Below are 57,671 nucleotides of genomic sequence, written 5' to 3' on the forward strand. Positions count from 1 at the left end.
GTCTTAAACCGTTGCCAGTTAAGCCATCTAGCGAGCCGACTATCTTATCATAATGATTTGAATTGTCAAGCTTTTTTATAATTTGTTTCTTCAAGTTAACTGCGTTATTTATGTGTAATCTACACACTAATCACTGCCAGCTCGTCTTGTGTGGGCGTATTATAGACGCTTTAAATCTTGAGTCAACCGCTTTTTAAAAGGTTTTTTGATTTATTTTATCAACTTAAAAACACCTGATATTTTTCAATAGGTTAGGTAAAATCTATTTATTAGAAGCTGAAGTTATATTCTGAAAACAGTCTTTGACTATCTAGTTCTTACTTATGAATAAGCTCAGTCTGCCCTCTAAAAGCAGCAAATCAATTTATGACGATAAAAGATATACTATTTATCTGTAGCTATAAACCACATCTATATTCATTACCCTTGATATTAATGCTGAGCGAACCTATATATAGAAGCTGACTTAACCCCCTGATATCTAGTGTTGATAAGCAGTTTTTGCTATAATAGTCGCTTTTATGACATTACTTAATAGTATTTCTGCTTCATGTTATTAAAAGGTCGTTTGTTCTACCTTTTTAGCGCTTTGATTATAGCTTATTAAATGGCTCTTAATTTCATGCTATATAAGACAAGAAAAAACAGTGCTATTAAGTCGTGCTTATCTCTTACAACATATCATAGTAGTTAGATATAATTGATGTGGTCTTACGGTTATATGATTGATGGTTGCAATCATCACTGCCAACGGACCCAAAAAGGTGAATAGATTATGGTAGCGATTACTTTACCCGATGGTAGCGTAAAAAACTTTGAAGGCAATACAACGGTCATGGAAGTGGCGCAAAGCATTGGCGCAGGGTTGGCTAAAGCAACGGTTGCTGGCCGTGTAAACGGGCATCTAGTGGATGCGCATGATCCTATTATTGCTGATTCCAAAGTCGAAATCGTGACGCCAAAAGATGCCGATGGCGTTGATATCATTCGCCATTCATGTGCTCACCTATTGGGTCATGCTGTTAAACAGCTTTATCCTGATGTAAAAATGGTAATTGGTCCTGTTATCGAAGATGGTTTTTATTATGACATCTATAGCGAAACACCATTTACCCCTGAGCATATGGCAGCGATTGAAAAACGCATGATGGCGCTGATCAAGCAAGATTATGACGTTATCAAAAAAATAACGCCACGCGAAGAAGTGATTAAGATTTTTGAAGAGCGCGGTGAAGATTATAAGCTTAAGCTCATCAACGATATGCCAGGCGAAGAAGCCTTTGGTCTATATCATCATCAAGAATATGTCGATATGTGCCGTGGTCCACACGTGCCAAACACACGATTCCTAAAAGTCTTTAAACTGACCAAAATGTCTGGGGCATATTGGCGCGGTGACGCCAAAAACGAACAGCTACAACGTATCTATGGTACGGCTTGGGCAGATAAAAAAGACCTAAAAGCCTATATTCAGCGTATTGAAGAAGCCGAAAAACGTGACCATCGTAAGATTGGTAAAGCATTAAACCTATTCCATATGCAAGAGCAAGCACCGGGCATGGTGTTTTGGCACGCCAATGGTTGGACGATTTATCAAGTACTTGAGCAATATATGCGCAAAGTACAACATGATAATGGCTATGAAGAAATTAAAACGCCACAAATCGTTGATCGCAGTTTGTGGGAGCGCTCAGGACATTGGGGCAACTATGCGACCAACATGTTCACAACTGCCAGTGAAAATCGTGATTATGCGGTAAAACCAATGAACTGCCCATGCCACGTGCAAGTCTTTAACCAAGGCTTGAAATCTTACCGTGACTTGCCATTACGTATGGCAGAGTTTGGCTCATGCCATCGTAACGAACCATCTGGCTCATTGCATGGTTTGATGCGCGTTCGTGGTTTTACCCAAGATGATGCCCATATCTTCTGTACACAGTCGCAAATTCAGCAAGAAGTCGCTGACTTTATTAAGCTGACCCTTGCTGTGTATGAAGATTTTGGTTTTGATAATATCATCATGAAACTCTCGACTCGTCCTGAAAAACGGGTTGGTAGCGATGAATCTTGGGATTTTGCCGAAAAAGCCTTAGCCGATGCGCTTGATAGCTCAGGTCTTGACTGGGAATATTTACCAGGTGAAGGTGCATTCTACGGTCCGAAGATTGAATTTAGTTTGAAAGATTCTTTAGGTCGTGTATGGCAGTGCGGTACTATTCAGGTTGATCCAAACATGCCTGAGCGCCTTGATGCCGAATTCGTCAATGAGCAAAACGAGCGCGAAATACCTATCATGTTGCACCGTGCCATCTTAGGTTCATTTGAACGCTTCATCGGTATATTGATTGAAAACTACGCCGGTTGGATGCCAGTATGGTTGGCACCGCAACAAGTTGTGGTGATGAATATCACGGATAAACAGGCAGATGCTTGTGAAAATGTGGTCAGCGAACTCAAAAATTCAGGTTTGCGAGCTATTAGTGACTTGCGTAACGAAAAGATTGGATTTAAGATACGAGAGAAAACATTAGAACGTATTCCCTATATGCTAGTATTAGGGGATAAAGAAGTCGAATCGGGCAGTGTCAATGTCCGTACTCGTGAAGGTGAAAACCTTGGCGTGATGAGTGTTCCAGAATTTATTACATTAGTACAGACCGCTGTCGCTGAAAAAGGCCGACAGACCCCAAAAACAGATGAGGAGTAATACCTATTAAACAGTCGAACCGTTTGAACATCAACGAAGATATCAATGTCAAAGAAGTCCGTCTCGTCAAAGAAGACGGCGAACAAATGGGCGTGGTCGATATCGAAACCGCGATGAAAGCGGCACGTGAGGACAATCTAGATTTGGTCGAATTGGTTCCAGATGCCAAGCCGCCTGTCTGCAAAATCATGGATTACAAGCATTTCCTCTATGATCAAAAGCAAAAGGCGAAAGAAGCTAAAAAGAACCAAAAGCAAACTCAGCTGAAAGAGATGAAGCTGCGTCCTAGTACTGAAGAAGCTGATTATCAGGTTAAACTGAAAAAAATCGTCAGCTTTTTGGAAGACCAAGACAAAGTTAAAATCAGTATTCGCTTTCGTGGCCGTGAAATGGCGCACCAAGATATTGGTCGTAAGCAGCTAGATCGTATTATCGAAGATACTGCTGAGATTGCTAACGTTGAGCAATACCCTAAGATGGAAGGTCGTCAAATGGGTATGCTACTTGGGCCAACTAAGAAAAAGTAATCTGTTTATTAGATGGCTGTTAGTCGATATAGATATTTATAATCTTAACCATCAATATGCTGCGGGATATTGATGGTTTTTTATTATTTGAATAGATACATATCTCTGTTAAATGTGTTGAGTCAGATATAATTGGCTGACTCTATTTTACAAAATCCACCTTCTCAACCATTTGATTACGCGGTAATCTAAAGGTCTGTTTTATATTTGCTAATCAGCATTTATCAAAAATTTCTAGTAAGTGTATAAAAATAACGTATATCACGACCATCAGAGTCGTTGACAAAAAACACTACTTTTATCCGATATCGAAGGAAATTTCATGCAAGAATTGACCCCACCAGAAAATGCAACGACGCCAAGTATTTCTCTGACCGCGCCTGAACCTGTGAGAGAAATACAAAAAAGTGAAGCAGATCAAATGGTCAAGTTGGATGACAGCCAAATCCCAGAGCTTGATGCCAAAGTCGATGCCTTTGTTGACCACGTTATCACTAACTCTGTGCATAGCGATGAGTTTCGACAGAACGTGCAATCGATTCACAACCTCGGAACCAAAGAGATTCGTGAATCAGCGCAAGTGTCTAATCGTATGCTCGATTTACCCGCCAAAAGTCTCAATGACAGCTTGTTTGACAACTCTCCTATCGCCAAGTCATTGACTGAGCTACGCGGTATTGTAGAAGATTTAGACCCGAGTAAGAAAGAGCTGACCAGTTCACGTAAATTATTCGGTCTCATCCCATTTGGCAATAAAGTACAAGATTACTTCCGTCAGTACGAATCTGCACAGTCACATATCAATGCCGTTGTTACCAGTTTATATAATGGTAAGGATGAGCTGCTCAAAGACAATGCTATGATCGAGCAAGAAAAAGTCAATATGTGGGAGCTGATGCAATCGATACGCCAATATGTTTATGTTGGCAAAAAGATTGATGAGCAGTTAGAGCAAAAAGTCTACGCCATAGAGGCGACTGACCCCGAAAAAGCACGCATTATTAAAGAAGAGATGTTGTTTTACGTTCGTCAAAAAAACACCGACTTTTTAACCCAGTTAGCCGTGAACGTGCAAGGCTATTTAGCGCTCGATACCATTCGCCGCAATAACTTAGAATTGATAAAAGGCGTTGATCGAGCCACCACAACCACCGTATCTGCACTACGTACAGCGGTCGTGGTTGCCCAAGCAATGACCAATCAAAAACTGGTACTTGATCAAATTACTGCTTTAAATAAAACCACCAGTAGCTTGATTGAATCAACCTCAGCGATGCTCAAACGCCAGTCAGGTGAAATCCATGAGCAAGCAACCAGTAGCAGCATTGAGCTTGATAAATTACAAAACGCTTTCAATAACGTCTATGATACGATGGATATGATTAGCAATTATAAAATTGAAGCGCTAGAGAACATGAAACAAACGGTCAATACTTTGACCACTGAAGTCGATAAGGCACAAAAATACTTGGATAAGTCTAATCAAACGACAGTACTAGAAGTATCGAAAGAGATAGATAGTAAAAAGATAACCAATAAATCAAGTACAGTCGATATCGACATTTGATTTGTTTTAATAGTTGTTGCCTATTAAACAACTTCCTGCTACCAAATACACTTAAGACAATTGACGCAAGATATTGCAACGTCGTTCGTGTTAAGATAGCCATTATTAATAATTTTAAAAATAGATACGGTAATTTATGAGTTGGAACGATCCAAACGCCTCAAGTGAGGCAAAAAGATATGACAATCCTATCCCTAGTCGTGAACTGATACTCAGTACGATTAATGAGCATGGTGAAGTCACGCATCAACAATTGGCAAAAGCCTTTAATATTGATGACCCAGACCAGTTTGACGCTTTAGGCAATCGCCTAAAAGCGATGGCACGTGATGGACAAGTAAACCGCGACGGTCGTCCTTATCGCTATCGCACGGTGACCCAGCAAGATATCGTCAGGGGTACTGTGTCTGCACATCCTAAAGGCTTTGGTTTTGTGTTGTTAAGCGATATGCCAGATTTGTTTTTGCATGAAAAGCAAATGCGCTGGGTATTTAACGGCGACACTGTAGATGCAGTCGGCACGTCGACAGACAATCGTGGTCGCACCGAGGGGCGTATCGTTGATGTCGTGGAACGTCGCCAAAATAACTTCATTGGTACATTGGCCCGTGATGAAGATGGCTACTGTGTCGAGCTTGGTAGTCCGAATAATCACCAACCGATTACTGTCACTGAAGAAAATGTACAAGCGCTGAATGCCAAGCAAGGTTCGCCTGTTAAGGTTGATATTATTGATTGGCCAAATCAGCATGAATTTGCGACGGGTAAAATCACTGAATTACTGTCTGATGACAATGATCGTGAACTGATTATTGAAACCACCTTACTCAATTATGATATCCCATCAGATTTTAGCGAAGCAGCACTGAAGCAAGCCAACGATTATCAAGAACCGACTGAAAAAGATCTAAAAGGTCGTACAGATTTGCGTGATTTGCCACTGGTTACTATCGATGGTGAAGATGCACGTGATTTTGATGATGCCGTATTTGCCGAAAAACGCTCAGGTGGCAACTATCGTGTCTTAGTTGCGATTGCGGATGTCAGTTATTACGTCACACCAAACTCGCCACTTGATAAAGATGCCTACGAGCGCGGTACGTCCGTATATTTCCCGCATCGTGTGATTCCAATGTTGCCTGAAGTACTCTCTAATGGTCTGTGTTCATTGAATCCTGACCGTGATCGTCTTTGTATGGTCGCTGATATCAAAATATCACGAGCAGGCAAAGTGACTGGTTATGAATTCTATCCTGCTGTCATGCACTCACAAGCACGTTTAACTTATAATCAAGTGAACGCTTATCTTGAGAATCCAGAAGATAAGAGCGTACCTACCTCATTAACAGGTAATAAAGACGTCAAAAAATCTGTCGATACCTTACATCAATTGTATGAGCTACTGCTGAAAAAGCGTGAAGAGCGCCATGCAATGGAATTTGAGACAGTTGAGACCTACATTAAGTTTAATGAGAAAGGTGGTATCGAAGCAATCTTACCGCGTACTCGCGGTGATGCTCAAAAACTCATTGAAGAATGTATGCTGCTGGCCAATACTTGTGCAGCGAATTTTGCGTTAAAGCATGAGCTTCCTGTCTTATATCGTAACCATGACAAACCTGATGGCGAAAAATCAATGCGTATTCACGAATACGCAAAGAACTTTGGTTTAAGCTTCCCAGAAGAAAATCCAACGCAAGCCGATTATCAACGGATTATTGAAGCCACCAAAGACAGACCCGATGCGATTAGTATCCACAGCATGCTGTTGCGCTCAATGATGCAAGCAAACTATGCACCTGACAATATCGGTCACTTTGGGCTAGCTTATGACGAATATAGCCACTTTACCTCGCCGATTCGTCGTTACCCTGATTTGATGCTGCATCGTGCCATCAAAGCAAAAGTGACCAATACTCAGCAGCCAGTGATGGACTTTTCTCTTGAAGCGGCTGGCACGCAAACCTCAGATACCGAGCGCCGTGCCGAAAAAGCCTCACGCTATGTAGAGTCTTGGCTCAAATGTCACTATATGAAAGATCATGTTGGTGAAGAGTTCGAAGGCGTGGTCACCACAGTCACAAGCTTCGGTTTGTTTGTCACGTTGACTGACTTATATATCGATGGTTTGGTTCATATCTCCAATGTCGGTGATGACTTCTTTGTCTACGATGAACAGCAACAACAGCTAATCGGTAAAGATAAAGGGACATTGTTCGGACTAGGTGATTTGGTTAAGGTCAAGGTCGCTGGCGTCAATATGGATCTGCTACAAATTGACTTTGATTTAAAAGCCAAATTACAATCTAGTGAAATGAATCAAACGAAGAACGCGCCTTCTAAGAAAGGCACTGATAAGAAAAGTACTGATAGAAGAAGCCCCGCTAAAAAGACTGGCAGCCGTAGTAAAGGCACAAGTAAGAAAAGCTAGTTTTAGCAAACACTTCAAATAATAAAAAAGGCCAACGTCATCGTTGGCTTTTTTTATACTTCATTTTTCTAATAGTCAGTTTTTAACACTATTGTACACCGCTCTGATCCAAGCGTTGCTGATCCGCTTGCTGTGCTTGCTCTATCTGTGTTGTTGCACTATCGAGAATCGCTTTTGGCTGCTCACCAAGCGGCTTGCTAGTAATATCGACTGAACTGTTTTTCTCATCATTGTTACTATCTGATTCGGTAACACCAGTAGAAGCCTGCTCAGTGCTACTACTGGTGGCTATACTCTCTCTATCTTTCTCACGTTGACTGCCATTAATAAGGTTAAAACCTAATAACGCAACCATGCCAACCAGGGCAAATATAATCAAGTGTTTCATTTGCATAAAAAATGTCTCGTATTTGAATAATCATTAGATATACGTTTCGTTGCATTTTTTATGCCTAGTTTTTGGCAGGTTTTTACAAATTATTCTTGCGGGCTATTATTATCCAGTAAATCAGTTTCGTCGGAACTTTCTGCAATTTCCTGTTCAACCTTTTCCATGAGTTTGTCGTCGGGACGAGCGTTGAGCACCTCATCAGCATTGCGACCTTGTAAAATCAATTTGGCACGGGCCTTTGCTTGTTTTTTGTCCTTATCATCAACGTTATTATCCTTATTTAGGTTTTCATTAGTCACTTTGGGCATGGTCGGCGTAATCGTCAGGTCTGACTTAGTACTATCAGTGTTAGACTGCATATGCTCAAATGCTTTTTCTAAGTTACTATTAAAACGCAAACGATAAATCGGTTCAGGCAAGCTGAAGCCTTCATTTTCTAACGCATGCTTGGTCTCACGAATGGCAATACTGCGTGCTTTCGAAAAGTCCGTGTCTGATTGATCTACCCAAATTTGAAACTCCAAAATGATATTGGAATCGCCAACATTGGTAATGACAGCCACTGCTTTTGGCTCATCTAAAACGAATGCTAACGTATATATCGCATCCAGTCCGACCTTAATAGCTGCTAACGGATCATCATTGGAATCAATACCTAGCTCAAAAGTAAATCGACGTTCTGAATTTTTGGTGTAATTTAAAATCGTTGCTTTAAACACTTCAGCATTAGGAATGCGCAACTGATTGCCATCTAAGGTCATTAGAATAGTCGCACGTGAGGTTAGCCGTACTACGATTCCCTCTTGATTATTAATCAAAATATGATCACGTGCGCGAAATGGTTGGCGAATACTGAGCATAAGCGAGGCAATGTAATTCTCAATAGTATCTTTGACCGCAAAACCAACGGCGATACCGATAACGCCTGCACCGCCAAGCAAAGTGCCTAAAATGGTTTCGGCTCCTATCAAACTCAGTGCAAGGATCAAACCGAAAATAATAAAAATGACTTTAACGGTTTGTGACAGTAATTCGGCGACAAACGGATTGGGCGTGAGCCGTTGCCACATTTTATTGCGATTAGACAGCCAACTACCAAACCATGTCACTAATGCAAATAGGACTATACCAACCAATAGTAATGGCAAGGCTTTGACCAGATTTTTGGCTTGTGCTTTAAGACCTTGATAAACGGTGGTGACATTTTCTTGTACATCAAGGGTACGGTCAATCCGATCTTCGACGGTGACCACATCTGTCAGACGGTTGGTCAAATTGATGGCTTGTTGCGCTTTTTTCTCGTTTGGCGTCTCTCCTGTTAAGGTGACAACACCTTGTGTAACGCTAACATTGACATCCTGCAAGCCTTCTATTTCAGAAAAAATGCCTTGAATACGTTGACGAATGTCATTGTCTTTTTGCGGAGTAGGAGTGGTTTCGATTTGCGCATTATTGGTGCTCTCACCACTGATTACCGGTGGTGGCGGTGGTTCAGATATGACAACTGGAGATTCTGAAACTTCCGCTTCTGATGCAGTATCAAGTAAAGGGTTATCAGCTGCCGTGTTTTCTGCTTTATCTGTCCCTAATTCGGTGGTTATGCCAGCCACTTCTTCACCAGCAGCATATACTGGAAAGGTAAAAAAGATGCTTAGTAACAACAGCATTTGACCCCACGCTTTTATAAAATTGCGCATCGTTGAACGATCAAAGTCAGTGTTCATAAGCATCCTTTGCTTTTTTGCGGATTTTTATTGCTAATTTCTCTTTACTAAATTTTGAATAAGTATTAACTGTCTAAATAAACTTGTGCCTCGCCCAAGTTTAACGTGCCTTCATAAATCGCGCGACCAGTAATGATGCCTTCAATACAATCACCATAAGGTTTCAGCAGTTCGATATCTTTCATATTGGTCACGCCGCCTGAGGCAATCACAGGCAAGCCGCCTTCACGTGCTAAATTGACAGTTTGTTCAACGTTGACGCCTTGCATCATGCCATCGCGGTTGATATCAGTGTAGACAATTGACGATACGCCAACATCAGCAAAGCGCTTCGCAAGCTCGGTCGCCTTGGTATCCGTCACATTTGCCCAGCCATGAGTGGCAACCATACCGTCTTTAGCATCAATACCCACGATGATATGCCCTGCAAATTCGCGACAAGCCTCAGCGACAAAAGCAGGATCTTCGACCGCTTTTGTACCAATGATGATATAAGTCAAACCCGCCGTAATATATTGCTCAATGGTGTTCATATTGCGCACACCGCCGCCCAGCTGAATAGGCAGATTCGGGTAAGCTTTAGTAATATCATTAACCACTTGTCTATGAACGGGTACGCCGTCAAATGCCCCATTCAAATCAACCAAATGCAGTCGACGTGCACCTTCCTCTACCCAGCGTGCCGCCATGGCCACTGGATCATTAGAAAAAACCGTATCATCCTCCATACGGCCTTGTTTTAAGCGGACACATTTACCATCTTTTAAATCAATAGCTGGGATAATGACAGGCACAGCACACATATAGCATTCCTTATAAAGCACAACAATAAATATATTTAGAAAATTAGATTTCAAAAATAAGGGCAGGTTGAACGTTAAATACCCCCTAAACACGCATAAAAAATATCAGTCAAAAGTGACTTAATATATAGACGAATTAAAAGGTATCTATGATAGACCCAAAATCCGTTTCGATAGATAGAAATGACAATAAAAAACTTGCAATCATAACCATAAGTTTTAATATATTGAATCACTGGCAACATTAGATAAATTCAATTACTGACTGGCAATTTTAGGTCAATTTAGCGTATAATCCTAGGTAAATTTTTATTTGTTTCTATGTGATAGTAACCATGCGCTGTGCTTTTTATTGAGTCATTTATGACTTAGTGTTGCATAGCGGTCAGGATGAGTCGAGCAGCAGTTAAGCGCATCTTTTTGATGCTGGCTGACATATTGCTAAGAACGGTTATATTAGAAATCTCAACTGGTGGCCTTTAAACAGTCTACTCTGCAGCACCAAATTCTAATTACGCCTCTTTCTTTTTTACAGTCTCTATCGTCTCTCTATCACTAGTTAACTATTTTAGAACAGTCATTACTAGCGCTATAGCTGCTTATTGGTATAAGTGAAATCTACTTAACAATGGCTTCGCTAGTTTGTCTGTCAACCAGTTTATCATCTATTTCGATAGATCATCATTTGGCTATATTCTTATTTAACTGAGTATCTATTGAGAAGATACCAAACCGATAAGGGTAGTCAATTGTACTGGTGTTACAAGCTTTAATTTTCAATGAAACGTATGATAGAGCTGTCTACTGCCTACACAATTATTTTGGCTAAAGGCTTGAACGATTGTGTTTGATTTGATGGTTTTAACATACACCTTGGTAGCCAGTCGCCACTTTGGTCATTCGAATAAGACATTAACGTGTTGTTAAGGAGTCTAAGGTCAGCGTTAATACTCTTACTAGTAGTTATGATCATGCGTTATTTTCAGAGACCCTCTATTACTATCCTACTAACTATAGGGAGAGAGACAGGGCTTTACTGAATGACGCAGATATTCATGCTACCGATATACCAAACAGGACGTCTGGTATCGTTTTAGACTATGGACTAAGTTTTCGCTTATGATTACCATCAAAAAAGGTTTGGATTTGCCCATCACCGGTGAACCCTCCCGCGAGATATCTGAGCACCAACCGACACATGTCGCCGTTATTGGCTATGATTATGTGGGCATGAAGCCCACAATGAATGTCAAAGAAGGTGATATCGTAGCAAAGGGTCAGCCCGTTTTTGAAGACAAAAAACGAGTTGGCGTTATCTATACTGCCCCTGCTGCTGGTAAAGTCGTCGCGATTAAACGCGGTGAACGTCGTGTGTTTGAGAGCCTTGTGATTGCGGTCGACCCAAACGGTGAAGAAGTAGACTTCGAGCGCTATGACTCCCAGCAACTTGCTGACCTAGATTCTGAAGTCGTTGAAACCCAACTGCTTGCCTCTGGTGAATGGACAGCGTTTCGCACACGTCCGTATAGCCGTGCGCCAGAAATCGGTGCCCGCCCTCATGCTATTTTTGTCACCGCTATGGATACCAGTCCGTTAGCATTTGACCCAATGCTGCTGATTAACGATCAGTTGCAAGCATTCAATGACGGACTTGCTGTCTTATCGACCCTCAGCCCCAAGACCTTTGTTTGCCATCATGGTGATGCCCAGTTGACGCCAGTCGCCAAAACGGCGGCTAATAATGTCACTGAGTATCATAGCTTTGCTGGTAAGCATCCTGCTGGTCTGGCTGGCACGCACATTCACTTTTTGCATCCCATCATGCGCGGCGTGACCGTATGGACGATTGGTTATCAAGACGTGATTGCGATTGGTAAGCTATTCACCAGCGGTCGCTTATATACACGTCGTATGATCAGTTTGGCTGGTCCTGCGGTCACTAAGCCACATTTGGTAGCTACCGAGCGCGGGGCTGATATCACTGCTTTGACCAAAGGACAGCTGGCGGCTGGCGAGAACCGTATTATTTCAGGTTCGGTGTTATCAGGTCGCAAAGTGTTTGGTAATACCGCTTATCTTGGTCGCTTTCATAATCAAGTCAGTGTGTTACCTGAAGGTCGTGAGCGCCCAGCGTTTCATTTCTTTAGTCCAGGTAAAAACCGCTTCTCAAAACTGCCTATCTATATTTCGCAGTTCTTTGGTGGCAAAAAATACAATTTCACCACCACAAGTAATGGCTCACCGCGAGCAATGGTGCCGATCGGTGTCTATGAAGAGGTCATGCCACAAGATTATCTGCCAACGCAACTATTGCGTGCATTGATTGTCGAAGACATCATTAGTGCAGTTGATTTGGGTGTACTTGAATTGGACGAAGAAGATTTAGCATTATGCACCTTCGTATCTCCTGGCAAATATGAATTCGGTGATATTTTGCGTGATAACTTGACGCGCATTGAGCTGGAGGGCTAACCACGATGAAATTTTTACACAATATGTTCGATCGTATGGAGCCGTCTTTCACCAAGGGTGGCAAACACGAAAAATACTATGCCATCTTTGAGATGTTTGATACTTTTTTGCGTCAACCAAGCTCAACCACATACGCAGCATCACATGTACGTGACGGTATTGACCTAAAGCGTATTATGATTACCGTATGGTTATGTACTTTCCCTGCCATGTTTTGGGGGATGTACAACATTGGTCATCAAGCATTAACGGCTATCGCTCAGCTTGGCTTGCAGCCTGAAGGCTGGCGTACCGTTATCACGAGCATGGCAGGCTATAATCCAGACAGTATCTGGGCAAGTTTCGTATACGGCGCCATGCAGTTTCTGCCGATTTATATCGTCACCTTTGGGGTCGGTATTCTCTGTGAGATTATATTTGCCGTCGTGCGCGGTCATGAAGTCAACGAAGGTTTCTTTGTGACCTCAGTGCTGTTTGCGCTATGTTTACCACCAGATATCCCATTATGGCAAGTTGCCCTCGGTATTATCTTTGGTGTCGTCGTGGCAAAAGAAGTATTCGGTGGTACGGGTAAAAACTTCCTGAACCCTGCCCTATCAGGCCGTGCATTCCTATACTTTGCGTATCCAGCCTATATGTCTGGTGACTCAGTGTGGACCGCCGTTGACGGTTTCTCTGGTGCAACACCACTTGGCCTTGCCGCACTTGGCGTGGTTCCACAAGACTTCGTCGACGTCTATGGTAATGCGATCACTTGGAGTGATGCGTTTTTAGGCAATATGCAAGGCAGTATCGGTGAAGTATCAACACTGGCTATCCTAATGGGTGCAGTCGTTCTACTTTGGACGCGTATTGCTTCATGGCGTATTATGGCAGGTTGTGTGGTGGGTCTAATTGCTACTTCTCTTGTCTTTAATATGGTTGGTTCTGAAGACAATATGATGATGAACCTGCCGTTCTACTGGCACTTGGTGATCGGTGGCTTTGCTTTCGGTGCTGTATTTATGGCGACCGACCCTGTCTCAGCTGCGCATACTAATAAAGGCCGCTGGGCTTATGGTATCTTGATTGGTTTTATGACGGTATTAATTCGTGTCGTTAACCCAGCTTTCCCAGAAGGCATCATGCTAGCCATTCTATTTGCCAACTTATTTGCTCCACTGTTTGATTACTTTGTGACCCAAGCAAACATCAAACGCCAAACCGCTCGGAGGGTTCGTTATGTCCAAGCCCAAAAGTAATAATGCGAAAACCATTAGTGTGGCTCTGATGCTGTGCTTGGTATGTTCAGTATTGGTCTCGGCAGCTGCTGTTGGTCTAAAGCCAGCACAAGTCGAAAATGCTCGCTTAGATCGTAACAAAAACATTTTGGTCGCCGCTGGCATGTACGATGCAGAGTCTGATACAGCGAGTGATGTTGCTGAACGTTTTAAAGACTTCGATGTCGAAATTGTTGACTTAAATAAAGGCAGCTACGTTGATGATGCAGCGCTAAAAGCAGCTGGCATTCCTGATCGTAATGCTTATGATGCAAGCCTAGCGACTAAGAATAAAGCACTGAGTGAAGATTTAGGCAACAATGATCCTGCTGGTATTGGTCGTAAGCCCAAATATGCCAAAGTCTATGTTAAAAAAGATGACGCAGGTAAACCTGAAATAGTTGTTTTGCCGATTCAAGGCTATGGACTGTGGGGCACTATCTATGGTTTCTTAACACTCGAGAGCGATATGAATACCATTAAAGGTATCAGCTTTTATGAACATAAAGAAACCCCAGGTCTTGGTGCTCGTATCGAAGAGCCAGGTTGGCGCGCAAAATGGAACGGTATCCACTCATATGACGAAAACGGTAATGTGGCCACTGGTGTGACCAAAGCGGGTACACCAAAAGAGAACTGGGTCGATGGTATCAGTGGTGCAACCTTGACCGGTCGCGGTGTCAGTAATATGATTCAGTTTTGGTTGGGTGAGCAAGGCTATAAGCCTTATTTAGATACGCTACGTAAAGAGAGTGGTCAAACGATTGATAATGCGGCAGATACACAAGCAAGTCAATCAAAGCCGGCAGCTCAACCTAAAACCGAATTGGCAGCCACGCTACCAGTAGCAAACGGCAAGGAGGCATAACATGGCTGACACTAAAAATATTTTAACCAAGCCTATCTTTGACAATAACCCCATTGCCCTACAGATCTTAGGTATCTGTTCGGCATTGGCGGTGACCACCACCATGTCAAATGCGCTCGTCATGTGTGTGGCATTATCATTGGTGACGGCATTTTCGAGCTTCTTTATCTCTATTATCCGTAAGCAGATTCCATCAAGCATTCGTATTATCGTACAGATGACCATTATTGCTTCATTGGTTATCTTGGTAGATCAGGTACTAAAAGCCGTCGCTTATGATGTCAGTAAAGGTCTATCTGTCTTTGTCGGTTTGATCATTACCAACTGTATCGTCATGGGCCGTGCTGAAGCATTTGCGATGAGTAACCCACCCATTCCAAGCTTTTTAGATGGTATTGGTAACGGTCTTGGCTACTCAGCAGTATTATTGTTCGTCGCAACTATCCGTGAGCTACTTGGCAGTGGTAATTGGTTTGGCATTACTATTCTACAGCCAGTCACTGATGGCGGTTGGTATGTACCAAACGGTCTATTACTGTTGCCACCGTCAGCATTCTTTATCATTGGTTTGTTCATTGCTATTGTTCGTATCTGGAAACCAGAACAGGTTGAAGAAGCTGAATTTGTAATGAAGCCGCAGTCTAAAGGCATGGCACATGGAGGCGGTCACTAATGGGACATTATGTTAGTTTATTTATAACCTCAGTCTTTATTGAGAATATGGCGCTGGCCTATTTCTTAGGTATGTGTACTTTCTTGGCAGTATCAAAGAAGGTTTCAACCGCTATTGGTCTTGGGGTAGCAGTGGTCGTCGTGATGGCGATTACCGTACCGCTAAACAACTTACTCTTTCAGTTCATTCTAAAAGATGGTGCGCTGGCATGGGCAGGTTTCCCTAATATCGACTTAAGCTTTTTGGGCTTGCTCAGTTATATCGGTTTGATTGCTGCAACCGTACAGATTCTAGAGATGTTCTTGGATAAGTTCGTTCCTAGTCTGTATAACGCCCTTGGGGTGTTTCTGCCACTTATCACTGTAAACTGCGCCATCTTAGGGGGTGTACTATTTATGGTTGAGCGTGACTATAATTTCGGCGAATCTGTCGTGTATGGTGTGGGCGCAGGCTTCGGTTGGGCATTGGCGATTACTGCATTGGCCGGTATCCGTGAAAAGTTAAAATACTCAGACATTCCAGCACCGCTGCGAGGTCTTGGTATTACTTTTATCACAGTTGGTCTGATGTCACTTGGCTTTATGTCTTTCGGCGGTATGTCAATTTAGACCGCTAAGCTTAAAAGCCTATTTAGCGATTTGACCTATTTAATTCATTTATTCTGTAGGGGTTCAGGAAACACGCAATGACGTCTTTTCGCACCCCTACTCCATAGATTAAGGATACCTACCATGGATTACGCTACGGCGATTGGTGGCGTTGCTATGTTTACCTTGATCATCATGGGCCTCGTTGCCATTATTTTGGCGGCGCGCTCAAGACTGGTCAGTTCAGGCGATGTTACCATCCATATCAATGATAATCCCGATAATGACGTAGTAACACCAGCAGGCGGTAAACTACTACAAACCCTTGCAAGCGAAGGTATTTTCTTATCTTCAGCCTGCGGTGGCGGTGGTACTTGTGCGCAGTGTCGTTGCCGCGTCATTGAAGGGGGCGGCTCTATCTTGCCCACTGAAGAAGGCTATTTTACTCAAGGCGAAATTCGCAATCACATGCGCTTAGCTTGTCAGGTAGCGGTTAAGCAAGACATGAAAATCGAGATTGACCCTGAGTTTTTTGATGTACAAAAATGGGAATGTGAAGTTCTCTCTAATGATAACGTTGCTACCTTTATTAAAGAGCTAGTGCTTAAAATTCCAGATGGCGAAGAAGTGAACTTCCGTGCCGGTGGTTATGTACAGCTAGAAGCGCCACCGCATGAAGTGCATTATAAAGACTTTATCATTGACGAAGAATACCGCGAAGATTGGGAAAAATTTGGTATCTTCAAATATGTGTCAAAAGTTGATGAGCCTGTGATTCGTGCTTACTCGATGGCCAACTACCCTGAAGAAAAAGGCCTTATTAAGTTTAATATTCGTATCGCCAGTCCACCGCCACGCGGTCCTGACGGTATTCCACCAGGCAAAATGTCTTCTTGGGTATTTAGCCTAGTACCTGGTGACAAAGTGACGGTTTCAGGTCCTTATGGTGAATTCTTTGCCAAAGAAACTGAAGCTGAAATGATTTTCGTTGGTGGTGGTGCAGGTATGGCACCGATGCGCTCGCACATCTTCGATCAGCTTAAACGCTTACACACTAAGCGTAAAATCAGCTTTTGGTATGGTGCACGCTCTATTCGTGAAATGTTCTATGTGGAAGATTACGATCAACTGCAAGCAGAGTTTGATAACTTTGAATGGCACGTGGCTCTATCTGATCCACTTCCAGAAGACAATTGGGAAGGTCCAACCGGCTTTATCCATAACGTGCTACTTGAAAATTATCTGAAAAACCATCCAAACCCAGAAGACTGTGAATACTACATGTGTGGGCCACCGATGATGAATGCAGCGGTCATCGACATGCTACATAGCTTGGGTGTGGAAGATGAAAACATCATGCTTGATGACTTCGGTGGTTAAGTGAGTAACTAAGCAAATGGTTACGTAAAGAAGTATTTTAAGGTGATAAATAAAAGAGAGTCTCAATTGAGGCTCTTTTTTTTGGCTTTGAATAAAAGGATTAACCGCAGCTAGCTTTGCTAAACAAGTCATAAAAGCCCTTATTAAGGGTGAAGAATATATCATCGTAGCAGGCAATAAAGAAAAGCTAGCGACCACGGTCAATCACCTATCTCCGCCAAAACTCTATAAGCTCATCCGCGAATCAAAAGTAAAATAAATCTAGGAAGCGAAGCAGATATGTATTAAGTCGATGATTGGCGTTATGGGTGACAAGGGGTGTAAAATAGGCAACGCTAATAGAACATGCCACTCACCCTTTTGCCATAAAAACTATTGTGATTAATATGAAAAAACCAATAATGCAAAAATTAGCCCCACTCTCATTGTCTAACAAATCGATGAAAACCACTTTATTGCCAGTTATTGCTATAAGTGCTGTATTCACTCTTAGTGCTTGCCAGCAAACGCCAGATTATGATTATCTCAGCGGTGAGACAATGGGAACTAGCTACCATATCAGTTATCAGCTACCTGAGGATGCGGATGAAGCAGCCATCCAAGCGTCGATTGATAAGCGCTTGCAGCAAATCAATGACAGCATGTCTACCTATCAAGCAGACTCTACTATCTCTAAGTTCAACCAGTTAGGTAAAGACATCCCCATCACTATCGATGCAGATTTTGCCCACGTGCTAGATGTGTCACGAATCGTCTATCAGCAATCTGGTGGAGCATTTGATCCTACCGTCATGCCATTGGTAGAGACTTGGGGCTTTGGTAGCACCATGACCGTTGAACGCTTGCAAAGTCCACCAACAGCACTTGAGATTGCTCAAGCAAAAGCCTTGGTAGATTTTGAGAGCATCGTACAAAAAGAGCAGAGCATTTATAAAACCAAAGACGGTGTCGAGCTTGATTTCTCAGCAGTTGCCAAAGGTTATGGCGTCGACGTGATCGCCGATGTGCTTAGAGATGACTATCAAATTCGTAACTACATGGTAGAGATAGGTGGTGAAATTGCAACCTCTGGGGTCAATAACCAACAGCAGCCGTGGCAAATTGCGATTGATGCGCCTATTGAAGACAGTACGGTCAGCGAGCGTCAGACAATATCAGCGATTCGTCAACCAATCCATACCGATAATCAGATGTATTTGGCCACTTCTGGCAACTATCGCAATTCCGTCATATTCGACGGTCAGCGCTACAGTCATACGATTGATCCAACAACTGGCAAACCTATCGCGGGTGGCGCACCATCGGTAACCGTTGCAGCAGACTCAGTCGCACTGGCTGATGCGTGGGCGACTGCGCTTACGGCGATGCCTTATCATAAAGCACTAAATGTCGCTAAAGCCCAGAACCTAGCAGCCATGTTCGTTGTGTTAGCTGATGATGCAAAAGTAGACGGTTCTGATGGTAGTGTTTCTGATGACGCTTCTGACGACAGTATTGATGATTGGCAAGTGGTACAAACACCAGCGATGCAAGCATTACGCGCTGACAAACAACTTTAGACGTTAGTCGCAATACTGTAAACGACTCGATAACCATCAACGAGCCATACAAAAATTTGCTATACTATTAAGGTGTTATCCTAATAGATAGCCACACTATTTTTAAAAATCGAGGTTTCCTCTATGCTTAGTCAATTGCTTCCCATGCTTGCCATTACCTTTACCGTATTTGTCCTGTTCTTTGTCTTTATGGGTATCGGTTATATGGTCAAAAAAAAGCCGCTTAAAGGCTCTTGTGGTGGTGTTGCCAAATTGATGGGCGATGAGCAGTGCTCATTTTGTGGCGATGATCCCAATAAGTGCGATTCCCTTATCGCTGAACAACAAGAGCACGCGCTAAGAGCCGCTCAGCTAGGCAAACCTGTATAAACTAAATTCGTATAAATACCGCGTTTGTTACCATACGCTGGTAGTATTTACCTAACATCTGTTCTTATAATAGCGTCTAGTCCTTTGAAAGGGACTGGCGCTATTTTTAGTTGTGCCAACCGCCATATATATAGTTATAATCACTTCAAGGTATTTTGGATATAAACAGTACCATTGAAATCATTGTTAACAATAGTAGGCTAAATAAGCCTACTCCATATCCAATTGATATGTGATTGAAGATAAACACGCTTTCAAACAGGTTACCCATATATGCTATTGCTCATATATGAAGGCACTACTCATATATTATATTTACCCTAGCTAATAGGGCAGAAAGCTCATATATCTTGTATTCTGCAAATAGTTTCTAGTTCTGATTTACGATTCTGATTGATGATTTTAGTCACCGTCTAGGTGCGTTTCTTTGGTGTTATTTACAAGCGACGATGCTTCGGCGCTGTTTAATGACGTGTCCTTTTTCTTATTCTAATAGTCGTGCTGCTATGTCTACCTCTTCTGATTTGCAACCTGATTTGCCGTCACAGTCTCATTCAGATACGCCGTCATCGTTTGAGCTGCCCTCCTCACGCTTCACTTTTTGGCTCATCTTATGTGCCATGATTTTGCTCGCCACTAATATGCGTGCACCTATTGTTGCTCTCGGCTCTATTGCCCCTGTCGTACAAGATGCACTCAATATTTCTGAGACGCAAATTGGTTGGTTAGGGGCAGTCCCCATGTTGACTTTTGCGGTGGGTGCACTGATCGCGCCATCCATTGGTAAGCGTTTCGGGCTTGAGAATACACTCATTGCGATGATTGCGTTATTAACGACTGGTATGATTATTCGTACCGTTATTCCCACTTGGTCTGGATTTTTGATTGGTACGTTATTGCTGACGTTGGCTATAGGTTTTGCGAATACCTTAGCTGCACCTGTTATTAAACAGCGTACACCCAAGCATATTCCATTAATAACAGGGTTATTTAGTCTAACGATGACGGTAACGGCAGGCATCGTCGCAGGAGTTGTACTGCCATTATCTGAGCAAGTGGGCTGGCAGTGGGCACTGGGTGGGTGGTCGCTATTGGGCATTTTTGCGATTATTATTTGGATATTTTTACGGTTGCGGCTTGGTTCGTCTAGTCATCAAGCGATTGTGCCACCTATCTCTGGAACTTCAGAAATCTCCATGTGGCGTACGCCTTTTGCTTGGCAAATTGCGGTATTTATGGGGTTGCAATCACTATTATTTTATACCGTTGCCAGTTTCTTACCCTCTATTTGGGTCAGTAAGGGGCTATCTGCAGTGCAAGCAGGGCAAATGGGTTCGGTGTTCCAGTTCATGGCGCCAGTCTCTATTCTGAGCCTGACTTGGCTGATCAATCGCGGCCGCCCTATTCAGGCGCTGGCAGTGTTTGCCGCTGTGCTCAACGTTATTGGCGTTTTAGGAATCAGTTATTTATCTACTGATCTCGCTTGGTTGTGGTCAGGTCTGATGGGCATTGGCTGCTCTGCTATTTTTACGTTGAGTATGATGCTGTTTTCCTTACGTACTTATACGACCAACCAATCTAGTGAGCTGTCTGGTATGTCTCAATTCGTCGGTTATTTGATTGCCTTTTTTGGTCCACTAGGGACAGGTTGGCTACATGAAGCGACTGGCAGCTGGGATTTGCCACTATTAATTATGCTCATTTTGATGGTTATCAACGTCGTAATTGCTTGGATGGTGAGTCGCCCAGTGATGGTTGATGGCAAAAAGCTTTAATATCAAAAACTAAAGTAACCTTAGGATAATATTGGTGTCTGTCTTATTTTGCTACACTGGTTTGATTGCTTATAGGACACAACACCCATGATGAATTCCCCCCTTCGTTTCGCTCAGCGCTTGCCTGCTATCGTTATACTCGCAGCCGTAATGGCGATCAGTGGCTGTCAAAAAGATGCCGAACCTACGGATGCACCTGACACGCAGAATACTGAAGCAACTAACAATCAAGCCAATACTGCATCCGTAACCACGGAGGCCGTAGCGCCCGCCGATCAGCAAGTCAATTCGTCACCAATCACTATTTTAGCCCTTGGCGATTCACTGACAGAAGGCCTTGGGGTTGATAAAGATGACAACTACCCTGCTCAGTTAGAAGATCGTCTGCAAGCAATGGGTTACGACAACGCTAAAGTTATCAACTCAGGATTGAGTGGAGAAACCAGTACTGGGCTGGTCAATCGCTTAGATTGGGTACTACAGACCAAACCTGATGTGACGATTTTGACCATTGGTGCTAACGATGCCATACGCGGTATCGATGTGGCGACAATTGAAGCCAATATCCGCACGGCTGTTAAACGTCTACAAGACAATGGCAGTGTCGTCATCTTGGGCGGAATGTCAATCTATGACAATCTAGGCAGTGACTACGTTGCAGCGTTCTCAGACATTTATCCTCGCGTCGCGAAAGACATGAACGTAACGCTTATTCCGTTCTTCTTAGAGGGCGTGGGCGGTGACCGTGAGCTCAACCAAGCGGATGCCATTCATCCGACTAAGGAAGGCTACACGATCATCGTCAATGACAATATCTTACCTATCTTAGAGCCCAAGTTAAAAGAGCTAGAAACAGCTGATGCAGAGAATACAACTAAAACGGTTCAAGCCGAAACGACAAAAAATACGCCAAATGAGACTACTTAACGAGACACTGTAATGACATCATCACCTTCGATTGCCGCTTCCACGCCACAAGCAGACTCTAAGACACAAGCCCTACTGACCGCCTCGCAGTTAAACAAAACGGTGCAAGTCGGTGAGCAAAAATTATCTATCATTAAAGACGTAGATATCTATGTCAACGCTGGCGAGTTTGTGGTCATCATGGGCAAATCAGGCTCGGGTAAATCTACCTTGCTAGGGTTACTCGCGGCACTAGACTATCCCGATAGCGGTACAGTGTCGCTAGCAGGTCAAATGCTCAGTAGTCTTGATGAAGATGCGTTGGCGGTCATTCGTCAACAGGACATGGGCTTTGTCTTTCAATCATTTCATCTACTGCCAACACTAACAGTCGCCGAAAACATCGCCTTTCCTCTTGATATTGCGCGGCGTCCAAATCCAGCAAGAGTAGACGAGCTGATTGATGCGGTCGATTTGGGTCACAGGCGGCATAGCTTACCCAATCAGCTATCTGGTGGTGAGCAGCAGCGTACAGCGGTGGCACGAGCTTTGGTCTCTCATCCCAAGATTGTATTTGCCGATGAGCCAACGGGTAACTTGGATGAGCAAAATGCCGATCAAGTGATGCAGCTGTTGTTGGACTTACGCCAGCAGGTTGGCTCGGCACTGGTAGTGGTGACTCACGATCCTGCGCTTGCCGAGATGGCAGATCGCGTCATTACCATGCATGACGGCCGGATTGTACCGACATGAATGAAAAGCCCACAGACAACAAATCGACTGATACCAGTATGCGTCAAGAGTCCAGTTATTCAAGCGGTATCTTCAATCAACTGTTTACCCGTACCCTAGGTTTTCAAACACTGGGCTCGCAAGCGCTCAGCCGTAGCTGGTGGCAGCGCTGGGTATATCCGGTATTATTTCTGCTAACGTTGACCCTTTCGCTTGCAACCTACCTGACCCTCGACTCTATACAGCAGTCTGTTGATCGCTATATCAATGACAATCAGCGCGCGCTCGTTGGTGGAGATTTGATTTTAAACAGTAAGCAAGACTGGCCAAGCGAGGTATTGGCGCAAGTAGAAACCATCCCCGATACGCAGACGGTGTATGACTATCAGTTTAGCGCCATGCTCGTCACCGATGAACAAACCTTGCTTGCCAGCGTCAAAGCCGTCTCACCGTCTTATCCCTTATACGGTACAGCTGAGCTTGCCTCAGGACAACCGCTGTGGGATCAGCTGACGTCCGACAGTGTCATCGTTGCACCTGAAGTGCTCAGCGGACTCAAGGCCAGCATCGGTGACCGTATCACTATTGGCGATGCGCAATTTACGATCAGTGATGTACTGACAAAAGAGCCTGACAGACCGCTGACTACATTTGGTTTTGGTGGACGTGTCTTAATGAAACAAGATGCCTTGGAGGCGACCAATCTATTGGGTCAGCGCAGCCGCATAAACTATCGTATCGAGATGGCAGGCGATCCAGAGCTGATAACGACGCAGCGTAAAAAGCTCACAGGCATACTGACCAGTTATCCTGATATCGAGCTTTCTGATGCCGAGTCAGCAGATACTTCCGTCTCACGTATCTCTGACAATGTCCTAATGTTTTTAAAATTACTGGTCATCGCGGTGTTGCTACTCTCTGCAGTCGCTATGTACGGTGTCATTAGCGCATTCGTCAGCAAGCAGCAGTCCAATAATGCGATTCGTTTGGCGTTAGGCGAGCCGCTTGGTTCACTCAAACGTAGCTACTATCAACTGCTCATCATAACGACTGTCATTGCTTGTGTTGCCGCGATTGTCCTTAGTCTGGGCTTGCTTAAAATTGGTCAGCCATATCTGGTTGCTATTTTGCCTGCCGACGTTGGCTTAGCTATCAATCCGATCAGTGCGATCAAGACCATTGTGATTGCCTTAGCCCTGACGCTACTGATTGCGCAGCGTGGTCTAAGCGCGCTTAACACCACCAAACCCGCTACCCTACTCAATCAAGGGGCAAGCACACAAACGAAAAACCTGCCGTGGTATCGACGCACGCCATTACTCTGGTATGGCTTGGTGTTGGCAGGACTGTATGCCTTCTTCGCTTATGAAGTGGGCTCGCTGTCATTAGGCGTACAGCTATTGGGCGGCTTGATTGGCTTTGTGGCGATATTTTGGCTATTGGCGCGTGGGTGGTTGTGGCTACTTAACAAGTTGGCGAGCAATACCAAAGTCAGTTGGATGCAGCGTATCGCCATTCATAACCTTGCACGTAAAGGCAATCAATCAGCGTTGTTCTTTGTCACCTTATCACTATCGGTGGCAGTGCTGACGCTTATCACCACACTCAATCACAGTATCAATGCGCAGTTTATCAATGCCTATCCTGAAGACGCGCCCAATCTGTTTTTGCTGGATGTGCAGAGCGATCAACATGACGATATCGATGCGATTATTGAGGCGCCCGTCACTTATTATCCCGTCATTCGTGCCCGTGTGGAGACGGCCAATGATGTGGCGGCAAAAGATATCGAACCTGAGGATGGGTTTGATGACCCCACGCGTGTCTTTAACTTAAGCTACGCAGATACGGTGATGGATACCGAATATATCGTTGACTCACTCACGGACGACGCGCTATATACCCCTATCGATGCGACAGATGAAAAAGTCAAACCCTTATCTATCTTGGATACTGCTGCCAGTATGCTCAATGTCGGTATGGGCGATCAGGTACGCTTTAATATTCAAGGTATCGAGATCGTCGGGCAGATCACCAGTATTCGCACGCGCTATGAGCGTGGCCCAAGCCCTTATTTTTATTTCTTATTTGAGCCCTCTGTACTGTCCGCTGCCCCGCAGATTCAATTTGCCACCGCGCACGTATCAGAAGATGCCATTCCAGAGCTACAAGGCAAACTGGTACGCGAGTTCCCTGCTGTCACCACCATCGATGGCACGGCAATTGCGAAACAAATCCAAGAGCTGGTGGTACAAATGAGCCGCTTGGTCTATGTGTTCACCTTGCTTGCCCTACTCACTGGCGTCATGGTGCTGATCAGTTCGCTACTGTCTACCTCACAAGATCGTATGAAGGACAGCGCGTCATTTAGACTGCTCGGTATGCAAAAACGCGACCTATATATGCTCAATATCTTAGAGTTGGGCGTGCTTGGTATTAGCGCGGCGACCTTTGCGGTGGTTATCGCCAGCGTTGGCGCATGGGCGGCCATCACGCAGTGGTTTAATCTACAATTTAGTGTGCCGTGGATGAGCTTGGCTATTGGTGGTGCGGCGTTAATCGTATTGCTGTTTGCTATTGCCATTATCTATGTGAGATTGGTGATTGGACGCGGGATTATGGCGCGGGTAAGGGCGATGATTTAGGGTGGGAAGCTAATCTTGCTTTTGCTGCTACATTAGATAACACAGGGGCAGGTGCTAAGGTTAGTTGACTTCCTGACTAAACGATAGCGCTCCTCCAATCTGTGTCAGGTTTAAACTCCAGCTTTAACATTGGAACCTATATTTAAATTTTAACGAAAACATATCGGATAAAACTTTATGGATCCTTATGAGTATCAGTTTGAAAACTTAAATATAAACTCATTACACTGGCATAATAAGTCCAGCGACTTATTTACATCTGCTAGGGTTTTGTGGGAGGCGATGGATAATGGTCATGCCATAGAATGTTGGTCGACTTATAAGATGCTTATGGGGTTATCTTTCGAGTTGCTATTTAAAGCAATTGCTATTCAACGAAAGCTTGCATTTTCTGCTACCCATCAGTTAGTTGAGATTGCTAATTCGGCGCACATTCGACTAACAACTGATGAAAAAGAAATACTAAGAGTATTGACTGAATACATACTTTGGGATGGTAAATATCCTGCCCCTCACAAAAAAATTCATTTAGAAAACCATTGGAAACACGAAAGTAAAGTAGCTTATGATAGCAAAAAGCATGGAAACCTAACTATTCAAAGGCAAAATAATAAACTTGATTTTGATGAACTTGCGATAATATGGAGAAAGTACTCTGATATCTATATGATTGAATATAGTAAATAGAGATTATAATTACATGGAAAAATAGATATGCATGAACTTGAACATTACGACACAATTAATAGAAGAATTGAAGATTTAGTTTGTTTTTTAGACTCTATGGATATAGAAGCTGATATCAAGTCTCACTTAGAAAATGATTACTTAATTGCTTGCGAATTTTATTCCGCTTATCAAACCAATCCATGTAACCTCCAAAATCATAGTGAAGGACGCTCTGCTTTTATGGGTTTATATGAGTTATATAAATGGATTTGGACTGTAAAAGATCTAAAGGGTTTTGAAAAACTAATGCCTCATTTGAAGCTTTTAATACAAGCCTCACCTTGTATAAATTCATTTGTTCCAATGATTAATCCCGTTACAAATAAGCAAGATGATCAAACGAATAAATTTATTGAAGCTATAGTAGGTTTTTTCGCTATAGCTTATGGCTCAGATGTAGAATTGGATGATCCCGTCAGATCTTCAAATGGTAAAAATCCAGACGTCATATTTACTTATAAAAAACAACGTATATCAGTTGCTTGCAAAACTTTGAGGAGTAAGCATCCTACTACAATATTTGATAACATTCGGTCTGGCGCAAGACAAATATCTGAAGCAGATTGCGATTTTGGATATATTCTTCTCAATGTTATGAATATCATCGAAGAAGAACATAATAAAATTAAAAATAATATATTCTCTGAATTAGAAGAACCTACTGTAATTTTAATTGATGCTATAAACAACGTTTATTCTAACCTTTTAAATGAGAGAAGAGATGAGTTAGATAAGCTATTTGAAACACACCCTAAAGTAAAACCATTAATTATTACTGTTCTTCATTCTACTACTAAATTAAGACTTCCTATTGGTATAACATCTACGTCATTAAAGGCTACACAAGCCCTTAACTTTATAAAGCAAGATAAGAGTAACGATACTGATCTTGAGATTCTAAAGTTATTCAACGAATTTATTCATAACCGTATAAAGCAATAAAAATAATTAACTTATAACGGGCGTCTGGTAGAGCCGATGGCGAAATAAACTACAAAACCCCTAATTTCTGAAACTACAAACTAAAACGCCCTCTATTCACATAGAAGGCGCTTTTTGCTTCATTCAATGTATCAGAATATAAACCTATATCAGCCATGCAGTTTGCTTATTTATTGGGGGGATTACCTAGCCCTCATTTGCTATACTAGCCTAACTTTTATCAATCAAATTCCTTATTACAACACCCTCCAAAACAGCATGGTATCCTTATGAAATTCTCAAAGTTCGGTCAAAAATTTACCCAGCCCACTGGTATCTCACAATTGATGGATGATCTGGGCGATGCGCTAAAAAGCGATCAGCCAGTCAACATGCTGGGCGGTGGTAACCCTGCCAAAATTGATGCCGTCAATGAGCTGTTTTTGGAGACGTATAAGGCGCTGGGCGTTGATAACGACGCAGGTGTACCCAATAGTAGCGCAATTATCAGCATGGCGAACTACTCCAATCCGCAAGGGGATGCAGGCTTTATCGATGCGTTGGTTGGCTTTTTTAACCGTCACTATGATTGGAATCTGACTTCAGAAAATATCGCTCTGACTAATGGCTCACAGAATGCGTTTTTCTATCTGTTTAATCTGTTTGGCGGTGCTTTCAGTGATAATAAGCTTGATGAAAAGAACGAATCTATCGACAAGTCCATTCTACTGCCATTGACCCCTGAGTATATTGGCTATAGTGATGTGCATGTAGAAGGTCAACATTTCGCAGCCGTATTGCCGCATATCGATGAAGTGACACATGATGGCGAAGAAGGCTTCTTTAAATATCGTGTGGATTTTGACGCGTTAGAGAACTTGCCAGCGCTAAAAGAAGGTCGTATCGGGGCGATTTGCTGCTCACGCCCGACCAATCCTACTGGCAACGTGCTAACGGATGAAGAAATGGCGCATTTAACCGAGATTGCCAAACGCTATGACATTCCGCTGATTATCGATAATGCCTACGGTATGCCCTTCCCGAATATCATCTACTCTGATGTCAATTTGAACTGGGATAACAATACGATTCTTTGCTTTAGCCTGTCGAAGATTGGCTTGCCCGGTATGCGTACCGGTATTATCGTGGCTGATGCGGAAGTGATCGAAGCGGTCAGCGCGATGAATGCGGTGGTCAATCTAGCGCCGACACGCTTTGGTGCAGCGATAGCCACGCCACTGGTCGAAAACGACCGTATCAAGCAGTTATCTGATAATGAGATTAAACCGTTTTATCAAAAGCAGGCGAAACTCGCTGTGAAGCTATTGAAAGAAGCATTGGGTGATTACCCATTGATGATTCATAAGCCTGAAGGCGCGATATTCTTATGGTTGTGGTTTGAAGACCTACCGATTAGCACCCTTGAGCTATACGAACGCCTAAAAGAAAAAGGCACGCTTATTGTGCCAAGCGAATACTTCTTCCCTGGTGTCGATGTCAGCGATTATCAGCATGCGCACGAATGTATTCGTATGAGCATCGCGGCTGATGAGCAGACGCTAACTGATGGTATTAGAGTGATTGGTGAAGTGGTGCGTGAGTTGTATGATGAGGCTAAAAAATAAGATTAGCGGTGTCAAACTCGCTTAGCCTACCATACGTAGTACTTACACGAGTTTTCCTTACTACTCTAATTTTTATAAATAGAACCATCATAAATTCAAATAGTAAAATAAAAAAAACGGACTTATTAATAGTCCGTTTTTTTATGGCGCTTGGTCAATGATTTAGGCTTATTGATGATCGCCTGAAAGAGTGTCGTCCACTTATTCAGCGCAAAAAGTACATAAGGTAACAGGCACGTATTGATCAAATCGCGGATACTCGCGACCAACTGTTCACGACTTAAGCCAGCCAAGCCTAGCGCTTCGATCGTATTTCGATTATCTAAATACTCGCCCAATAAAGCAATGCCTGTCACGACGACTAAAGCCATGAATAATCTGATACTTTGGCTTTTGATGATAGGACGCAGCACAAACAAACAAAGCAGGTAGGCACCAACACCGACATAGATATGCAAGGCATCTTTGGCAAGGCCAGTTGTTTCAACAACATTCATTTTAAAGGCGGTAAAGTCCACTAGAGTATTCCAAATATAAGCGAGCAGAAAATGATTGAGCGTATCACTAAACAATAATAACTAAAAATTGATGGTTAAGAATGACAATAGTGGAGAATAAAAAAGGTAGATTATATAAGTGATAATCTACCCTATTCTGAAGCAAGTGTGCAATTTACGTTTACTGCCTATCTACACATTCCACTCGACAAAGTTCTTTAACAGTTGCAAGCCAGCGGTATGGCTTTTTTCTGGATGGAACTGAGTCGCAAACAGATTGTCTTGGATGACACTGGCACAGAACGGCTGACCATAGTCACATACCGCCGCCACTTGCGCGCTATCAGTAGGCTCGCAATAATAGCTGTGTACAAAGTAAAAGTACGCGTTATCTTCAATACCCTGCCAAAGCGGATGGTCAAAATCCATACCGCTGATGGTGTTCCAGCCCATGTGTGGCACTTTGATGGTAGCGCCCTGCTGATCCTTCCACGTAGGGTCAAACGCCTCTACCGTGCCATTTAAGATGCCAAGGCAATCCGTACCACCATTTTCAGCTGATTGCTCAAATAGTGCCTGCATGCCCACACAGATGGCCATAACAGGCTTATTAAACACCGCATGGCGTATCACCTCATCAATTCCTGCTTCATGCATACCAGCGATACAGTCGCGCATGGCACCGACACCAGGAAAGACGATCTTATCTGCTGCCGCCACCACTTTTGGGTCATTGGTGATAGAGACTTCTGCCCCAACTACCGATAGTGCTTTGCTGGCAGAGTGTAAATTACCCATGCCATAATCTAATAATGCTACTTTGGTGACTTTAGCCATTAAAATGCCTCTTTAGTCGATGGCAAGGTATTGAGCGCACGCTCATCATATTCGCAAGCCATACGCAGCGCACGAGCAAAGGCTTTAAAGGTTGACTCGATTTGATGATGGCTGTTTTTACCTTTGAGATTATCCAAATGCACCGTCATCCACGAGTGATTGACGAACCCATAAAAGAACTCACTGAATAAATCGACATCGAAGCGGCCAACGTGCGATCGAGTAAATGGAATGTCCATGTGCAAACCCGGACGCCCTGATAAATCAACCACAGCACGTGTCAGTGCTTCGTCTAGCGGCGCATAAAAGTGCCCATAACGACGGATGCCTTTCTTGTCACCCAATGCTTTGTTAAATGCTTGCCCAAGGGTAATGCCAGTATCTTCGACGCTATGATGGTCATCGATAAAGGTATCGCCGTTGCATTTAATGTCCAAGTCAAACAAACCGTGACGCTTGATTTGATCAATCATATGATCCAAAAATGGTACGCCAGTGTCTACCACGCCTTTACCCGTACCATCGAGGTTTACGGTACAAGTGATTTGCGTTTCAGCAGTGATGCGCTCAACGGTCGCGATACGTTCAGGGCGACCATGTAGGTTTAGATTTTTTGGTGTATTTTTCTCAGGTGTATCAGCAGTCGTCGTTGCATTGGCTGTCATGGCTACTCTCTATCAGTTTTTTATCAGTGAAAAACGGTCAATAAATAGGGCAAAGACATGCCCAAAATATTTTACTAGTGTCTGGGTCAGCTCTAGCAAAAAATTTATTAGAAAATGATATATACAAAAGACATCAAGATATTAGGAGTTATACGTACTAAATATTATCTAGCCTCATCATAGCAAACCCTAACATTTACTGCCACGACCAAGCGGTAAACCACGCACAAAATTATCTCATTCTGCTAAAATAGTATGTTTAGTATTATCAATCATGACTCGCACTGACTTTGACAACCTCACCTTTATGGCATCACGCCTCATGACATTGTGCTGTCTCATATTATAGAAACTATCTGTTTATAGGAACTGCTATGCCTTTAGAAGCGATCGCCATCAATAGTTTGGATGCACCACTCATCAAAAAACCTGCTCGCGACAATGAGCTAGCAGAGCGCTTGCAGGCGTTGTACGATAGCGATGATGCGCAGCCTGACGGTCTCGAGGTATTAAACATCGTTGAGCAAGGGTTTAAGCGTGGACAATATCTATATGTCGGTATGTTCAATGACAAGCCTATCGCTGCTGTTGCCTGTTTTGATGATGGGCAAACCGACGCCAAGCGTCTGCAATATTTAACGGTACATCAGCAAAATCGCGGTCGCGCTATCGATGCCAAGTTTATTAAACTGGTCTACGATGCGGAAGTAAAAAAAGGGGTACGTGAGTTTGTCCCTGTCGACGCGGATATTCACCGTATTATGAGCGAGTATGAACTACTGCGTGTCAAAGATTGAATACGAGGTTAAAACCTTAGATTTGACTTATATTTGCCTATTTATGACTTTTTATCACATATTATGCAAAAATCACTTGACAGTAACGCCTATATTTAGTTTAATAGCGCCTCAACGAAGACGGCTCGATAGCTCAGTCGGTAGAGCAACGGATTGAAAATCCGTGTGTCGGCAGTTCGAACCTGCCTCGAGCCACCATTCGTTTAAGAATTCTAAAAAGCCCCGAACAGCAATGTTTGGGGCTTTTTTTATTGTCTAAAATAAAAGCTTATGACAAACGTCTTCTTAATAACATCTCGCAACGTTCACGCGAGTCTAAATCATAAACCGTCGCGCGGTAATCAATACCATGACGCCCTTCAAAAAATATCACTCTATCGCCCACTGCTAAGAAACAAGACGTGCGCGCATCATAGATAAAGCCATCTATTACAAACGCTAGATCGCGATCTACCTCGCGTACCGTATAAGTTTCTCCTTGCGGAATCAAACGCTCAAACCAGGCGCTATGGGCAGCATTGGTGCTTAATACGCTGATGATCAGCAATGCTGATACCATAAAAGCACTTTTTAACGACATCGTAAAAGTCGCGCCAGCTAGGCTAATTCTATTCAGGATGTTTTTATTAACTGTCATAACCTTAACCTGCTCAATAATTGATTCTATTCACTACGCTTCTCATGCTAAACGCTTACTGTCACGGTTGCATAACATTTTTGTGCTGTTTTTTAGACAGCGGCGCTCAGTATACTCGATAGCAATGGTCATAATAAATATGACAGATGACGAATACCAATAGGGAAAAGCGATGAGAGCGTTCGATTACGATTTGGATTATAAAAACCTAGATTTGCGCGTGCAGCCTGAGCTGTATCGGGTCGGTCGCGGCGAGCAAGGCGTATTATTGGTAGAGCCGTATAAGTCTGAAATCCTACCACACTGGCGCTTTGCTACCCCTGATATTGCGACTGAAAGTAGCGAGACAATTTATCAAATGTTTTTAGATTACCTGGCTGACGGTGACTTTGTCGGTGCGGATATGGCACGTAAATTTATTCAAATGGGTTATACCCGCGCCCGTCGTTACGCCAATCATAAAGGCGGCAAAAAATATAAAGGGCCAGTGCCCGATGATAAAAAAGGCCAAAGCGGCGCACATGGTCGTGAAGAGTTACCGCGCCAAGAAGAAGACCCAGTCAAAGCAGAGTCTGCGCGGATTTTTAAAGTTAAATGGGATCTCTGCCGAGAAAATAAAGATTACCTGAGCATGAAAGCCGAACACCGTGAACGCTATAAGGAGTTTGAATAAGCATAAGATACAGCCATAAAAATCACCCTCAGCCTGAAAAAGCAGAAATATTTATAATGCCAGAGCGTTAAATAATTAGACTTCATGATTTGCTGTGCTAAGGTAATGAGGGCTTGGAGCTAATACTCCAAAAAAGTACAAAATTGATAGCGTGGGCAAATAATAATGACAGTAGATATTAAGAAACTTTTGATTTTTGATTTTGATGGAACACTTATTGATAGTGTGCCCGATTTGGCCGATGCAACCAATGCTATGTTAACTACGCTTGGTAAAAAGACTTATCCTATCGAAACCATACGCAACTGGATAGGCAACGGGTCTCGAATGCTTGTGGAACGAGCCTTGGTTGGCAATATAGAAGTAGCAGCAGGTGCATTGACAAAAGAAGAGGCCGATCACGCAGAACAAGTATTTTTTGATGCTTATAAGAACCTTAGCGGTAGCAAAACCGTTGCCTACCCTGACGTCGATGAAGGGCTGAAAAAACTGCATGCAGCAGGCTATACGCTTGCCTTAGTGACCAATAAACCTATTCGCTTTGTGCCCAAAATATTACAGTCATTTGGCTGGCAGGACTTATTTAGTGAAGTAATGGGCGGTGATAGTTTACCCGTCAAAAAACCAGACCCAACGCCTCTACTGCACGTTTGCGCATCTCTTAACGTCAGCGTCGCGCAAGCCATCATGATTGGTGATTCTAGAAATGACATATTGGCGGGGCAAAACGCCAATATGGACACGCTTGGTCTGTCTTATGGCTATAACTATGGGCAAGACATTCGTGAGCTAAATCCGACTGAGGCATTTGATAGCTTTGCGGATTTGGTCGCTTGGATTATGAAAGACAATGCTTAGCTCATCCTTATTCTCTAAATTATAGTGATAAAAGAGTGGTAATAGATGGCTTAGATAAGGATGACTATTTACTGCGATAGCTTAGTGCCTCCGACACATGAGCGCTCGTGATATCTACACTGCTAGCCAGGTCTGCAATGGTACGCGCCACTCGTAATACTCGATGATAACCGCGTGCCGATAGATTTAAGCGCTGCTGAGCGAGCTGTAATAGCTGCTTTTCACTATCTCCTAGCTGAATATATTTATCAATCTCGCTAGGGCTCAGCTCATTATTGACTTTTTTTTGTCGATCTAATTGATGTTTATAAGCCACAGCTACTCGCGCGCGTACTTGCTTGGATGTTTCGCCAGCTTGAGCATTTTGTAAATCGGCAATCGGTAGTGCAGGTACGGTAATATGTAGGTCAATGCGATCAAGCAGTGGACCTGATAGTTTGTCTTGATAGCGTTTGATCTGCTCAGGTCGGCAGCGACAACGGCCCGATGCATCACCATCGTAGCCACATGGGCATGGATTCATGGCAGCGACCAGTTGAAAGTTGGCTGGAAAGGTCATCTGCGAGTTGGCACGGCTAATAGTAATTTGCTTGGCTTCTAATGGTTGGCGCAACACCTCTAAAACCGTACGATCAAACTCTGGCAATTCGTCAAGGAATAATATGCCTTTATTAGCAAGGGTAATTTCACCTGGTTTGGGACGTGAGCCACCACCGACCAGAGCCACTGCTGATATGGTGTGATGCACTTGTCTAAATGGCCTTGTCCCATAATCATAATCGCTATCTGCTACCGAATAAGTACTGGCAACCTCTAGCGCATCCTCAGCGCTTAAATCAGGCAATATGGTCGGCAGCCGTGATGCCATTAATGTCTTGCCTGAACCGGGTGGCCCTGTAAATAGTAATGAATGACCGCCTGCTGCTGCAATTTCTAGCGCGCGCCGAGCATGGTGCTGTCCTTTGACGTCGGCTAAGTCCACTTGATAGCCGACATGCTGCGGTGTTGAGCTCGGTGTCACAACTTTCAAAGAGTCATAGAATACACTTGGGTCAGCTAGCGACTGCAAATGGTTACAAACTGCTTTTAAGCTTGGCGCGCCCAGTATCGTCACACCATCGACGCGGCTGGCCTCAGCACCATTATCAATCGGTACGATAAGCTGCGGTGGTTGTGGTTCTTGCTGCGATTCGCTCAGCTCTTGCCCAGTGATCTTGTCCAGCTGCAATACTTTGGCCGCCAACGCCTCAGCTTTGATCGCTCTTGCGACGGCTAAGCTGCCTGTCACTTGCCGTAAATTGCCATTGAGCGCTAACTCACCGATAAATTCAAAGCCTGTCAATACTTCTGTATCCAACTGCCCGCTTGCCGCTAATATCCCTATAGCAATCGGCAAGTCTAGACGCGCACCATCTTTAGGCAAATCAGCGGGGGCCAAGTTGATCGTCAGACGCCGATTAGGAAATTGAAAACCAGAGTTCAGAATCGCAGATCGTACACGGTCTTTACTTTCACGTACCGCTGCCTCTGGCAAACCGACGATAGTCAATGCTGGCAACCCTTGTGACAGATGCACCTCAATAATGACTTTGGGTGCATGCAGTCCAACGACTGAACGGGTATAGACTTGAGCAAACGACATCAGCATTTCCTAATATGGAGAATATTTGATCATAAAGTATTATGTATCAGTGCGCAAATGTCGTGTTTTTTTGTCTATTTTATTTACTAGCATAGTTATCAAATGGTAGTACCGCTGCCTGTAAATGGGGAGTTGATACAGACTCACCGCAAGCAGGTATTTTTGGGCGCTCAAACTTACCTTTCTTGATTCGCGATGACTATGTTGCCAACTCAAATGATAGCTATTGGGTAAGCAACTTAGAGCAACCGCTGACTGGGTTTTCACCAATTCTACGTCGTCGTTTAACCCCTTTCTGAGGTGCTACTCCAGTAGATGGATTACCATTGCTTATGCGCTCACGCATGGGATTGGTTCAAATACAAGATCGGCTCAGTAATAAAGATAGCTTGGGCGGTACTAGCTTCAATTTAGACAACATGCAAGAGGTCGTCTATGGCAATCGCAGCTATGTTGCTGAGTTGGTACTTGACGACGTATTAGCAGATTGTCGAGCGAATGCTAATTTACCTTTGACTGTTGGCGCTACTATTGATGCAACTAATTCTTGTAATATCTTGAGTAATTGGGATCGTCGTAATAATTTAGATAGTAAAGGCGCGCACGTTTTTAGAGAGTTTTGGCGCAATGTTGATTTTAATGAAACTACTGATACGATATTCAGTGTTAAATTCGATGTAAAGGATCCAGTCAATACGCCTCGTGGTTTAATTATTAGTAATGACACACGTACTGCTTTAGGCGACTCTATTAAGTTCTTCCGAGATAAAAATATCGCTCTTGATGCATCTTTATCTGATTTTCAGTATATCGTTGATGCTGGTAAAAGCGACGAGCGTATTGCTATGCATGGTGGATTTGGTCGTGAAGGTGTATTCAATGTTGCAGAAACGCGCGGCACAAGAGCTAATGATGGCGCAAACTACGTCATTAATTTTGGTCCGACATATATGCAAACCATTACCTTTGATAGCAGCGGCCCTGTAGCAGAAGCCTTCTTAGGTTACTCGCAAGCTTCTGATACTACTCGACCATTCCATCGTGACCAAAGTCGTCGTTATTCTGATAAAAAATGGATTCGCCTACCCTTCAGTGCCAGTGATGTTAGTGACCAAGCCGTTGGTGATAAGATGCAGCTAAAAGAATCAGCTTGATATAACTTAAAGTAGCGTTAAAAAAGACTTCAGGTATATGCTGGAGTCTTTTTTGCTTTATGGAAGCAAGCTGTTTGAATATAGTCGATTCACTATTAAGAAAACTCGCCGACCACCCCACTATAAACAGGGATTTGTTATACTAATACTTATTGATGGCTGTGAATTTAGCCGTGAATAATACTGTGAAAATTATTATTGATAACAGACTCATTATGGTGACTAACAATCTATCAAACACATACTGGCTTTCAGACATTTGGCCATTAGAGATGTAAAAACAGTAATACTTAAGGTCAAAACGAGGAGTACCGCATGACAGAACATTCAGAATCAAATACTCAGCAGCCTTACAATCGTGCAGGTGAGCAACCGACCACGACACGCCCTGTTATGCAACCAGAAAGCCCCTATGCCAGTACGCGCGGCAGTATGATGAGCAAGCAGCTACCCGCTTTTGATGAAGCGATTATTAATAAATACAACCGTTCAGGCCCACGTTATACCTCTTATCCAACCGCTTTAGAATTCTCACCAATCACCAATGGCCTTGAGGCAAAAATCCTTCAGAACCGTGAAGCCCGTGCACCGCTGTCGTTATATTTTCATATTCCTTTTTGTCGTCACCTCTGCTATTACTGCGCTTGCAATAAAATTATCACCAAAAAAAATAGCGACTCAGGCGATTATTTGCAGTACTTAATCGCTGAGATTAAGCATAAACGCCGCCTGTTATCTGTCCCAGAAGGTAGCAGCAAGCCCCTAGTTAAGCAGCTGCATTTGGGCGGTGGCACGCCCACATTTTTGCGTGATGAAGAAATGGTTCAACTGTGGGAGTTTTTACAAACTCAGTTTGAATTCTTACCTGAAGACAAAGGCGATTACTCTATTGAAATTGACCCACGTGAGCTGAGTGGCGAGACATTGAAAGTATTGCGCAACCTTGGCTTTAACCGTGTCAGTTTAGGCGTACAAGACCTCGATGAAACGGTACAAATCGCCGTCAACCGTGTACATTCAGCAGAGCTCATTGAAAATGTGTTAAATGAGGCGCGTGACCTCGGTTTTCATTCTATCAATATCGACCTGATTTATGGTTTACCGCATCAAACACCCGCAACCTTGGATAAAACGGTACGCCGTATCATCGAGATGTCGCCGGATCGCTTGTCTGTATTCAATTACGCACACTTGCCAGAACGTTTTAAAGCCCAGCGCCAGATTCAAGAAGCCGATTTACCAGACCCAGCATCCAAGCTGACGATGCTTGGCAATACCATCAATACGCTGACCGAAGCTGGCTATCAATATATCGGTATTGATCACTTTGCCAAGCCTGATGATGAATTAGCCGTGGCGCAGCGTGAGGGTAAACTGCATCGTAACTTTCAAGGTTATACCATCATGGGCGATTGTGATTTATTGGGCTTTGGCGTCTCCTCTATCAGTCAAATTGCCAATGCCAATACCCGCTATATTTTGCAAAATAATACAGATTTACCAGTTTATCAAGCGAATATCGATGCTGCACAAAGTAACTCGGCTGCCATGCCTGCGGTAAAAGTCATCAAAACATCCATCAAAGATCGCTTGCGTGAATATGTGATTATGAATCTACTCTGTCACGACTATATCGACTTTAAAGACGTCAATCAAAAATTTGGTATCGATGCCATCACTTACTTTATCAGTGAGATTCAACAGCTTGGCGCCATGCAAGAAGACAAACTCATCGATATGGACGCGGCTGGTATTCGCGTGCTGCCAAAAGGTCGCTTATTAGGTCGTAACGTCGCCATGGTATTTGATGAATATCTTGAGAAAAAACATAAAAATCGTTTCTCAAAAGTTATTTGATTGAGTTATCCCTCAAGTTAAAAAGTAGCCATAAAAAGACCTCACTCAAGGTCTTTTTTATGGTGTTTGATAAAGGTGATGATTGACGGAAAATATATCTAGCCGACTCAGAAGGCATCACAATATATAGTCTATTTGCATCTTCTATGGCTTTTTTATTATCAAGATATTTTTGTTCATTAAACGAAGCATATGAGTTATTCATTAAATGTAGTGTTCAGTACAATTCGCAGTCGAAAAAATAGCCAGCGCCTAATAAGCTAACTGACCATTTTTGATATGACGTCAAGAAAGGATAATCAAAACATCAAAATTTTACCGATTAAAATTTTTATTACTGATTAAACTTTAAGCTTATCACCTACCATACCCTTTATCGTACTTAGGATATCAGCAGGTAGCACCACCATTTTTGCGTTGTCAGATTCGGCTAACTGACGAATCGATTTGATATATTGCTCACCGAGTAAGTAGACAATGGGCATCTCTTCTTTACCCATGGCCGCGGTAATCAGACGAATAGACTCCTCTGATCCTTTTGCCAGTACTACCTGCGCTTCAGCATCACGGCGTGAGGCTTCTAAGCGACCATCAGCTTCTAAGATAGCAGCCTGCTTTTGCCCATCAGCGCGGGTCACTGTCGCCCGACGTAGACGCTCTGCTGCTGCTTGCTCTTCCATTGACGCTTGCATGGTTTGCGAAGGGTTAATATCTTGAATTTCTACTGTCTTTAATGTGATGCCCCAATCCGCAATATCTTCTGATATCGCATGCTTTAGTTTAGTTTTAATTTCATCACGGCTAGACAATGCACTATCTAAGTCCATTTCACCAATGATTGAACGTAGTGACGTCTGCACTAAATTACGAATACCGTATTCATAATCTTCGATACCATAGACCGCCTTATCAGGACGCACGATATTAATATAAGCCACAGCATTGGCGATAATAACAACGTTGTCTCGCGTAATAACCTCTTGTGATGGAATATCAAGGACGATGTCTTTGGTCGTCACTTTATAAGCGACATCATCAACGAAAGGAATAATAAGGTTTAGACCAGGTTCTAGCGTTTGACTATATTTGCCCAATCGCTGCACCACCCACTTATAGCCTTGTGGCACGATTCGAACGCCTTTGAAAACCGTAAAGACAACCAGTGCAACCAAAACCACCATGACAATGCTGAAGCTTTCCATAATTCATCCCTATTATTATAATTGCATATCTTTATTAATCGCTGCCTGCGATTTCATACTGCTCACGATCAGCTCATTACCAACGATATCGGTCACCACTACTCGATCGCCGACTGCCACCTGCTCACCTTTAGTACGGCACATCCACTCCGTTGCACCAACAATAGGCACACTGAATCTAACCGTACCCGCTCTATCTGGCTGTGGCGGCACGATAATCATACCCGTCTCGCCGACGATAATACTACCGCCCAACCCAGCCTTGGTACGATCTACCGATAAAGGTTTGATAAACTTAAACCATGCCAGCAAGAATATGGCAGAAAGCACCAACCAAATAATAATTTGCAAAGAGACAGAAATAGGCAATAGCCACGAAAGCGCAGCAACGATGATGGCAGCAGCGCCGAACCAAAGGCTGGCGAATGTCGGCACAAACATCTCAATGATCAGCAATATAAAGCCTAATACTAACCAGTGCCAAGGTTCAATCATCCAAAGAGTCTCCATCATCGCTGTATTCCCTATCTTTGTCATTCTAACTTTTAATGTAGCACATTTTTGATGTTAATAATTTCTTAAAAATCATCAATGTATCACATACGTGCCTTAAACAACTTTAGGGGAAAGTTAGGAAAATTTAAAGAAAAAAAACGCACCTCGAAGGGTGCGTTTTTTACTTATTATACTACTAACCGAGGACTTAGAATTTTAGCTGAGCGCCAACAGTCATCAGATCTGCGTCGCTGCCTAGCATGTCGTATTCAGCTTCAACACTGAAGTTCGGGTTAACTGAGTAACCAAGACCTACACCACCAGCAAGACTAGTATCATCTTTAGAGATGGTTTTTCTGTTAGAGTCTTCGACGAGATAGTTACCTTCGATTTCAGTCTTAGCAACACCTAGCTTACCTTTGGCGTATAGCGCTGTATTTGGGAACTGATAACGATAAGTACCGTACGCGCCATAGCTCTTGGCATCGATGTCACCATTGTAGTAATCAGCATCATCTGAACCTACGTATTCTGCTTCGATACCAAAGTTAGGATCAAAATTGTAACCACCATAAACACCATAAGCTGTTGGCTTATCAGCACCGTTTACATCTAGGTCAAACTGACCGACTTTTACACCAACATATGGCTGACCAGTGTAGCCGTTGCCATAAGATACGGCAGCTTGTGCACCCATGCTTAATAAAGAACCGGCTGCTAGTGCAAGTAGCGTTTTTTGTAGTGTTTTCATAGTATTCCCCTAGGGTTATATCTTTAATTGTTTATCTATAAAGTATCTGTGTAAGAAAAGGTTATTGACTACACCCTTGCTCATTTGTTTAGCTGACTAATCATCTATTTTAACTTTAGAATTTTAGCTGAGCACCAACAGTCATCAGATCTGCGTCACTGCCTAGCATGTCGTATTCAGCTTCAACACTGAAGTTCGGGTTAACTGAGTAACCAAGACCTACACCACCTGCAAGACTAGTATCATCTTTAGAGATGGTTTTTCTGTTAGAGTCTTCGACGAGATAGTTACCTTCGATTTCAGTCTTAGCAACACCTAGCTTACCTTTGGCGTATAGCGCTGTATTTGGGAACTGATAACGATAAGTACCGTACGCGCCATAGCTCTTGGCATCGATGTCTCCATTGTAGTAATCAGCATCATCTGAACCTACGTATTCCGCTTCGATACCAAAGTTAGGATCAAAATTGTAACCACCATAAACACCATAAGCTGTTGGCTTATCAGCACCGTTTACATCTAGGTCAAACTGACCGACTTTTACACCAACATATGGCTGACCAGTGTAGCCGTTGCCATAAGATACGGCAGCTTGTGCACCCATGCTTAATAAAGAACCGGCTGCTAGTGCAAGTAGCGTTTTTTGTAGTGTTTTCATTATTAGCTCCTTAAAATCAATTTGGACAAACAAGTTATCTAGTTATATCAGCTTTTATAGCCCTATCGCCTTGTTTGCTAACGATGGGTATATAGTAACAAACTATTTCAAGCAGTCTGTCAGTGTTTGATGGTATGAGAGTTAAGATTTGCAAGTATTTATCAGTGCTTGGGTTACAAAGGCAAAGATATGAAATCTTTTGTTACAACCATGAAGTTTATGCAATAATCCTTACTCATTTCACCGTCTTTCTAGCAGAAATAAGCCTAAAGCAATAATAGATGCCAAATATTTTAAGGTAAAAATAATGACTGGACGCATAACTAGCCGTTTGCAAGAAGCGCTTACAGCACTCAAAGCAACCCAACAATATCGTCAATTACCCAATCTTCAACATCATGGGCAATACGTTATTAGCGAAGGCAAAACATTACTCAATATCGCCAGCAACGATTATCTTGGCTTGGGCGGCGACACTGAACTGCAAAACGAATTTCTCAGTCAACTAACACAGTTATCAGACGCACAAATGCCTAAGATGAGTGCGACGTCCTCACGCTTGCTCACTGGGAATGATGCACAGCTCCAAGCGCTAGAGTCTGAGTTACAGGAATGGTATCAAACCGCTGTAGGCAAACAAGATATCTCTGACTCAAAATCGGTGTTGGTGTTGAATAGCGGCTATCATGCCAATCTTGGTATATTGCCAGCCCTCACAGCGTTGCCAGTCAAAACGCTTATCTTGGCTGATAAGCTAGTACATGCCAGCATTATCGATGGTATGCGTCTGAGCCAAAGCAAGATTGTCAGCTATCGCCGTTATCGTCACAATGATTATGAGCATTTGGCTACGTTTATTGAGCAAGCAGCGCCAGACATTGAGCGCATCATCATTGTCACTGAGAGTATCTTTAGTATGGATGGTGATCGTGCGGACTTATGTCAACTGGTACAATTAAAAGCTAGCGATGCTCGTATTGAACTGTATGTCGATGAGGCTCATGCCATTGGTGTGTTAGGTGATACAGGCTTGGGACTAGCGGAAGAAACACAGACATTGGCTGATATTGACTATTTAGTCGGTACTTTTGGTAAAGCCTTTGCCTCAGTGGGTGCTTATATTATGTGCGATGATGTTGTCAAACAATGGCTGATTAACCGCATGCGCCCGCTAATTTTTAGTACGGCATTACCACCTATCAATCACGCATGGACGCGATTTATTTTAGCAAAAATGCCAACGCTAAATGACCAACGTGCACATTTAGCGCACTTGTCGACCAAGCTAAGTCAAGCCATCGACATACGACACCGTGTTTCCCAAACCCAGACCATCCAACATCCAAGCTACGAATCGCCCATTGTGCCTTACGTGTTGGGGGATAACGCCAGCACTCTTGCTAAAGCGCAACAGTTGCAAGCAGCAGGTTTTTACGCGCTGCCTATCAGGCCACCTACTGTGCCAGCAAACACGGCACGTATTCGTTTAGTCATGAATGCCAAGCTGACAAATGAAGACTGCGAACAATTGATAAGACAATTATAACGCTGTTATCTCATAGGAACATCAGCGCTACTATCGATTGCTAACTGGCTCACTTGGATATAATAAACCGTATGAAAACACTCGCCACGCCTAATAACTTTAGCGCCAGAAAACAAACCATCGCTCGTCATTTTGCCAATGCCAGTGACTATGATCAGCAAGCCAATATTCAACAGCAAGTCTGCCAATATTTGCTAGACAACCTTGCCCATACTAAACACGACAGTGTACTTGAAGTCGGTGCAGGAACTGGTCAAATGACACGCCTACTAGCAGCACATATTCAAAGTCAATATTGGCTGATCAATGAATTATGCGCTGAACAAGCTGCGACTTTACAATCCATAGTACCAAATGCTGACATAGCGATTGGCGATGCTGAGACGATGGACTTTGAGGGTGAACATAGCTTGATAATCAGTGCCAATGCAGTGCAGTGGTTTGATAACCCCTTAAGTTTTGTTGCGCAATCAGCACGCCGCTTACAAACTGGAGGTCAACTGCTGTTTAATACTTTTACGCCAAATAATTTTTGGCAAATTAGGCGTTTGACTGGTCAAGGGCTCTATTATCCAGATATAGACGAGTGGCAATTGGCACTGGTCAGTGCTGGCTTTGAGATAATTGAACTGTCCACTCAGCGTTTTGAATTACCGTTTGCCAGTCCCTACGCTATCCTAAAGCATATGAAATTGACGGGCGTATCGACCAATCGGACGCAAGTAAACACCAGTAATACCCCACCCTTTATGTGGACCAAGGCACGCTTGCAACAGTTTGAGTCAGATTATTGGCAACATTTTTCAGCGCAAGATGACGCTGGGCAGCCTATCGTTCATTTGACTTACGAAGTACTTATAGTGAATGCATTTAAACAGTGAAAACAACATATAGGAGTGGTAGGTAGGATAGCTCTTATAAATAATAGCCATAAAAAAACGCACCCCGAAGGGTGCGTTTTATCACTTAACTACTTATGTGCCTATGAGCAGTCTTATTTTTTGTCTTCGTCTACTTCAGTAAACTCAGCATCAACGACGTCATCATCAGCTTGGTTGCTATCTGCTGCATTATCCGCGCCTTGTTGGAACTGGCTTGGATCCATACCTTCAGCGCCTGCATCAGCATAAATCTTCTGACTAACTGGCAAGAAGGCATTATCTAACGCTTCAAGCTTAGCTTTGATGTCATCATGATCATCTTCTTTAATCACTGCTTCAAGATCAGAGATAGCGGTTTCTACTGTTGATTTTTCTTCATCAGTCACCTTATCTCCCGCTTCTTTTAACGCTTTTTGTACCGCATGGATGCGACCATCTGCTTCGTTACGAACTTGCGCTAAGTTAGCGAATTTCTCATCTTCAGCAGCATTGGCCTCTGCATCACGAACCATTTGTTCGACTTCTTCATCCGACAAGCCTGAATCTGCTTTAATCTGGATGCTTTGTGCTTTACCAGTACCTTTGTCTTTCGCTGAGATGTTCATGATACCGTCAGCGTTGATGTCAAAAGTAACTTCGATTTGCGGTAGACCACGTGGTGCTGGTGGAATGTCCGTCAAATCAAAACGACCAAGCTGTTTATTTTGGTTAGCAATTTTACGCTCACCTTGATAAACCTGAATGGTTACTGCTGGTTGGTTGTCTTCAGCCGTTGAGAATACCTGTGATTTCTTAGTCGGAATCATGGTGTTTTTCTCAATGATTGGCGTCATTACACCACCCATCGTTTCAATACCAAGCGTTAGTGGCGTTACATCAAGCAATAGTACGTCAGTTTTATCACCAGACAATACTGCACCTTGAATCGCAGCCCCTGCCGCTACTGCTTCATCAGGGTTCACATCTTTACGTGGTTCCTGACCGAAGAACTCTTGCACTTTTTGCTGTACCAGTGGCATACGAGTCTGACCACCAACTAAGATAACATCATCGATGTCACCAATTTTAATACCAGCATCTTCAAGCGCAATCTTACAAGGACCCATCGTACGTTGTACCAAATCCTCAGTTAAGCTCTCAAGTTTCGAGCGACTGATAGTGACTACTAAATGCTTAGGACCATTGCTGTCCGCAGTAATATAAGGCAAGTTCACTTCAGTGCTTTGAGCACTTGATAACTCAATTTTTGCTTTTTCTGCCGCTTCTTTTAGGCGCTGCATCGCAAGCGAATCACCTTTTAGATTAACATCTTGGTCTTTTTTGAACTCATCAACCAAATAATCAATCAAAGCTGAGTCAAAGTCTTCACCACCAAGGAATGTATCACCATTGGTTGCTAGTACTTCGAACTGCTGCTCGCCATCAACATCAGCGATTTCGATGATTGATACGTCAAAAGTACCACCACCTAAGTCATAAACAGCAACCGTGCTATCGCCTTGCTTTTTATCCATACCATAAGCAAGAGCAGCGGCCGTTGGTTCGTTGATGATACGTTTCACATCAAGACCAGCAATTTTACCCGCGTCTTTTGTTGCCTGACGCTGTGAATCATTAAAGTAAGCAGGTACTGTTACCACTGCTTCCGTAACTGGTTCACCAAGATAGTCTTCTGCTGTTTTTTTCATTTTTTTCAAGATTTCAGCAGAAACCTGTGGTGGCGCCAATTTTTTACCGTTAATTTCTACCCATGCATCACCGTTATCTGCTTTGGCGATTTTGTAAGGCACCATACCGATGTCTTTTTGCACGACTTTGTCATCAAAACGACGACCAATCAAACGCTTAATCGCAAACAATGTATTGTTTGGATTGGTGACCGCTTGACGCTTGGCCGACTGACCAACCAGAATTTCGTCATTTTTATAAGCGACGATCGATGGTGTTGTACGAGTACCTTCAGCATTTTCGATGACCTTGACTTTGTCACCTTCCATTACTGCGACACACGAGTTAGTCGTACCTAAATCAATACCAATTACTTTACCCATAATTATTTACTCCTGATTTATTTTAAATATTTGTCTATCCAGACCGTAGTTGATCTCTTGTTGCTATATATATCGGTTTACTTATGAATTTTTTCAAGTCAATAATCATGCAAAAACTGTCTTTCATGTGACTTTTTGTGAAAACCCTTAGTTATATTGGGGTTTAGTACACTAAAAATCCAGTTTTTGATATTACTGTCCCACACGCACCATGGCTGGGCGTAATAAACGACCGTTCAAGCTATAGCCTTTTTGTAATACAGTACCAACAGTATCAGCTTCCGCCTCTGCATCAATACCCACTGCTTCATGAAGATCCGCGTTGAATTTCTCGCCTTGCGGGTCGACCACTTCTATACCGTTTTTATGCAATACTGCTAATAATGCTTTATGCGTCAATTGCACGCCTTCAGCGACTGGATCATTGGCATCAGCGTTTTCGATAGCACGCTCTAAGTTATCAACGATCTCTAACAACTCTCTGGCAAATTTCTGTAGCGCAAATTTTTTGCTCTTATCCGCCTCTTGCTCCATGCGTTTTTGTGCATTGTAAGCTTCGGCATTGGCACGAGCGGTACCTTCTTTAGCTTCCTTCACCTCACCTTCTAGCTCAGCGATGCGGGCTTTAAAGGTGTCAAGATCGATTTCATTTTCGATAGTCATTTCTTCACCTGAGTTGTGTTGTGGATCAAACTCTTTCATGGTTTCTTCTAAAATACTGTCACTGTGTTCAATATTGTCATGCGCCACATTTTGCTCAGGGGATTCGTGGTTGGTATTTTTCTCGCTCATGATGGCTCCTTAGAATTTTAATAATGACGATTGATATAAGAGGCAACAAACGCACTATTTGCTAGTGATACTGTGCTCTTATCAAATAGTTAATCAGTCTTACTCATTGTTTTTATTAATACGCTTTACTAGTTGCTTGATAAAGGTGGTGGAGGCAAATTTCAAGCCTAAGCCATAGGAATTTTTCTAATTTACAACAAATGCTGCCTAAATCTGCATTAAAGCGCTCAAAACTGAGTCTTATATGCTGTCAATGGGTATAAATAGTCATTAACAAAAGCTACAAGAAAGTAGTATTTGTTCTCCAAAAATTACCGTTGCTACATAAGCTATTACTAAAAAATACTCACCTTTATTCTTGATTACTCTATTGTTGCTACAAACAGTATCACTCACAAAACAGTATCACTCACATCGGAAGGCAGGCTCATACTGACAATCATTAACGAGAAGTGTTATGACTAAATCAACCGTGTTATCCATCAACGCGCTATTGAATAAAGCGCTGATGACGATGAAACTTGCGTCAACAAATTGTAGAGATCATGAGATAAAGGGAAACGACGCTCAACAGGAGAGCTTGACTCTCAAACAAAAGATGCGCAGCTACAACCTGATGACTAACTGTCAGCCGCATACTCTGCACTATGCCATGAAAGGAATAGGCTATCTGCCAACGCCGATATTAGAGAAATTGATTGGTTATTTGAAAGGACCGACGTCGAAACAATATCTGCACGCCAACGCTCATCTGCGTCTGATACTTGCTGTGAATAGCAAGCTTAAAACACCTCTTGAGCTGACACCAATGCATGAGCTGCGTGAAAGATTCGCCGCTGACGCTGTGGCCATGCAAGCGCCGCACGTATGGCAGCAAGCAAATGATACTATCATCGGCAATATGAAACGCTTTACAAAACAAAATGAGAAGCCTGTCCACTGGGAAGACAAAGTGATTACCAATGCTGATGATGGCGATATGACCATTCGCTGTTATCAAGCAGACGCTAGCTCTCACGGCCTAGGATTAAAAAAAAGTGATATTCATAATCCTGATGAGACCGTTTCTGATGAGACCGTACTGTTATATTTTCATGGTGGTGGATTCTGTATTGGTGATATCAACACCCATCATGAGTTCTGCCATGCTGTCTGCGCACAAACCAGCTGGCCAGTCGTCAGCGTTGATTATCGCTTAGCGCCTGAGCATCCAGCACCAGCCGCACTAAAAGACTGTATCACTGCTTACGCTTGGCTAGCTGAGCATTGCCACACCCTAGGCGCTTCACCCTCACGAATTGTGCTAGCAGGCGACAGTGCTGGCGGCGGATTGTCTACCTTGATTGCCCAACAACTTACTGCACCCTCGCAAGCCGCATGGTCAGATTTAGGCATTGCAGGTCAAAGAATGTTCGATTTCTTAGAGCGCTTACCAAAGCCGCTTGCGCAAATGCCTTTATATCCTGTGACTGATATCGAAACGGATTATCCAAGTTGGGAGTTGTATGGTGAAGGCCTGCTATTAGATCATGCCGATGTGGCAGTATTTGATGCGGCTTGTTTAGATAACAGTCCTTTGCCACGCCAGCATATCCTTAACTGTCCAATGCTTGGTGACAATAGCAAAGTATGCCCTACTTACATTGTCGCTGCAGAATTAGACGTATTACGTGATGAAGCCTTTGCTTATGCAAAGCAATTAAAGATTCATGGTATAGCAGTCGAGACTCATACCATTCTCGGTGCGCCGCATGGTTTTATTCATTTTATGAGTATTCATCAGGGTATTGGACAAGATACAAGCAACATTATCGATGGCTTTGCGCATTTTGTACGTGACATCATCAGTACGCAGGCTTTATTAGCAGCATAATTGGATATCTATCATAATTAGTTATCTACATCGGTGTCATTTACTAGAATGGCTACCCGAACTATGACCCGTGACGGTAATTAGCCAAATCTCTGAGCGCGAACCCAAGCGAAATGGGATACCCCAAAAGCCGTAACCAGATGACACCACAAAGTGACTGTCATTGATGATTTCATAGCCATAACCCAAGCGATTGATGGCACTGACAATAAAGTTAGCGGGGAATATCTGACCGTTATGGGTATGCCCTGAAAGCTGTAAATCAATCGGCATTTGACTGTGCTCAGTAATATCACTTGGCCTATGATCTAGCAGTATCACTGGCTGTGTGGTATCAATTTGGGCTAGGAGATCGGTTGTGGCTACCCGCTGCCTTTTATGGTTATCAAAACGCCCAACCAGCCAGATTGGTTGACCTTTATGCTCGATACTGAGTACTTCATCATTTAATAACTGTACACCTGCATCACTGAGCGCTTGGCTGATGGGTTGTTCGTGACCATACAAATCATGGTTGCCCAGCGTTGCATAAACACCATACGGCAAGCTTTTGCATAACTCAGCCAAGTTTTCTGCCATATTATAATCAGCAAATGCTTGCGTATTATCATCCATAATATCGCCTGGCATCAGCAAGATGTCGGCTGTATTTTTTACAATAAGATGATGCAGCCTATCTATTGCCCCGCTGCCAAACAATCGCCCTATATGCAAATCACTGGCGACCGCAATACGTAACGGCTTAGCCAAAGGCTTATCAATATCAATAGATAACTCACGTACCACAGGCACATAAGCACTATATAAGGCATAAACAAATAATCCAATAAATACTGCCAATGCCAATATGCGCAATCCAAAATCGACGGTAGCAGATACATTAGGTACTTCACCAGCTAGTGACAGAAATAACCAATATCCACCATAAAATAGGCTGGTAACTAAGGTGGTCAATAGTATAAAGTGCATGACTAACATCCAGCCACTGATCCATCGATAGCTATTGGCAAATGCTCTATTGACACTGAGTAGCAGCAAACCGTTGGTAATCACGAATATGATGATCCATACGCAAGTTTGCAAATTTGCTGTTTGCCAAGGCTGTAACCACCATTGCACGCTTAGAGCAGCGCCGACACTAAAGAGCTGCAATAGCACAAAGATGGTGATAAAAAACGTATAACGCATGAAGAATCCTTGAGTATGATGGCAACCATGCAATATATCGTCAGCTGACAATACGAGCAAAGCATCTATTAATAAGCCTAACAGCAAATAAAAGCCTCTACCATTTAGATATGGTAGAGGCTTTATCGTAGGTATGACATTATTTATCTAAATGACTTATGATCCAGATTGTAACGTAATTATCCAAATCTCAGAACGCGTACCAAGTCTAAACGGTACTGGACCAATGCCATAGCCAGAGGTCACCAAAAACTGTGTCTCGGCTATTTTTTTGCTGCCGTAGTTTAACGGTGTCAACCAATCCATCAATATCGTTAACGGAAAAATCTGCCCGCCATGGGTATGACCAGACAGATGCACATCAACTGGCAGGACGCTCACCTCATCCATAGCGCTAGGACGATGTTCCAAAAATATAATTGGTTTATCTGTCTCTACTTGCGTCAATAACTCATCCACTGACAGTCTGGTACGATCCATATCATCAGAGCGTCCCACCAGCCATACTGAGTCATCTAATAGCACACTCTCATTATCAAGGGCTTTAATACCGGCTTCTTCCACCGCCTGTGTGATCTGTTGGTCATAACCGAAATAATCGTGATTGCCTAAAGTCGCATAGACGCCAAGCGGTGCCTTTAGCTTTGATAATTGTTCATGCATATTCGTATTATCGTAAGCAATGGTGTTGTCATTCATAATGTCACCAGCGATAACCACTACATCAGGATGCTGCGCATCGATGAGGCTCACCATTTTTTTTATCTGTCGATTACCAAACCACCTACCCAGATGCGTATCAGAGACAAGCGCTATGTCCATTGGTTTAGCCAGCGGCTTATCTATAGTAACTGTAAAACGATATACGACGGGTGAGTAAGCGTTAAATATTGCTAAGCTAACAATGGCTATATAAGTCGTGACAGCTAGCGCGCGAATGAAAATTGGACGAGATTTTCGTTTAAAGAGCGGATAAGCTAGTAGCGCTACCGCAGCGGTGATCAAACCAGCATAAAGCATAAAACTTTGCAAAATACTAACGACCAGATAGACCTGAAAGCGCTCACCCCAAAACTCAGTCAAACCATAAATAAGAGCACTATTATTAATAATAAAGACAGTAGCTATCAGCGCAACTTTAGCAAAAGTAGTTTTTGGCTTTATTAACCACCAAAGAAGCATGCTGGTCATAACAGCTAGCAACTGATTGAAAACAATGAAGAAACCCATAATCAAGTCTGCTCAGATAAAGATAACGCTATCTTACGTGAAAAATTTAATGCTCTGAATATAGCGTCTTTTTTTCCACGAAAACTTCATATGATTTTCTTCTAAGGTGCTGTTATCGCAAAACTAAATAGTGAACAGTAAGGACGATTTACCGCTTGTCTGGCGCTATTTTACAGACACCATTTTCACAAGCTTGCATCACTGCTTTGCCATAAACCAGTTTGGTCACCCAGTTCGGAATTCTATAGCGATTGCGCGCGACGTACGGATACACAAAGTCGCCAAGTTGTTTGACTACTGGCAAAAACAACAACGGTGACCATTTAACACTGCCTGTCCTGTAGAGCAGCCGTACAGCATCCATATGTGTGTACCAATTGCCATAGCTGTCTTTCATACACATATAAGTCATCGCATCCTCACGGCTAAAACCTGCAACTGCCAACTCATCTAGCCCCTCCTCTACAGGAACTAAGCGTATCTTCTCAGGCTGACGCATTTTCATATTGTGCGCCTCGGTGCTGCATATGACGCAAGCATCATCGTAGTACATAGTGATGGATAAATGCGCTTGCTCTCTATAGCTGTTGATATGATTTTGAATAATCATCTTACGACTCCTTTCTGAGTGATATAGTCAATTCTATATAAATCAGATACGGTGTCAGGCTCGCTTGGTCTACTATTTGTAGTACTTTCGCTCGCCTTCCTTGTATCCAAATTATATTGAACCGACTATAACTAAATATCAAAGTGATGCGAATGGACACTGGATTTTTCGGTCACCCCAGATGGTTGATATTGATTGGCTGGGGCTAAAAGAGGGATTACTGGCTGCTGCGTCCACTGCGGGGCGGCGGCATCTAAACGCTTGGCAAGCTTAGGTAAATGATTGGTCGGCACCGCTGGAAATAGATGATGCTCTATATGATAGAGTAAGTTAAAGGTCAGTAAATTAATCAGTGGATGACGCTCACTGCGAGCATATACCACGTCATCACAACCATGATGGACGCTCCATACTGCAAAAAACCCCACCATCGTATTGGCCAATATCATTACCAATACGTGATACATCAATATTGGATGCATCGTGATAAAAGCGATGGCAATCACTGCAAAAATAAGCAGCATATCAAAGGCAACGAGAATACGATTACGGCGGCTACCATGCGTCAAGCCGAACCACTGAATCGCCATTGAAAAAATTCCGCCTCCCAATATCGCCTGATACCACGGCAGGCGAGCCCAATTACCCTCAACATCACTATCTCCAAGCGGATCTCGGTGATGATTGAGATGTGTGTGCCTAATAGCATGTGTGCTACAAAGCATCGTGATACTGAGAAAAAACAGCATGAGCTCAGTAGCGAGCCTCCCTACTCCCAACGTTCGATGATAACAATCATGCGCTTGTCTAAGTGCGGCAGTAAAAAAGAAAAAAGTCGCCACAAGTGCAAGTAACCACCATCCTTGCCACGCGCTCCACCATGATAATAATAAAAAAGGTAAAGATAAAAAAATATTATAAACAGTCTCGCTAAGACGAAGCTGACGCAAATCTTGCCATTCAATATTGGCTAACGAAGGATGACGCACGATGTTCTCCTTATTTAGTGATAAGTAGTAGCTGTCTTACTGGCGCGACCACTTAATTTAATTGGCTGGTTTTATTTACTTTATTTCTGTCAAAAGTGAAATAACTAGATAAATTTTATCTGTGGTTATTATTTTTGCTTAGGTAATACGAACCATCCTGTGATGATAGCGCTGACACCTCCATTACAGCAAAATAAAATATCACTTGTCATAGAAGAATTTACAGAGTCATCCCCTATCATGAACCACACTACGAATAAAAACGTGCTCATAAACCCTATTATAAATAAGGGAAAAACCTTCGCTACCGAATTAAAATATATTTTGAACTTAGATACGATATAACCTGTTAATAACGCTGGTAGTAAACCTCCGAAAAAACCTACTAGGATAAATGCTGGGGCCATTTTGACGAAGGGTAGTGAATCTCGCAGTGGAATGCCAATATCTATCGACATTCCTATCGCTATATAAAAAAAGAGGATTAAACCTCCTACCACCCCGCCCAATAACCCATAGGCTTCTATCACCTTACCTCTAGGATAGCTGGGTACAGTAATTGTAGCGTTGCTATCAACTTTACTCATAAAAAACCCTTTTTTAGGTTTCACATGAAACAAAGCATACGATAATAAAAAATTACGTTTCACATGAAACAATCTTCATAAGTATCTATGACTTCTGCTCTTCTAACGCCTGCTTCAGTGTTGGCTGTTTAAAATCATAACTTGCGTCCTGTAATGCTTGTGGCAATACGTTTTGACCATCAATCAATAGTGTCGACATCTCACCAAACATCAACTTAAGTAAAAAACTTGGTAAGGTAAAAAAGGTTGGACGGTGTAACCACGCCCCAAGTGTTTTGGTAAAAGTATGATTGGTCACAGGATTGGGTGCCGTTAGGTTATAGACTAGCGCTGGCGTATCATTTTCCATTACCTTTTTTAATAAATTATCCTGTGTGGCCTGACTTTCCGTATAACCAGCAAGGTGCTGCTCAATGATAAATATCACCGCCCCCACCCAGTCTTCACGACTGATCCAACTCATGATTTGTTTGCCATCACCCAATTGTCCACCGACACCCATTTTAAATGGCGTTAATAATTTACCGAGCATACCGCCATCAGGATGGATAACCACCCCAGTGCGCACGATAGCCACGGGCACACCATGTTCAGTGGCTTTGAGCGCTAGTTGCTCCCATTCATGACATAATTGATGAGCAAAATCAGTTTCAAAACCACTGCTTTCGGTAAGGGGTTTATCGCCTTGTGCGCCATACCAGCCAATCGCTGAGCCGCTAACCATTAGCTTGGGCTTAATACTGGTGTGCTTAATAAATGCCAATAAGGACTCGGTAGGTTTGATACGGCTGGCGAGCAATTGCTCTTTACGCGCATCACTCCAGCGCGAATCAGCGATACCCGCCCCTGCTAAATTTAAAATAACATCAAAGCTTCTATCCGAACTCGCCAACTCATCATAAGTCATCATTTCAATATCATTCGGATGCACCTGACTACTATCACGCGTCAGCCAAGTAACATGTAGCGCTCTATCCTGTACACGGTAACGCGCCATGATTTCATTGCTAAATGCACTGCCCAAAAATCCTGAGCCGCCACTGATTAAAATATTCATGTCCTACTCCCTATATACATTAATTATCATTGTCATCTTTCAGTAAACCTTAAATCGTTATAGTTATCGTCTGCTTTTTTAGTGCTGATATCAAAACGACTTTTACATGCTTTTGGTAAAGCAATGCAGCTGGCGATAACTGAGTTAGTAGCGCCAAATAATCCTACGCCAATCATAAAGGCCAGTAACACGCCCACCTCTATCCAGGAGTTGATGCCTAAATATAAGACAATGGCACCCATATAACCTGCTGAGGTTATAAACCCAATAAAAAATGTCGTGCTTCTACTCTTATGATCACTACGCCATATATGCTTATAAGCGACGATAATGCCGGTTAATAAAGCCGGAATAAAACCAAGTAGACCGACATAGAGTAATGGTTGGTAACCAATTTGCGCAAAATCTGCATCCCTAAAAATAAATAATAAAGCCAGCTCTGCAATCACCCCACCTGCCACGCTACCAAGCCCTGCAAACAAAATAATCACTGATAAGTAAGGGTAAGCACCTACATTATTATTCGTTTTCATGATATTTATCCTATTAACATTCGTCGTTAATTGAGTATAAATACGGCATTGGCAACGCCAATGAAATTACTGTGGATAATTGGTGGATAAGTATCTTGGTTTTATTTAGCCTGCTTATTAGACAAAACGTTTACGAATAGGACAGTCATTCTCATCGTGATTATGGTGAGAGTTATTTTTCAATTTGTTCCAACGATTATTAATACATTCCATAATGTCAGCCATTGTTGGCAATACCCGCTTCTTGGTTAAGTGTGGCACTGCCGCATCTAAACGCTTGGCAAGCGCTGGTAAATGATTGGATGGCACAGCAGGAAACAGATGGTGCTCTACGTGATAGAGTAAATTGAATGTCAATAAGTTGACCAGTTGATTACGCTCGGTGCGAGCGATTGTCTCATCACAATCGTGGTGCACGCCCCACACAGCAATGATACCGACACTGGCATTAGCTAACATCATGGTCAGTATATGATATATCAACACTTGCGCTAATATCGCGAGGGTAGCAATAGTAAAGGCGGTCAATATAAGGGTAACTATGACGACTGAACCAATCAAAGCAAACTCTAGCCAAGCTAGGTTTTGATTGCGACGGCTGCTTAGATGCAGTCCTTGACGATAAATATCGAGCCGATAAGTTATCCCGCCGAGCATCGCTTGCCACCATGACACTTTTGCTAGACTGCCTTCAATATCATTGTCGCCCAATGGGTCTCGATGATGCGCCATGTGAGTGGCTCGAATGCTGTGCAAACTGGTCATCAATAGCACGCTAAGCAACAGTAATATGGCGGTGGTCGTGCGTTTTCCCGCCCCTAAGCTATGATGATAGCCATCATGGGCTTGGCGGAAAGCAGCAGCAAAGAATAAATAGGAAGCACCGCATGCTAAGACATACCAAGATTGGCTGGCAAACCACCAAGACAACAACAAAAATGGATAAGGCAAAATAACGTTATAAGCGATTTGACCGCGCGTTAACTGGCGCAAGTCTTGCCACTCGACTGCAGCGATAGCCTTTTTAATGGCTTGCTCTTTATTAGCGTGTGTTTGGTTGACTGTCATTTTACACATCCATTTGTCGTTGCTATTTTTGTTGCTGCTATTTTTACTGAAACTTGTATCACTTACACTTAGCTGGCTTTTATATCTATTACATATATTTCTGTCAAAACAGAAACTACATCTCAAATTTTTTATTTTAAATCACATAGCTTACTATTAACGTAAAACCTTTTTGATACTAGCGCCCAACTTGAGGACTTTTTTGAGGATGCTTGTGGGTAATTTAAGCATCTCAGATGACCATGTGGTTAGGGTACTAACGAATTCTTGGGTATCACGAATACGTGACTTTACCTCATTATTTTCATGTTCAAATTCAGGACTGTTCATCAGCTCCTGTAAGAACTGCACTGTGGGCTCAAGCTCACGCTTCTGACGCTCTACAACGATAATACGTGCCAACTCCCAAACATCAGTATTGGTCGTAAAGTGGTCACGACGATCACCTAATATCGAGACCTTTTGTACCAAGCCCCAGTGCTGTAATTCTTTAATACTGTTTGAGACATTAGAGCGCGCGACGCCAAGTGTTTCGGTGATTTCTTCAGCATTTAGCGGCTTACCAATGATAAATAATAACGCGTGAATCTGTGACATGGTGCGATTGACGCCCCACTGCGAGCCCATTTCACCCCAATGTAAGATAAATTTTTCGGTCACAGGATTCAGTTTCATGATTAATCTGCACTCTATTTTATAAGTTTTGGTTATTTATTGACTTATCTTGCGCTATTCTTTTATTTCTGTCAACAGTGAAATTAAGAAGTAATATTCATCGTTTGGTTGAAGGTTATGCGCTAACGAATAACTAAACCCGTGGTTGCGTCACGAATTTGGCTCGGTAAAGTATAGTCTAATGTTTCAGCCTGCAAGTAGCTGATTTGCTCGCCAAAATACCCATACGCATCAGTGAAAGTCATAGCAGGCGGTTGTCCTGATGGATTACAGCTTGTGGAAACCAATAGCCCAAATGGGTTTTGAACGTCGACCAACTGTTGGCACAATTGACGAATTATAGGATGGGCAATGACTCTAACCGCCACTGTTTGATGCTGCCCCGTGATCCAAGTAGGGATAGTCGTTTCAAGTGTCTGCGGGATAGGCAATAGCCATGTATGGGCTTGCTTACCTTGTAGCTCTACATTGTCACTATCTGCCTGCCAACTCTTGATGATTTGTTGGCGCTGACCTTCTTCTAAAGACTCTAGTAACGGCATTAAACGCTCAGCGCTGTCAGTAATGACGATCATGCCTTTGGCTTGTGGACGCTGTTTGATGGATAAAATACGTTGAACGGCTGCTTCGTCATAAGCGTCACAACCAATACCCCAAACGCTTTCGGTGGGATAAGCAAGTAGCTGTCCTTCTTTAAGCCACTTGGCAGCTTGAATAACAGAATCAGTAGTGAAGGATGTGCGTTTTTTCATGGCTTGAAGACTTCAAAAAGGTAAAAATTTAAGCCTTTATCATAACACAAGACTAAGTAAAACTAGGGCAGCGAAGTTTAATGCTACCTTATTAAAAGACACCGAGCTTGTACGGTGGTCAACCATTTATAAATGGCTATATAAAAAACCTAAAGCGGTAAAAAGTATAGTTTTAGACGCGCAAATAACGTCCGCCTTGCACGCTAATGATGCCTAGTAATTCAAGCTCCATTAACTGTCCAATCAACTGCGGTGTGGTAAGTTTGGTAGCGATAATCAGCGCATCTAAATCCTGCCCGTGCCAATCAAGCTGCTCATACACAAGCGTTAAATGCTCTGGTACGACGATAGCGCTCCTAGGAGACTTTATATTAGACGGTATTGGTTGGCTCGCTGTAGCAAGAGCTATTTCTGCAGTATTAGAAGACTGGATACTATGCGATGGCTTATGATTAGTACTGAC

52 protein-coding genes, 1 tRNA gene and 1 pseudogene (1 of these 54 running past the window's edge) are annotated in these 57,671 nt (G+C 43.0%); 29 read left to right on the forward strand and 25 right to left on the reverse strand.

All coding sequences use genetic code 11. The features are described 5' to 3' along the window. Positions 1 to 775 precede the first annotated feature (775 nt). From thrS to rnr, 4 genes are all read left to right on the forward strand, one after another. The gene (gene thrS, locus JMX93_RS13160; RefSeq protein ID WP_499204987.1) at positions 776 to 2,710 is read left to right on the forward strand and encodes a threonine--tRNA ligase; all 1,935 of its coding nucleotides are present in this window, start codon (positions 776 to 778) and stop codon (positions 2,708 to 2,710) included. 23 nt (positions 2,711 to 2,733) lie between these two features. Continuing rightward, positions 2,734 to 3,237: a translation initiation factor IF-3 gene (gene infC, locus JMX93_RS13165; protein ID WP_193011643.1), complete on the forward strand. Its 504-nt coding sequence runs from the start codon at positions 2,734 to 2,736 to the stop codon at positions 3,235 to 3,237. 322 nt (positions 3,238 to 3,559) lie between these two features. Next, on the forward strand, positions 3,560 to 4,804 hold the full coding sequence (locus tag JMX93_RS13170) for a toxic anion resistance protein (RefSeq protein WP_193011642.1): 1,245 nt from the start codon (positions 3,560 to 3,562) through the stop codon (positions 4,802 to 4,804). A gap of 136 nt (positions 4,805 to 4,940) precedes the next feature. Beyond that, positions 4,941 to 7,235, forward strand: a complete 2,295-nt coding sequence (gene rnr / locus JMX93_RS13175; protein ID WP_499204988.1) for a ribonuclease R — start codon at positions 4,941 to 4,943, stop codon at positions 7,233 to 7,235. A gap of 88 nt (positions 7,236 to 7,323) precedes the next feature. Here the strand turns inward: rnr and JMX93_RS13180 are convergent, their stop codons facing one another. From JMX93_RS13180 to hisA, 3 genes are all read right to left on the reverse strand, one after another. Further along, on the reverse strand, positions 7,324 to 7,629 hold the full coding sequence (locus JMX93_RS13180; protein WP_499204989.1) for a hypothetical protein: 306 nt from the start codon (positions 7,627 to 7,629) through the stop codon (positions 7,324 to 7,326). Between the two features lie 83 nt (positions 7,630 to 7,712). After that, complete coding sequence (locus JMX93_RS13185) at positions 7,713 to 9,350, reverse strand: mechanosensitive ion channel domain-containing protein (protein WP_499204990.1); 1,638 nt, start codon at positions 9,348 to 9,350, stop codon at positions 7,713 to 7,715. Positions 9,351 to 9,415: 65 nt separating this feature from the next. Beyond that, on the reverse strand, positions 9,416 to 10,153 hold the full coding sequence (hisA, locus tag JMX93_RS13190; protein ID WP_193011638.1) for a 1-(5-phosphoribosyl)-5-[(5-phosphoribosylamino)methylideneamino]imidazole-4-carboxamide isomerase: 738 nt from the start codon (positions 10,151 to 10,153) through the stop codon (positions 9,416 to 9,418). A 1,119-nt stretch (positions 10,154 to 11,272) separates the two neighbouring features. Here hisA and JMX93_RS13195 point away from each other — a divergent pair. The 16 genes and pseudogenes from JMX93_RS13195 (at position 11,273) to JMX93_RS13270 (ending at position 28,653) form a co-directional block, all read left to right on the forward strand. After that, positions 11,273 to 12,625: a Na(+)-translocating NADH-quinone reductase subunit A gene (locus JMX93_RS13195; RefSeq protein WP_193011637.1), complete on the forward strand. Its 1,353-nt coding sequence runs from the start codon at positions 11,273 to 11,275 to the stop codon at positions 12,623 to 12,625. A gap of 5 nt (positions 12,626 to 12,630) precedes the next feature. Next, positions 12,631 to 13,866, forward strand: coding sequence for an NADH:ubiquinone reductase (Na(+)-transporting) subunit B (locus tag JMX93_RS13200; protein WP_193011636.1), 1,236 nt, complete (start codon positions 12,631 to 12,633; stop codon positions 13,864 to 13,866). After that, positions 13,847 to 14,752, forward strand: coding sequence for a Na(+)-translocating NADH-quinone reductase subunit C (locus JMX93_RS13205; protein ID WP_443215958.1), 906 nt, complete (start codon positions 13,847 to 13,849; stop codon positions 14,750 to 14,752). The genes JMX93_RS13200 and JMX93_RS13205 overlap by 20 nt, the downstream gene beginning before the upstream one ends. A 1-nt stretch (position 14,753) precedes the next feature. After that, the gene (locus tag JMX93_RS13210; protein WP_193011634.1) at positions 14,754 to 15,425 is read left to right on the forward strand and encodes an NADH:ubiquinone reductase (Na(+)-transporting) subunit D; all 672 of its coding nucleotides are present in this window, start codon (positions 14,754 to 14,756) and stop codon (positions 15,423 to 15,425) included. After that, positions 15,425 to 16,033, forward strand: a complete 609-nt coding sequence (gene nqrE, locus JMX93_RS13215; RefSeq protein ID WP_193011633.1) for an NADH:ubiquinone reductase (Na(+)-transporting) subunit E — start codon at positions 15,425 to 15,427, stop codon at positions 16,031 to 16,033. Before JMX93_RS13210 ends, nqrE begins: the two co-directional genes overlap by 1 nt. 123 nt (positions 16,034 to 16,156) lie before the next feature. Continuing rightward, entirely contained in the window at positions 16,157 to 17,392 is a 1,236-nt protein-coding gene (gene nqrF / locus JMX93_RS13220) for an NADH:ubiquinone reductase (Na(+)-transporting) subunit F (RefSeq protein WP_193011632.1), read from the forward strand. A gap of 97 nt (positions 17,393 to 17,489) precedes the next feature. After that, positions 17,490 to 17,651 (forward strand): annotated as a pseudogene (locus tag JMX93_RS13225) (oxidoreductase); the annotation flags it as partial. Between the two features lie 127 nt (positions 17,652 to 17,778). After that, positions 17,779 to 18,951, forward strand: coding sequence for an FAD:protein FMN transferase (locus JMX93_RS13230; RefSeq protein WP_499204991.1), 1,173 nt, complete (start codon positions 17,779 to 17,781; stop codon positions 18,949 to 18,951). Positions 18,952 to 19,074: 123 nt separating this feature from the next. Next, positions 19,075 to 19,320, forward strand: coding sequence for a (Na+)-NQR maturation NqrM (gene nqrM, locus JMX93_RS13235; protein WP_193011630.1), 246 nt, complete (start codon positions 19,075 to 19,077; stop codon positions 19,318 to 19,320). Positions 19,321 to 19,787: 467 nt separating this feature from the next. Next, on the forward strand, positions 19,788 to 21,095 hold the full coding sequence (locus JMX93_RS13240) for an MFS transporter (protein WP_499204992.1): 1,308 nt from the start codon (positions 19,788 to 19,790) through the stop codon (positions 21,093 to 21,095). Between the two features lie 87 nt (positions 21,096 to 21,182). Beyond that, positions 21,183 to 22,022, forward strand: coding sequence for an arylesterase (locus JMX93_RS13245; RefSeq protein ID WP_499204993.1), 840 nt, complete (start codon positions 21,183 to 21,185; stop codon positions 22,020 to 22,022). Between the two features lie 12 nt (positions 22,023 to 22,034). Then, positions 22,035 to 22,754 (forward strand): ABC transporter ATP-binding protein, encoded by a 720-nt coding sequence (locus tag JMX93_RS13250; RefSeq protein ID WP_499204994.1) that lies wholly within the window; start codon positions 22,035 to 22,037, stop codon positions 22,752 to 22,754. Then, positions 22,751 to 25,378, forward strand: a complete 2,628-nt coding sequence (locus tag JMX93_RS13255; protein WP_499204995.1) for an ABC transporter permease — start codon at positions 22,751 to 22,753, stop codon at positions 25,376 to 25,378. Before JMX93_RS13250 ends, JMX93_RS13255 begins: the two co-directional genes overlap by 4 nt. Before the next feature lie 177 nt (positions 25,379 to 25,555). Beyond that, positions 25,556 to 26,065, forward strand: a complete 510-nt coding sequence (locus tag JMX93_RS13260; protein ID WP_499204996.1) for a hypothetical protein — start codon at positions 25,556 to 25,558, stop codon at positions 26,063 to 26,065. A gap of 27 nt (positions 26,066 to 26,092) precedes the next feature. Next, on the forward strand, positions 26,093 to 27,049 hold the full coding sequence (locus tag JMX93_RS13265) for a hypothetical protein (protein WP_499204997.1): 957 nt from the start codon (positions 26,093 to 26,095) through the stop codon (positions 27,047 to 27,049). Positions 27,050 to 27,318: 269 nt separating this feature from the next. Beyond that, a complete protein-coding gene (locus JMX93_RS13270) occupies positions 27,319 to 28,653 on the forward strand; it encodes a valine--pyruvate transaminase (protein ID WP_499204998.1) in 1,335 nt (444 codons plus the stop codon). 125 nt (positions 28,654 to 28,778) lie between these two features. Here the strand turns inward: JMX93_RS13270 and JMX93_RS13275 are convergent, their stop codons facing one another. From JMX93_RS13275 to hisB, 3 genes are all read right to left on the reverse strand, one after another. Next, entirely contained in the window at positions 28,779 to 29,171 is a 393-nt protein-coding gene (locus JMX93_RS13275; RefSeq protein ID WP_499204999.1) for a hypothetical protein, read from the reverse strand. A gap of 171 nt (positions 29,172 to 29,342) precedes the next feature. Continuing rightward, positions 29,343 to 29,987, reverse strand: a complete 645-nt coding sequence (gene hisH / locus JMX93_RS13280) for an imidazole glycerol phosphate synthase subunit HisH (protein ID WP_496192013.1) — start codon at positions 29,985 to 29,987, stop codon at positions 29,343 to 29,345. Further along, complete coding sequence (gene hisB / locus JMX93_RS13285) at positions 29,987 to 30,652, reverse strand: imidazoleglycerol-phosphate dehydratase HisB (RefSeq protein WP_499205000.1); 666 nt, start codon at positions 30,650 to 30,652, stop codon at positions 29,987 to 29,989. The genes hisH and hisB overlap by 1 nt, the downstream gene beginning before the upstream one ends. A gap of 374 nt (positions 30,653 to 31,026) precedes the next feature. On the opposite strand from hisB, the gene JMX93_RS13290 reads away from it, so the two are divergent. After that, the gene (locus tag JMX93_RS13290) at positions 31,027 to 31,449 is read left to right on the forward strand and encodes a hypothetical protein (protein ID WP_443510631.1); all 423 of its coding nucleotides are present in this window, start codon (positions 31,027 to 31,029) and stop codon (positions 31,447 to 31,449) included. Between the two features lie 122 nt (positions 31,450 to 31,571). Next, positions 31,572 to 31,647 (forward strand) — tRNA-Phe (locus tag JMX93_RS13295). A 70-nt stretch (positions 31,648 to 31,717) separates the two neighbouring features. Here the strand turns inward: JMX93_RS13295 and JMX93_RS13300 are convergent. After that, entirely contained in the window at positions 31,718 to 32,086 is a 369-nt protein-coding gene (locus JMX93_RS13300) for a hypothetical protein (RefSeq protein ID WP_499205001.1), read from the reverse strand. A gap of 172 nt (positions 32,087 to 32,258) precedes the next feature. Here JMX93_RS13300 and JMX93_RS13305 point away from each other — a divergent pair, with 172 nt between their 5' ends. Both JMX93_RS13305 and JMX93_RS13310 read left to right on the forward strand, forming a co-directional pair. Next, positions 32,259 to 32,759, forward strand: coding sequence for a DUF4385 domain-containing protein (locus tag JMX93_RS13305; RefSeq protein ID WP_499205002.1), 501 nt, complete (start codon positions 32,259 to 32,261; stop codon positions 32,757 to 32,759). 165 nt (positions 32,760 to 32,924) lie between these two features. Next, a complete protein-coding gene (locus tag JMX93_RS13310) occupies positions 32,925 to 33,617 on the forward strand; it encodes a phosphoglycolate phosphatase (protein ID WP_499205003.1) in 693 nt (230 codons plus the stop codon). 64 nt (positions 33,618 to 33,681) lie between these two features. Here the strand turns inward: JMX93_RS13310 and JMX93_RS13315 are convergent, their stop codons facing one another. After that, a complete protein-coding gene (locus JMX93_RS13315) occupies positions 33,682 to 35,259 on the reverse strand; it encodes a YifB family Mg chelatase-like AAA ATPase (protein ID WP_499205004.1) in 1,578 nt (525 codons plus the stop codon). 332 nt (positions 35,260 to 35,591) lie between these two features. Here JMX93_RS13315 and JMX93_RS13320 point away from each other — a divergent pair, with 332 nt between their 5' ends. Further along, on the forward strand, positions 35,592 to 36,413 hold the full coding sequence (locus tag JMX93_RS13320; RefSeq protein WP_499205005.1) for a penicillin acylase family protein: 822 nt from the start codon (positions 35,592 to 35,594) through the stop codon (positions 36,411 to 36,413). Positions 36,414 to 36,728: 315 nt separating this feature from the next. Continuing rightward, on the forward strand, positions 36,729 to 38,270 hold the full coding sequence (gene hemN / locus JMX93_RS13325; protein ID WP_499205006.1) for an oxygen-independent coproporphyrinogen III oxidase: 1,542 nt from the start codon (positions 36,729 to 36,731) through the stop codon (positions 38,268 to 38,270). 341 nt (positions 38,271 to 38,611) lie between these two features. Here the strand turns inward: hemN and JMX93_RS13330 are convergent, their stop codons facing one another. The 4 genes from JMX93_RS13330 to JMX93_RS13345 form a co-directional block, all read right to left on the reverse strand. Next, positions 38,612 to 39,472 (reverse strand): SPFH domain-containing protein, encoded by an 861-nt coding sequence (locus tag JMX93_RS13330; protein WP_193011616.1) that lies wholly within the window; start codon positions 39,470 to 39,472, stop codon positions 38,612 to 38,614. Between the two features lie 15 nt (positions 39,473 to 39,487). Continuing rightward, positions 39,488 to 39,985: an NfeD family protein gene (locus tag JMX93_RS13335; RefSeq protein ID WP_193011615.1), complete on the reverse strand. Its 498-nt coding sequence runs from the start codon at positions 39,983 to 39,985 to the stop codon at positions 39,488 to 39,490. Between the two features lie 190 nt (positions 39,986 to 40,175). Then, positions 40,176 to 40,718, reverse strand: a complete 543-nt coding sequence (locus JMX93_RS13340) for a porin family protein (RefSeq protein WP_193011614.1) — start codon at positions 40,716 to 40,718, stop codon at positions 40,176 to 40,178. A 115-nt stretch (positions 40,719 to 40,833) separates the two neighbouring features. Beyond that, a complete protein-coding gene (locus JMX93_RS13345) occupies positions 40,834 to 41,376 on the reverse strand; it encodes a porin family protein (RefSeq protein ID WP_193011614.1) in 543 nt (180 codons plus the stop codon). A gap of 307 nt (positions 41,377 to 41,683) precedes the next feature. On the opposite strand from JMX93_RS13345, the gene JMX93_RS13350 reads away from it, so the two are divergent. Both JMX93_RS13350 and JMX93_RS13355 read left to right on the forward strand, forming a co-directional pair. Beyond that, the gene (locus tag JMX93_RS13350) at positions 41,684 to 42,922 is read left to right on the forward strand and encodes an 8-amino-7-oxononanoate synthase (protein ID WP_499205007.1); all 1,239 of its coding nucleotides are present in this window, start codon (positions 41,684 to 41,686) and stop codon (positions 42,920 to 42,922) included. 71 nt (positions 42,923 to 42,993) lie between these two features. Continuing rightward, positions 42,994 to 43,803 carry a methyltransferase domain-containing protein gene (locus JMX93_RS13355; RefSeq protein ID WP_499205008.1) on the forward strand — a complete coding sequence of 270 codons (810 nt, stop codon included), beginning with the start codon at positions 42,994 to 42,996 and terminating at the stop codon, positions 43,801 to 43,803. 113 nt (positions 43,804 to 43,916) lie between these two features. Here JMX93_RS13355 and dnaK read toward each other — a convergent pair whose 3' ends face one another. Continuing rightward, positions 43,917 to 45,854: a molecular chaperone DnaK gene (gene dnaK / locus JMX93_RS13360; protein ID WP_198333419.1), complete on the reverse strand. Its 1,938-nt coding sequence runs from the start codon at positions 45,852 to 45,854 to the stop codon at positions 43,917 to 43,919. Between the two features lie 192 nt (positions 45,855 to 46,046). Next, positions 46,047 to 46,646, reverse strand: coding sequence for a nucleotide exchange factor GrpE (grpE, locus tag JMX93_RS13365; RefSeq protein ID WP_193011610.1), 600 nt, complete (start codon positions 46,644 to 46,646; stop codon positions 46,047 to 46,049). 457 nt (positions 46,647 to 47,103) lie between these two features. On the opposite strand from grpE, the gene JMX93_RS13370 reads away from it, so the two are divergent. Further along, complete coding sequence (locus JMX93_RS13370; RefSeq protein WP_499205009.1) at positions 47,104 to 48,519, forward strand: alpha/beta hydrolase; 1,416 nt, start codon at positions 47,104 to 47,106, stop codon at positions 48,517 to 48,519. A gap of 36 nt (positions 48,520 to 48,555) precedes the next feature. Here the strand turns inward: JMX93_RS13370 and JMX93_RS13375 are convergent, their stop codons facing one another. The 11 genes from JMX93_RS13375 to dprA form a co-directional block, all read right to left on the reverse strand. Then, positions 48,556 to 49,707 (reverse strand): metallophosphoesterase, encoded by a 1,152-nt coding sequence (locus tag JMX93_RS13375; protein WP_499205010.1) that lies wholly within the window; start codon positions 49,705 to 49,707, stop codon positions 48,556 to 48,558. Positions 49,708 to 49,863: 156 nt separating this feature from the next. After that, entirely contained in the window at positions 49,864 to 50,898 is a 1,035-nt protein-coding gene (locus tag JMX93_RS13380) for a metallophosphoesterase (protein WP_499205011.1), read from the reverse strand. A gap of 187 nt (positions 50,899 to 51,085) precedes the next feature. Then, a complete protein-coding gene (locus JMX93_RS13385) occupies positions 51,086 to 51,547 on the reverse strand; it encodes a thiol-disulfide oxidoreductase DCC family protein (RefSeq protein WP_198333415.1) in 462 nt (153 codons plus the stop codon). A gap of 131 nt (positions 51,548 to 51,678) precedes the next feature. Further along, a complete protein-coding gene (locus JMX93_RS13390; RefSeq protein ID WP_198333414.1) occupies positions 51,679 to 52,536 on the reverse strand; it encodes a fatty acid desaturase family protein in 858 nt (285 codons plus the stop codon). Positions 52,537 to 52,664: 128 nt separating this feature from the next. Beyond that, the gene (locus JMX93_RS13395; RefSeq protein ID WP_499205012.1) at positions 52,665 to 53,123 is read right to left on the reverse strand and encodes a hypothetical protein; all 459 of its coding nucleotides are present in this window, start codon (positions 53,121 to 53,123) and stop codon (positions 52,665 to 52,667) included. Between the two features lie 85 nt (positions 53,124 to 53,208). Next, the gene (locus JMX93_RS13400; protein ID WP_499205013.1) at positions 53,209 to 54,180 is read right to left on the reverse strand and encodes a TIGR01777 family oxidoreductase; all 972 of its coding nucleotides are present in this window, start codon (positions 54,178 to 54,180) and stop codon (positions 53,209 to 53,211) included. A 32-nt stretch (positions 54,181 to 54,212) separates the two neighbouring features. Further along, on the reverse strand, positions 54,213 to 54,713 hold the full coding sequence (locus JMX93_RS13405) for a hypothetical protein (protein ID WP_499205014.1): 501 nt from the start codon (positions 54,711 to 54,713) through the stop codon (positions 54,213 to 54,215). 117 nt (positions 54,714 to 54,830) lie between these two features. Then, positions 54,831 to 55,781 (reverse strand): fatty acid desaturase family protein, encoded by a 951-nt coding sequence (locus JMX93_RS13410; protein ID WP_193011596.1) that lies wholly within the window; start codon positions 55,779 to 55,781, stop codon positions 54,831 to 54,833. Between the two features lie 156 nt (positions 55,782 to 55,937). Next, positions 55,938 to 56,456, reverse strand: a complete 519-nt coding sequence (locus tag JMX93_RS13415) for a GbsR/MarR family transcriptional regulator (protein WP_193011594.1) — start codon at positions 56,454 to 56,456, stop codon at positions 55,938 to 55,940. A gap of 122 nt (positions 56,457 to 56,578) precedes the next feature. Next, complete coding sequence (locus tag JMX93_RS13420) at positions 56,579 to 57,208, reverse strand: L-threonylcarbamoyladenylate synthase (protein ID WP_499205015.1); 630 nt, start codon at positions 57,206 to 57,208, stop codon at positions 56,579 to 56,581. A gap of 172 nt (positions 57,209 to 57,380) precedes the next feature. Then, positions 57,381 to 57,671, reverse strand: partial view of a DNA-processing protein DprA gene (dprA, locus tag JMX93_RS13425; RefSeq protein ID WP_499205016.1) — the 3' end only. Its footprint extends 954 nt past the window's final position; the window shows 291 of its 1,245 coding nt (coding positions 955–1,245); the start codon falls outside the window, past its right edge; the stop codon is at positions 57,381 to 57,383.

It is taken from the genome of Psychrobacter muriicola 2pS (assembly GCF_904846535.1).
GTDB lineage: Bacteria > Pseudomonadota > Gammaproteobacteria > Pseudomonadales > Moraxellaceae > Psychrobacter > Psychrobacter aquimaris.

What these genes read in the sequence shown, in the direction of transcription:
- thrS (WP_499204987.1), top strand. Translation starts at nt 776, where the DNA reads ATGGTAGCGATTACTTTACCCGATGGTAGCGTAAAAAACTTTGAAGGC.
- JMX93_RS13170 (WP_193011642.1), top strand. Translation starts at nt 3,560, where the DNA reads ATGCAAGAATTGACCCCACCAGAAAATGCAACGACGCCAAGTATTTCT.
- rnr (WP_499204988.1), top strand. Translation starts at nt 4,941, where the DNA reads ATGAGTTGGAACGATCCAAACGCCTCAAGTGAGGCAAAAAGATATGAC.
- JMX93_RS13180 (WP_499204989.1), bottom strand. Translation starts at nt 7,629, where the DNA reads ATGCAAATGAAACACTTGATTATATTTGCCCTGGTTGGCATGGTTGCG.
- JMX93_RS13185 (WP_499204990.1), bottom strand. Translation starts at nt 9,350, where the DNA reads ATGAACACTGACTTTGATCGTTCAACGATGCGCAATTTTATAAAAGCG.
- hisA (WP_193011638.1), bottom strand. Translation starts at nt 10,153, where the DNA reads ATGTGTGCTGTGCCTGTCATTATCCCAGCTATTGATTTAAAAGATGGT.
- JMX93_RS13195 (WP_193011637.1), top strand. Translation starts at nt 11,273, where the DNA reads ATGATTACCATCAAAAAAGGTTTGGATTTGCCCATCACCGGTGAACCC.
- JMX93_RS13200 (WP_193011636.1), top strand. Translation starts at nt 12,631, where the DNA reads ATGAAATTTTTACACAATATGTTCGATCGTATGGAGCCGTCTTTCACC.
- JMX93_RS13205 (WP_443215958.1), top strand. Translation starts at nt 13,847, where the DNA reads ATGTCCAAGCCCAAAAGTAATAATGCGAAAACCATTAGTGTGGCTCTG.
- JMX93_RS13210 (WP_193011634.1), top strand. Translation starts at nt 14,754, where the DNA reads ATGGCTGACACTAAAAATATTTTAACCAAGCCTATCTTTGACAATAAC.
- nqrE (WP_193011633.1), top strand. Translation starts at nt 15,425, where the DNA reads ATGGGACATTATGTTAGTTTATTTATAACCTCAGTCTTTATTGAGAAT.
- nqrF (WP_193011632.1), top strand. Translation starts at nt 16,157, where the DNA reads ATGGATTACGCTACGGCGATTGGTGGCGTTGCTATGTTTACCTTGATC.
- JMX93_RS13230 (WP_499204991.1), top strand. Translation starts at nt 17,779, where the DNA reads ATGAAAAAACCAATAATGCAAAAATTAGCCCCACTCTCATTGTCTAAC.
- nqrM (WP_193011630.1), top strand. Translation starts at nt 19,075, where the DNA reads ATGCTTAGTCAATTGCTTCCCATGCTTGCCATTACCTTTACCGTATTT.
- JMX93_RS13240 (WP_499204992.1), top strand. Translation starts at nt 19,788, where the DNA reads ATGACGTGTCCTTTTTCTTATTCTAATAGTCGTGCTGCTATGTCTACC.
- JMX93_RS13245 (WP_499204993.1), top strand. Translation starts at nt 21,183, where the DNA reads ATGATGAATTCCCCCCTTCGTTTCGCTCAGCGCTTGCCTGCTATCGTT.
- JMX93_RS13250 (WP_499204994.1), top strand. Translation starts at nt 22,035, where the DNA reads ATGACATCATCACCTTCGATTGCCGCTTCCACGCCACAAGCAGACTCT.
- JMX93_RS13255 (WP_499204995.1), top strand. Translation starts at nt 22,751, where the DNA reads ATGAATGAAAAGCCCACAGACAACAAATCGACTGATACCAGTATGCGT.
- JMX93_RS13260 (WP_499204996.1), top strand. Translation starts at nt 25,556, where the DNA reads ATGGATCCTTATGAGTATCAGTTTGAAAACTTAAATATAAACTCATTA.
- JMX93_RS13265 (WP_499204997.1), top strand. Translation starts at nt 26,093, where the DNA reads ATGCATGAACTTGAACATTACGACACAATTAATAGAAGAATTGAAGAT.
- JMX93_RS13270 (WP_499204998.1), top strand. Translation starts at nt 27,319, where the DNA reads ATGAAATTCTCAAAGTTCGGTCAAAAATTTACCCAGCCCACTGGTATC.
- hisH (WP_496192013.1), bottom strand. Translation starts at nt 29,987, where the DNA reads ATGGCTAAAGTCACCAAAGTAGCATTATTAGATTATGGCATGGGTAAT.
- hisB (WP_499205000.1), bottom strand. Translation starts at nt 30,652, where the DNA reads ATGACAGCCAATGCAACGACGACTGCTGATACACCTGAGAAAAATACA.
- JMX93_RS13290 (WP_443510631.1), top strand. Translation starts at nt 31,027, where the DNA reads ATGCCTTTAGAAGCGATCGCCATCAATAGTTTGGATGCACCACTCATC.
- JMX93_RS13300 (WP_499205001.1), bottom strand. Translation starts at nt 32,086, where the DNA reads ATGACAGTTAATAAAAACATCCTGAATAGAATTAGCCTAGCTGGCGCG.
- JMX93_RS13305 (WP_499205002.1), top strand. Translation starts at nt 32,259, where the DNA reads ATGAGAGCGTTCGATTACGATTTGGATTATAAAAACCTAGATTTGCGC.
- JMX93_RS13310 (WP_499205003.1), top strand. Translation starts at nt 32,925, where the DNA reads ATGACAGTAGATATTAAGAAACTTTTGATTTTTGATTTTGATGGAACA.
- JMX93_RS13315 (WP_499205004.1), bottom strand. Translation starts at nt 35,259, where the DNA reads ATGTCGTTTGCTCAAGTCTATACCCGTTCAGTCGTTGGACTGCATGCA.
- JMX93_RS13320 (WP_499205005.1), top strand. Translation starts at nt 35,592, where the DNA reads ATGCGCTCACGCATGGGATTGGTTCAAATACAAGATCGGCTCAGTAAT.
- hemN (WP_499205006.1), top strand. Translation starts at nt 36,729, where the DNA reads ATGACAGAACATTCAGAATCAAATACTCAGCAGCCTTACAATCGTGCA.
- JMX93_RS13330 (WP_193011616.1), bottom strand. Translation starts at nt 39,472, where the DNA reads ATGGAAAGCTTCAGCATTGTCATGGTGGTTTTGGTTGCACTGGTTGTC.
- JMX93_RS13335 (WP_193011615.1), bottom strand. Translation starts at nt 39,985, where the DNA reads ATGATGGAGACTCTTTGGATGATTGAACCTTGGCACTGGTTAGTATTA.
- JMX93_RS13340 (WP_193011614.1), bottom strand. Translation starts at nt 40,718, where the DNA reads ATGAAAACACTACAAAAAACGCTACTTGCACTAGCAGCCGGTTCTTTA.
- JMX93_RS13345 (WP_193011614.1), bottom strand. Translation starts at nt 41,376, where the DNA reads ATGAAAACACTACAAAAAACGCTACTTGCACTAGCAGCCGGTTCTTTA.
- JMX93_RS13350 (WP_499205007.1), top strand. Translation starts at nt 41,684, where the DNA reads ATGACTGGACGCATAACTAGCCGTTTGCAAGAAGCGCTTACAGCACTC.
- JMX93_RS13355 (WP_499205008.1), top strand. Translation starts at nt 42,994, where the DNA reads ATGAAAACACTCGCCACGCCTAATAACTTTAGCGCCAGAAAACAAACC.
- dnaK (WP_198333419.1), bottom strand. Translation starts at nt 45,854, where the DNA reads ATGGGTAAAGTAATTGGTATTGATTTAGGTACGACTAACTCGTGTGTC.
- grpE (WP_193011610.1), bottom strand. Translation starts at nt 46,646, where the DNA reads ATGAGCGAGAAAAATACCAACCACGAATCCCCTGAGCAAAATGTGGCG.
- JMX93_RS13370 (WP_499205009.1), top strand. Translation starts at nt 47,104, where the DNA reads ATGACTAAATCAACCGTGTTATCCATCAACGCGCTATTGAATAAAGCG.
- JMX93_RS13375 (WP_499205010.1), bottom strand. Translation starts at nt 49,707, where the DNA reads ATGCGTTATACGTTTTTTATCACCATCTTTGTGCTATTGCAGCTCTTT.
- JMX93_RS13380 (WP_499205011.1), bottom strand. Translation starts at nt 50,898, where the DNA reads ATGACCAGCATGCTTCTTTGGTGGTTAATAAAGCCAAAAACTACTTTT.
- JMX93_RS13385 (WP_198333415.1), bottom strand. Translation starts at nt 51,547, where the DNA reads ATGATTATTCAAAATCATATCAACAGCTATAGAGAGCAAGCGCATTTA.
- JMX93_RS13395 (WP_499205012.1), bottom strand. Translation starts at nt 53,123, where the DNA reads ATGAGTAAAGTTGATAGCAACGCTACAATTACTGTACCCAGCTATCCT.
- JMX93_RS13400 (WP_499205013.1), bottom strand. Translation starts at nt 54,180, where the DNA reads ATGAATATTTTAATCAGTGGCGGCTCAGGATTTTTGGGCAGTGCATTT.
- JMX93_RS13405 (WP_499205014.1), bottom strand. Translation starts at nt 54,713, where the DNA reads ATGAAAACGAATAATAATGTAGGTGCTTACCCTTACTTATCAGTGATT.
- JMX93_RS13410 (WP_193011596.1), bottom strand. Translation starts at nt 55,781, where the DNA reads ATGACAGTCAACCAAACACACGCTAATAAAGAGCAAGCCATTAAAAAG.
- JMX93_RS13415 (WP_193011594.1), bottom strand. Translation starts at nt 56,456, where the DNA reads ATGAAACTGAATCCTGTGACCGAAAAATTTATCTTACATTGGGGTGAA.
- JMX93_RS13420 (WP_499205015.1), bottom strand. Translation starts at nt 57,208, where the DNA reads ATGAAAAAACGCACATCCTTCACTACTGATTCTGTTATTCAAGCTGCC.